This is a genomic window from uncultured Roseovarius sp., assembly GCF_963972555.1.
Lineage (GTDB): Bacteria > Pseudomonadota > Alphaproteobacteria > Rhodobacterales > Rhodobacteraceae > Roseovarius > Roseovarius mucosus.
Map to the genome: position 1 here is coordinate 170,377 of NZ_CAXAUM010000004.1, position 55,085 is coordinate 225,461.

Genomic DNA, 55,085 nt, shown 5'->3' on the forward strand with positions numbered 1-55,085 from the left:
TCACCCGCATGCCCGTTGCATAGAGCAGCGCGATCAGACAGGCATTGCGGCTGCGTTCGGACGCAGTGCGCCCATGGGCCGGGGCACTGTCCAGCAGGCGGCTGACCTCGTCTTCGGTCAGAGTCTTCGGCAGGCGCTGCGCCTTGCCGGGCCCCTTGATGCGAATGGCGGGGTTATCCGTGCGCAACCGCTCGTCAAAGGCAAAGCGGTAAAGCTGGCGGATTGTGGAGAGCCTGCGCGCCCGCGTGGCCTTTGCCAGACCCTGTGCGTCGCAATGGATCAAATAGAGATCAATATCCGCCTGAGAGAGCGTTTCCAACGCAAGTTGTTGATTTGAAACCCAATTGACAAAGTCACGAAGATCCCGCGCATAGGCTAGGAGGGTGTTTTTTGCGGCTCCGAGTTCGGCGGCTTGCGCCTCGAGAAAGAGATCGACCCAATGTGTTGAAGCGTTCACCCGCGTGGCTCCAGAAGGAGGAGTTGCAGGGCGGCGCGTCGGGCAGTGTCCTCAAGGCCCAGAGCCCGCAACGTGGCAATCGCGCCCGGCAGTGCATCGCGGGCACGGTCACTGTGACCAATCTGCCGCGCGGCGGCCAGAATCGCCTCGCCTAGCCGGCCGGCGTCAATCAACGCCTGATGATCCGGTGGGGGCGTGAGGCTGGCAAAACCCGCGGCGATGGCCGCCTGAAGCGTGGTGCGCGCGGCCTCGGCAGAGGGGGCACCACGCGCGGTGTCTATCAGGAAGCGTTGATCGGGAGAAGGCGACTCCATCCGAGTGGCAGCTGTTTCATATCGCTCCGACAATAGCGTGATTTCAAAGACTTGCGACGCGATACTCTGTGGAATCTCCGCTTCGTTCAGGCGTTCTGCGAAAAGCTCTGCGAAGATGACCTCTAGTCGTTGGTCCTGCGCCGCGCGCCAGGCTCTCGGTAGCGCCTGAACAAGGTCTTGCGTGGCCCCTTCGTTCAGCGCCAGATCAAGCGCCTGAACCGCCGCAACCCGATCCCAGACCCCGCCCGAGGCCGCAGGGCGCCGGTCCGTGTAGAGCCCCAAGAGGCGCGAGGCGGGAACGGCGCCGGTGCGTGCCAGGCGTTCCGCCGCTTCGATTTCTGCCTTCCAGCCCGAATTGCCGCGCAGGTCGGCCATCGCGAAGGCGCGGGGCAGGTTATGCGTTGGCAGCGCGGTGCCGATGGCCTCAAACAGGCGGAACTGCAATGCCGTGATGGATTGGGGCGGTTCTGGCGCTTCCGTTACGTCGATCAATTCGGGATCAAGGTAGAGCGCAAGAAGGGTCGCATCGGTTTCCGAGAGCGTGTCGAGGGCGGTGGCGCTGTGATAGGTCAGGGCGGCAGTGTTCCAGTCGCCGGTGCGCGCCGCGCAGTAAATCCGCGCACCGATATCCGAGGTCAGGCGCGGTTTGCGACTAAGCATAGCGCAGGCCGGGTCCTCTTGACCCAGCAAAAGGGACAGATCAAACCATTGATCAAAAAGAGATTTTGTCATGGGGCCGGCGCGCTCGGCCATTGCCTGAGCGGGCTCGATTGCGCCAAAGTCGCGCAGGGCATGGAGGCGGGCTTGCAAGAATGCCGCCTCTGTTCCGGCATCCAGGGGGGCATTCGCCTCGGCCAGAAGCAGGGTGTAATAGAGCGCCTGAATGGCAGGCAAGGGTTCAGATTCAAGCTGGGACAGGGCCCTCAGGAGTGTTGAGTTAGTGCTTTTTTCCCAGAGGGTTACAGGCAGTCCTGTGGTGGTGCTGGGCAATAGGCCAACCGCATCGGCACGCGGCGCGTCAAGGGCAGTGACGGTTACGTTCGGCACGGTCACGGTATCGGCAGAGGGGGGTTCGGTAAGCGAGGGGCGCGGCGCGGTGGTGACAGCGACGGTGCTGGCCTGGTCCAACCAGTCGATCGCCGAGAGAGGCTGCTGCGCGAGGGCGGCACCCGTTGCGGCCAATCCGAGAAAAACTGCTGCGCTAATCCGTCTCAAGAATGATGTCCTGCCGAATCTCGGTCTGGTCAGGCGAGAAGTCCGCACCAAAAAAAGGCCCGATATAGGCATAGGCCACCAAGGCGATAAACCCTAGAATTGCCAGATAAATCAGCCATTTGATTAATCTTAGCATGTCATCCCCTGCCTGTTTTGCCTGTTCTTTTTCCCAAGTTATAACTGGCCTTTTGCGCAAGATCACGTCATTGAGTGAAAAACTTTGTGAATGGGCAAGGGAGCGCCGAAAGTGTCGGCCAAGGGGCACTGGAAATTGGGCAAGACTGTCGTGCTGGTGGGCATGATGGGCGCAGGTAAGACGGCGGTGGGCAAGGCGCTGGCGGCCCGGATTGGCGTGCCGTTTCTCGATTCGGATGCCGAGATCGAGAAGGCCGCAAACATGGCAATTTCCGAGATATTTCAAAGGGATGGCGAGACATTCTTTCGCGCGCGAGAGACCGAGGTGATTGATCGATTGCTGGATGGGCCAAGGGCGATCCTGTCCACCGGCGGTGGCGCATTCCTGGCCGAGCGCAACCGCGAACTGGTGGCGCGCAAGGGGGTGTCGGTCTGGCTCGATGCTGATCTTCCGCTGCTGTGGTCGCGGGTAAAAGGAAAGAATACCAGACCCTTGTTGCGCACAGCTCATCCATTCGAGACGCTGACGCAGATCTACAATGCCCGCGTGCCGATCTATCAATTGGCCGAGATTCGGGTGCGGGCGCGGCCGGAATACAGTGTCGAGGCGATGGCCGAGCAAGTTCTTAACGCGCTCAGCACGCGCAAGGACCTATTGGAGTGGGTGGAATGACCGAAATCGTGCATGTGGGCCTGCCGGGACGGGAGTATGATATTCATATCGGGCCGGGTCTGTTGGGGCAGGCTGGTGCGCTGATTGGGCCGCTCTTGCGACGTCCGCGCGTGGCGATCGTGACCGATGCCACAGTGGGGCCGCTGCATCTGGAGACGCTCTGCAAAGGATTGGAAATTCAGGGAATTTCCTCAGTTTCCTTGACCCTTCCGGCGGGAGAGGCGACCAAATCCTGGCCACACTTCGAGCGGGTCGTCGAATGGTTGCTGAAGGAAAAGATCGAGCGCAATGACGTGGTGATCGCCTTTGGCGGTGGCGTGATCGGCGATCTGGTGGGCTTTGCGGCGGCTGTGCTGCGGCGGGGCGTGCGGTTTGTTCAGGTTCCCACGAGTTTGCTGGCGCAAGTGGACAGTTCGGTGGGGGGCAAGACGGGGATCAACGCACCGCAAGGCAAGAACCTGATCGGGGCGTTTCACCAACCGAGCCTGGTTCTGGCCGATACCGAGGTCTTGGGCACGCTGACGGAGCGCGATTATCTGGCGGGATACGGCGAGGTCGCCAAATACGGGCTTCTTGGAGATAGTGAATTTTTTCAATGGCTTGAAAGCAATGCTTCACGCGCTGCGTCGGGCGATATGGCGGCGAGAATTCATTTGGTCAAGCGCTCGGTCGAGATGAAAGCCGAGATCGTGACGCGCGATGAGACTGAGCAGGGTGACCGGGCGTTGCTCAATCTGGGGCATACATTTTGTCATGCACTAGAGTCGGCCACACACTATGATGGGTCGCGGCTCTTGCATGGGGAAGGGGTGGCGATTGGCTGTGCGCTCGCGTTCGAGGTGTCGGCGCGGTTGGGGCTGTGCTCTCAGGAAGATCCAAGCCGGGTGCGGGCGCATTTTCGCGACATGAAGATGAAGGTCGATCTGTCTGATATATCGGGAAATTTGCCAGATGCCGATGGACTGATCGCGCTCATGGGGCAGGACAAGAAGGTGGTCGATGGCAAGCTGCGCTTTATCCTCGCGCGCGGCATTGGCGAGGCGTTCATAACCTCGGACGTGCCGCCGGAGGCTGTGCGTGACGTGCTCAAAGAGGCGCTGCGCGGGCGGGGGTGAACCTTACGGACCTTACAAAACGTAAGCTGATTTTGTAAGGTCCGGTGTCAGGATTTGCCCCTTAGTCGGACAGCTTGACGAGCGCATGGCGTTTCTTGCCCGCCGAGAGCTTCACAGTTTCTTGCACTTGCGACATGGAAATCATCCGATTTGGATCGTTGATTGCTTGATCGTTTAATTTAGCACCACCTTCCTGTATCAGACGCTTCGCATCTTTTCCCGATTTGGCCAATCCCGACTTAGTGAATAGTTGTGCGGCTGGAATGTGATAGAACTCGGGTGTGCCTGCCATAGCCTCCTTTTTAAGTTGGTTTTTCTCGGTAATACTCATACCGGCAAAGAAAGCTTCATTTGCTCCAACCCAAATAAAGTCGTCTTTTGTAAGTTCCACTGTGGGCAGATCATCGCCCACGCCACCCCTTTCGAACACCTCGCGGGCGGTCGCCTCGGCGGCGGTGGCTGCCTCGGCCCCGTGCAGGAGGGTCGTGACCTCATTGGCGAGAATGATCTTGGCGGCGTTGATCTCGGAACCTTCCAGAGCGCCAAGGCGCTCGCATTCCTCGATCGGCAATTCGGTGTAGAGTTTGAGGAAGCGCCCCGTGTCGGCGTCGGTGGTGTTGCGCCAGAACTGCCAGAATTCGTAAGGCGACAGCATGTCGGCCGAAAGCCACACGGCACCGCCTGCTGATTTGCCCATCTTGCGCCCGTCCGAGGTGGTCAGAAGCGGCGAGGTGAGGCCAAACACCTCATGGTCGATCACGCGGCGGGTGAGGTCGATGCCGTTGATGATATTGCCCCATTGATCCGAGCCGCCCATTTGCAGGACGCAGCCATGACGACGGTTCAATTCAAGGAAATCATAGGCTTGCAGGATCATGTAGTTGAATTCGAGGAACGACAGCGATTGCTCGCGGTCGAGGCGCGATTTGACGGATTCAAAGCTGAGCATCCGGTTCACCGAGAAATGCCGCCCGATGTCGCGCAGGAATTCGAGGTAGTTCAGCCCGTCGAGCCATTCGGCGTTGTTGAGCATCATGGCATCCTGCGGGCCGTCGCCATAGGCGAGGTAGCGGGCAAAGACGCGGTTCATGCCAGCGATATTTTCGTCGATCTGTGCAGGCGAGAGCAGCGGGCGTTCATCCGAGCGGAATGAGGGATCGCCCACCTTGGTGGTGCCGCCGCCCATGAGCGTGATGGGGCGATGCCCGGTCTTTTGCAGCCAACGCAGCATCATGATGTTGAGCAGGTGCCCGACATGCAGAGATTTTGCCGTGGCGTCGTAGCCGATATAGGCGGTGACGGTTCCGGCACTCAACGCCTCGTCCAGACCCTGATAATCGGTGCAGTCGGCGAGATAGCCGCGCGACATCATCACGTTCAGGAAATCGGATTTGGGGCGATAGGTCATAATGCTTGTCCCGGCTTGGTTTGCGCGGCATGTATATGCAGTCGGTGGGCAAAGGAAAAGGCCATGTTGAAGGCGGAGCGCCTCTGGGCGTTGGGGGCGATGTCGGGCACCTCTTTGGATGGGGTTGATGCGGCCATGGTCGAGACCGATGGCGAGACGATTTTTGCCTTTGGCCCAACCGCTTATCGTGGCTATTCCGCCGAGGAGCAGGCGATTTTGGCCGCCGCCTTGGGGAAGTGGCCGGGCGAGGATCTGGAAGAGGCACAGGCGCTGGTTGAACGCGCGCATCTGGAGGTTCTGAGCCAGTTCGAGGGCGCGGCGCTGGTGGGGTTTCACGGGCAGACGCTGGCGCATGAGCCGCGCGGGCGGGGCACGCATCAATTGGGCGATGGCGCGCGTTTGGCCGAGGGTCTGGGCCTGCCGGTGGTCTGGGATTTTCGCAGCGCCGATATTCGGCTGGGGGGCGAGGGCGCGCCTTTGGCCCCGTTCTTTCATTTCGCCTGTGCCAAGTGGATCGAGGCCGTGGAGCCGCTGGCGTTTCTGAACCTTGGCGGGGTCGGGAATATCACCTGGGTCGATCCGAGCTATGCGCGGCCAGAGGTGCCGGGGGCCATTCTGGCCTTTGATACCGGGCCAGCCAATGCGCCCATCAACGATCTGATGCTGGCGCGGCGCGGAGAGGCGTTTGACCGCGATGGCGCTTTGGCGCGTCAGGGTGAGGTGGCGCAGGGGGCGTTGGAGCTGTTCCTCGATGAGCCCTATTTCCTGCGGATGCCGCCCAAGTCGCTGGACCGGGACACATTCGCCGACATGATCGGATTGGTGGGCGAGTTGGGCGATGCGGATGCGGTGGCGACGCTGACCGGCATGGCGGCGGCGGCGGTGCTGCGCGGGATGGAGCATTGCCCGCGCCCGCCTGCGCGATTGCTGGTGACAGGGGGCGGGCGGCATAACGGCGTGATGATGCAGATGCTGCGCGCCGCCCTCGATTGCCCGGTGGAGCCGGTCGAGGCGGTGGGGCTCGATGGCGATATGCTGGAGGCGCAGGCCTTTGCATATCTGGCGGTGCGGGTGGCGCGGGGGCTGCCCACCTCCTGTGCCACCACGACAGGGGTGCGCGCCGCCGTGTCGGGCGGGACGATCAGCCGGGTGGAGGGGCTGTGATGCGGTATGATCTGGACGAGGGGGCGGGGGCCGGGTTGCGGCTTGGGATGATCGTGCTCAGCACCGATGAAACGGTGGAATACGAGGCGCGGATGGCGCTGGCGGGGCGGGATGTGAACCTCATGCACGCGCGTATTCCGGCGCAGGCCGATGTGACGCCCGAGGATCTGGCGCGCATGGCGCCCGAGATGACGCGCACGGCGGCGCTCTTGCCGCGCGGGTTGCAGGCGGTGGCCTATGCCTGCACCTCGGGGGCGACGATCATCGGATCGGACGAGGTGGCGCGGCTGATCCATCTGGCGCATCCCGGCGTTCCGGTCACGAACCCGCTGAGCGCCGTGATCGCGGCGCTGCATCGGTTGCAGGTGCGGCGGATTGCCATGGTCACGCCCTATGTGCGCGAGGTTAGCGGGCCGATGGCGGCGGCGCTTGGCGCGGCGGGGATCGAGGTGATCCATTCGGTTAGTTTCGGTCAAAAAGAGGATTGGACCGTGGCGCGGATTGCTGAGACAAGCACACGGCGCGCGATGCTGGAGGCGGGACGTGTGCCGGGGGTGGAGGCGGTTTTTGCCAGTTGCACCAATTTGCGCACCTTCGGCGTGATCGGGGCGGTTGAGGCGGAATTGGGCCTGCCGGTCGTCACCTCGAATCAGGCGCTCTTTTGGGATATGCTGCGCCGGGCCGGTGCCGATGCGCGGGGATGGGGGCCGGGGCGGCTCTTTGCGATGGAACATGGAAAGATCGACGCATGAAGAATGAACCGCTGAAACCCGCAACGATTGCCGCGCAGGCGGCTGGGGCCAAGGACACGGCGACAGGCGGCGTGGTGCCGGGCATCTCGTTGGCCACGACCTATACGCGGGATGCAGACTATGCGCTGCTGCGGCCTGACAACATGTATGGGCGCGATCAGAACGACACGGTGCGGCAGGCCGAAGAGGTGATCCGGCAGTTGGAGGGGGCTGCGGCGACGCTGCTCTTTCCCAGCGGCATGGCGGCGGTGGCGGCGGTGTTTCGCGCGCTGCCCAGTGGTGCGCGGGTGGTGATGCAGACCGGCATTTACTGGGGCACGCTGAAATGGGTGCGGGCCTATTGTGTGCGCCGCGCGATCCTGCTGGACGAGATTGACGCGTCGGACCCGGCGGCCCTGGCGGCGGCGTGCCGGTCTTCGGCGGACATGGTCTGGATCGAGACACCGTCGAACCCGTGGTTGAAAACGGTCGAGATCGCCACGGCGGCGGGGATGGCGCATAAGGCGGGGGCCATTCTGGTGGTCGATGGCACGGCGGCGACGCCGGTCTTGACGCGGGCGCTGGATCTGGGGGCGGATATTGTGATGCATTCGGGCACCAAGGCGCTCAACGGGCATTCGGATGTGTTGGCGGGGGTGCTGTCCTGCCGTGAGCCGGGCACTGCGATGTGGCAAGAGATCGTGACCGACCGGCATGATGCGGGCGCGGTGATGGGACCGTTCGAGGCGTGGCTCTTGATGCGGGGGATGCGCACGCTGCCGCTGCGGATGGAGCGGATGTGCGAGAATGCGCTGGCGGTCGCGCGGTATCTTGAGGGTCATGTGCAGGTCGAGGCGGTGTTTTACCCCGGATTGGAAAGCCATGCAGGCCATGCCATTGCCACGCGACAGATGTGCGGTGGCTATGGCTATCTGCTGTCCGCGGTGGTGACTGGCGGGCGCGAGCGGGCGCTGGAGGTGGCAGGGCGGTTGCAGCTTTTCCATCGGGCCACGTCGCTGGGCGGGGTCGAGAGCCTGGTGGAGCATCGCCATACGATCGAGCCGCATACGGGCATCCCCGAGGGGCTGTTGCGGTTTTCGGTGGGGATCGAGGATGCGGGCGACCTGATCGCCGATCTGGCGCAGGCGCTGGATGGGTAGGGGTGTTTGAGGTGACTGAATGGGGTCCCGGGTCAAGCCCGGGACGGGTTAGGGAATGGTGAATTGCCGGGTCAAGCCTGGCACGGTTACGGATGGGGAGCGCCCCGGCCTTGAGCCGGGGCCTTTTTTTGGGGAATGGTGAGGTCCCGGGGCAAGCCCGGGACGAGGTTAGTGCGCCGAGCGGATTGCGGTCAGCAGCGCGTGGTGCAGCGAACCGGCTGAAGAGCGGGGGCCGATCACCGAGATGTGGCGCGGGCTGTGGCAGAGGAGGAAGCAGCCCATATGCTCGATGCCTGCGCGCTGCGCCTCGCCACCCGTAAAGGCGCGGGTGTTGGCGTTGGTGAGGCGCTCAAAGACATCGGCCAGCCCGTCCCCGCTGAGATCGAAGCGGCACCATGCGCCGGTCTGGTCGGTGACGCTGGCGGCCCCTTTGGCCTCTGCCTTGGCCTGTTCGGCCAAATCCTCGTGGGTCTCAATCGGCGCTGAGAGCATCCATTGATCCGGTCCCATCCAGAAGGCCATGAGGGTCTCGCCGCCCATGCGGGCGGGGCTGGGTGCTGGGGCGCCGATGAGGGCGGTCACAAGGGCGCTTGTCTGCGTCTCGTGCCCTAGGCGGGCCGCGACGGAGGCCAAGGCGCGGTCGGTGACTTCGGTCAGGGTCACGGGGCCGTGGCTGTCGATACGGGGACGGGTCGCCCCGAGCGGGGTGATGGCGATGAGATCATGCACGGAGGCGCTCTCCTTCTGGATCGACGAAATGGGCGCTGACGACTTCGACGTCATGTTCGACACCGGTCAGGGGGGACACGAGGCGCAGGGTTTCGCCCATGCGAGTATCGCCGGATTTGAGGAAGGCCAGCGCAATGGAATGCCCCAAATTGGGCGAGTAGCAGGCGGAGGTCACATAGCCCTGATCATGGGCGGCATCGACCGGGCTGCCCTTGGTCATCAGATGCGCGCCGGCGGGCACGGGTTTGGAGCGGTCCACCGGGCGCAGGCCGACGAGGCGCAGCGCGTCCGGCGCATTGAGACCCTCGCGGCGGGAGAGCACGGCACCGATCGAGTCCTTGTTGGTCGATACCATCTTGCCCATTCCGAGATTGAGGGCGGTGGTGGTGCCGTTCAGCTCGTTGCCTGCCGCGTGGCCCTTTTCGATACGCATGACGCCGAGCGCCTCGGTGCCGTAGGCGACCACGTCGAATTCGCGCCCCGCCTCCATCAGGCGGCGGATCATGGCATCGCCGTAGCGCGTGGGCACGGAGATTTCATAGGCCAGTTCGCCCGAGAAGGAGATGCGGAAGAGCCGCGCGGGCAGGCCGCCGCAGACGGTGATCTCGCCGCAGGCCATATAGGGGAAGCCCTCGTTGGAGATGTCGAATTCGGGGTCCACCACCTTTTGCAGCAGGTTGCGGGCATTGGGGCCAGCGACGGAAAATTGCGCCCAAGCCTCGGTCGTGGAGATGAGTTGCACATCCATGTCGGGGCAGAGGCACTGGCGCACGAATTCCATGTGGCGATAGACCGTGACCGCATTGGCGGTGGTGGTTGTCACCACGAAGTGATCCTCGGCCAGGCGCGCGGCGGTGCCGTCATCCATGGCAATCCCGTCCTCGCGCAGCATGAGGCCGTAGCGAACGCGCCCGACGGGCAGCTTGGCGAAGGCGTTGCAATAGATCTTGTTGAGGAAGGCGGCGGCATCCGCCCCCTGCACGTCGATCTTGCCCAAGGTGGTCACATCGCAGATGCCGACCGACCGGCGGGTTTGCAGCACCTCGCGGTCCACGCTCTGTCGCCAATGGGTTTCGCCCGCGCGCGGGAACCATTGGGCACGCAGCCACATGCCGACCTCGACAAACACGGCACCCTGTTCCTCGGCCCAGAAATGGCTGGGGGTCTTGCGGGTGGGGCGGAAATCCTTGCCGCGCGCGCGGCCCGCAAAGGCCCCGATGGCTGTGGGGGTATAGGGCGGGCGGAACATGGTGGTGCCCACCTCGGGGATGGATTTGCCCGCCACCTCGGCCATGATCGCGAGACCGGCGGTGTTCGAGGTCTTGCCCTGATCGGTGGCCATGCCAAGCGTGGTATAGCGCTTGAGATGCTCGACGGAGACGAAATTCTCCTGATGTGCTAGTTTCACATCCTTGGCGGTCACGTCGTTCTGTTGGTCGACCCAGGCGCGCTTGGCCCCCTGCACATGCCAGAAGGGGGTGAGGGCGAGCGGCGTATCCTCGGCCTGCGGCAGGTCGGGGCGGGAGGCGCTGTGGCCAAGATCCGTGGCGATTTGCGCGGCGATGTCGGCCCCGGAGGTCAGGGCGGTGTGGTTTGAGAAACGACCGTTGGCTGCGCCCACGACAACCATGCCCTCGGGCAGGGTGCCGCCGGGGACGAAGGCGTGAATATCGGCGTCCCATGTGGGGCGGCCACGCTGATGGCAGGTGAGGCTGACGTTGGGGTTCCAGCCGCCCGAGACGCCGAGCGCGCCGCAGCGGATCGTGCGGCGGGTGCCGCGTGCATCCGTGACCTCGATCTTGGTCAGGCCAAGGCGGCCCGAGGTGTTGGTGACGGTGCCGCCCGCGATCACCTCGTACCCGTTGCCCTTGGGGGCGTCGGGGCGCGTGTCGATCACGGCGGCGACGGTGACACCCTTGGCCTTGAGGTCTAGTGCGGTGCGGTGGCCGTCGTCGTTATTGGTGAAAACGGCGATTTCCGGTGCCGGGGTGGCGGCCCAGCGGTTGGCATAGGCGCGCAGCGCGCCTGCCAGCATGATGCCGGGGCGGTCGTTGTTCTCGAACACGATGGGGCGTTCGGTGGCCCCTGCGGCGAGGATGGCGCGGCGGGAATAGATGCGCCACAGGATCTGGCGCGGCTTGCCCTCGGGGGGGACGGGCAGGTGATCGCTCACGCGTTCGAGCGCGCCGTAGATGCCGTGATCGAAAGCCCCGAGCACGGTGGTGCGGGTCATGAGGCGCACATTGGGCAGGGCGGCCAGACGTTCGGCGGCCTCGGCGGCCCAGTCGGCGCCAGATTGTTGGCCAAGCCCATAGGTTTCGGTGTTGAGGCGGCCACCGGGCAGGGAATCTTCATCCGCGAGAATGACGTTGAGACCGGATTCGCCCGCGGTCAGCGCCGCCGCCAGACCGGCGGGACCAGCACCGATGATCAGCAGGTCGCAGTGCAGATAGCCCTTGTCGTAGCTGTCGGGGTCGGCTTGCAGACTGAGCGAGCCAAGGCCCGCAGCGCGGCGGATGATGGGTTCGTAGAGTTTTTCCCAGAAGGCCGCAGGCCACATGAAGGTTTTGTAATAGAACCCGGCGGCAAAGAAATTCGACAGGCGGTCGTTGATCGCGAGCGCATCAAAGGCAAGCGAGGGCCAGCGGTTCTGCGACTGCGCGGTGAGGCCGTCGAAAAGCTCGGCGGTGGTGGCGCGGGTGTTGGGCTCGCGCCGCGCGCCGTCGCGCAATTCGACGATGGCGTTGGGTTCCTCGGAGCCTGCCGAAAGCGGGCCGCGCGGGCGGTGGTATTTGAACGAGCGGCCCATCAGGCGCACGCCGTTGGCCAGCAGGGCGGAGGCGAGGGTATCGCCGGGATGGCCCTTCATCCATTTGTCGTCGAAGCGGAAGGAAATGGTGCGGCTGCGGTCGATCAGACCGCCAGCGAGGCGATTAACTTGGGTCATTTGGAGCGTCCTTCGCGGCGGGCCACGTCACGGGCCAATTCCACCGAAGTGATTTCATGGGTGAGTGTGTTGCGGGTGACGACAAGCCAGCTTCGGTCGCCCTGTTCGTGGAACCAGAGTTCACGATGCGCGCCGGCGGGGTTGTCGCGCAGATAGCCGTAGTCGATGAACTGCTCCAGCGCGTCGGGCGCGTCGGGGTCGGGGCGGTTGATGAGGGCGGCGTCGCCCTTGTAGACGAATTCGCTGGCGTCGCGGGGGCCAAGGAGGGGGTGATTGATCAGCATGGTGCGCGCTCCCTCAATGCAGGTTGGGCTGGTTGCCCATGCCCTTTTCGTCGATCATCAGCCCCTTGGCGAAGCGATCGAAACGATAGGCGGTGGCGGTGGGATGGGGGGTGTCGGTGGCCAGCAGATGCGCGTAGACAAAGCCTGACGCGGGCGTGGCCTTGAACCCGCCATAGCACCAGCCGCCGTTGAAATAGAGGCCGCCTATATGGGTGCGGTCGATGATGGGCGAGCCGTCCATGCTCATGTCCATGATGCCGCCCCACATGCGCAGGAGGCGCGCGCGCCCGATCATCGGGAAAATCGCCATGCCGCCTTCGCAGACATCCTCGACCACGGGCAGGTTGCCGCGTTGGGCGTAGGAATTGTAGCCGTCGATGTCGCCGCCGAACACAAGCCCGCCCTTGTCGGACTGGCTGCAATAGAAATGACCGGCGCCAAAGGTGATGACGCCCGGCAGGACGGGTTTGAGACCCTCGGACACGAAGGCCTGCAATACGTGGCTCTCGATCGGAAGGCGCATGCCTGCATGCGACATGAGCCGCGAGGACGAGCCTGCGACGCAGGCGCCGACCTTTTTCGCGCCGATGAAGCCGCGCGAGGTTTCGACCCCGAGGCATGTGCCGTTCTCGATGCGGAAGCCGGTGACTTCGCAATTCTGGATGATGTCGACGCCGCGCTGGTCGGCGGCGCGGGCATAGCCCCAGGCGACGGCGTCATGGCGCACGGTGCCGCCGCGATGCTGGGCGAGGCCGCCCTTGATCGGAAAGCGGGCATCGTTGACGTTGAGAAACGGATAGCGTGCTACGATCTGCGCGGTGGTCAGAAGATCGGCATCGGCCCCGTTCAGCATCATGGCATTGCCGCGCCGGATGAAGGCGTCGCGCTGCGCGTCGGTGTGGATCAGGTTGAGAATCCCGCGCTGGCTGACCATGGCGTTGTAGTTCAGGTCCTGTTCCAGCCCTTCCCAGAGCTTGAGCGAGAATTCATAGAAGGGCTCATTCCCGTCGAGCAGGTAGTTGGAGCGGATGATGGTGGTGTTGCGCCCCACGTTGCCGCCGCCGATCCAGCCCTTTTCCAGCACGGCGATGCGCGCCTGCTTGAATTCCTTGGCCAGATAATAGGCCGTGGCAAGGCCATGCCCGCCGCCGCCGACGATGACGTAATCATAGGATGATTGCGGCGCGGCATCGCGCCATGCGGGGCCCCAGCCGCGGTGGCCGGTGAGGGCCTCTTTGATGACCTTGAATCCTGAATAGCGCATTGTATCCGACTCCTTTGCCCCAATTTCGGGGAAAAAGGGCCGCTATGGTATATCGAATTCGGTCAAAGCCGGTCTCAAATCGGACTCTGTGACAAAATGATTGAGCGCGTTGGTCGCGCGGCGGGTGATCAGTCGGCGCGGATCGCCTCGAATTCGAGAATGATGCTGACCGCATCGCCCACGAAATCGGGCAGGGCATAGGTGCTGCCGAAATCGCTGCGCAGGATCTCGGCGGTGGCGGAGATGCCCAGCGTCTCCTTGCCATGGCAACAGGGGTAGTCGGCGCGTTTGTTGAGGGTCACATCGAGGGTCACGGGCTGGGTCACGCCCCGGATCGTGAGATCGCCGGTGACGGTGCCGGTGGTCTCGGAGGTTGGGGTGCTGTCGGTGGCGGTGAAGGTGATCATCGGATGGGCGCCCGCGTCGAGAAAATCGGCGGAGCGGACGTGTTCGTCGCGCTTTTCATGGTCGGTATCGACGCTGGCGGTGCCGATGCGGGCTGTCACCTCGCCCAGTTCCTGTGTGTCGGGATCGTAGGTAAAGCTGCCTTCGATGTCTGAAAACCGGCCGAGGACCTTGGCATAGCCTGCGTGCATGATGGTGAAGGCCACGACCGCATGGTCGGGGTCGATCTGCCATGTGGCGGGTTCGGCCTGTGCGGGGGCCGCGAGGCCAAGGGCCATCGTTGCGCCGAGGGCTGTCAGTCTGAAAGCGGTCATGCGGTATCTCCCTTGTGTGGCTCAGGCGTCAGGCGGTGTTGGCTTGGATGGTCGGGTCTTGCCGCGCGGGGCGGCGATCCTCGGGGATGTCGAAAAGGCCGGTGGATTGCGACCAGCGGCTGAGGCGGGGCAGGGTGGTGAGCACCGCCACGGGGATCGAGAGGGTGAGGGCCAGCAGCACCGGCGCGCCAAAGATCAGCGCCCAAGGGGCCTGAACCCAGAACCAGAGGCAAAGCCCCGCGCCCAGCAAGGTTTGCGGCCAGAGCACGCTCGCGGCCTCATGCCATTCGAGGCGCGCGCGCGAGCGTTGTTGCGCGCTCCAGCCGATGCGCTGGCCAAAGATCAGACCGATGGCGAATTGCGTGAGCGCGACCGCCACGACCGGCGAGGTGAGCATCGAAAAGACAATCTCGACCAGCCCGCCCGCCAGCACGCGGGCGCGCCCGCCATAGGCCGCAGAGCGCGCGGGCGAGGCCAGCACTTGCGCCAGCCCCATCAGTTTGGGGCTAAGGCTGAGCGTCATCAGCACGGCAAAGAGGGTGAGACCGGCAGCGGCGGGAATGGCGTTGATCTGGTCGACGGTGCCAGCCAAGGCCGCGCCGATCAGGATGAAGGCAATCCACGCCGGAGAGCTGATATACATGAGGATCGCCAGCACCAGTTGCAGGCGGCTCACGGGTTTGAGGCCTGGCATGGACAACAGTTTGAAATACTGCAGGTTGCCATTCATCCAGCGGAGTTCGCGGCGGATGAAATCGACCAGGCTGGGGGGATTTTCCTCAAAGCTTTCGGATTCCTCGGCCAGAACGCGCACCTCGTATCCGGCGCGGCGCATGAGCACCGCCTCGACCTGATCATGGCTGAGGATCGCGCCCGAAAGCGGCCCGCGCCCGGCGAGCACCGGCAACATGCAATGGTCGCGGAAGGGGGCGGTGCGGATCACGATGTTATGCCCCCAGTTGGGGCCGCAATCGCCCTGCCACCATGCGGAACCAAGCGTATAGGAGCGCATGCCGTGGCGCATGCCGAACTGAAAGGCGCGGGTAAAGAAGCTGCGGGCGGGCAGGCCGGTGACAAGGCTTTGCAACATGCCGATTTCGGGGCTGGCCTGCATCACGCGGATCATGCGAAAGACGGTATCCGCGCCCATTTCGCTATCGGCGTCGAGTGGCAGGAAAAGATCGCTTGCGCCCTGCGGGCCATGAAGGAATTCGGCGATATTGCCGGCCTTGTAGCCGGTGTTGTCGGTGCGGCGGCGGTAGTGGATCGCGGCCATGGGGCGAGCGGCACGCCATTGCGCGATGCGCGCCTCTTCCTTGAGGGCGACGCGGGCGTCATCGGTATCGCTGAGCACATGGTAGGAAAAGCGACCCGCGTAGGGGGTGAGGGCGATTTCCTCTTCCAATCGCCGCAGGCGGGCGATGGAGGCGTCCGGGTCTTCGTTGCGCAGCGGCATGACCACGGCGACCCGGGCCGTGATCGGCTCGTCGCCGCGGATGCGGGTGAGGGCAGGTGTGACATGGGCGGCGGCGTGCGCGCCATGGCGCAGGTCGAGCGCGAGGCCAAGGATGCTGTTCCAGAGGCCGATGGAGAGCCAAGGAAGCGTGAGAAGGAAGGCGCTCAACATCGCGCCTTCGGCCCATGTGATGCCGAGCGGCAGAAAGAGCGCGAGCATGGCGGTAAAGAGTGCTGCGACCGTCACCACGTTGAGCGCAAGTACGACACGGCGGCGGTTGGCCAGCGTGGGCGCGCGGCGCAAATGCGGCGCAATCGGCGTCACGGCGGGCGCATTAGGTCGGTTTGGGGTCAAATCTGTCACGATGGCTCTCTGTGTTCGATGCGCAACCTACAGTTATGGCGGCGCGGCGGCAGGTCCAATGAAATTCTCGTGCACGCGCGGGGTTTTGCCGACGTGATCCCTAGGCTTGACGCAATCGGAGCGCGTGTTACGTCACGCCTGCCATTCAAGGAAGGAAAGCCCCATGTTTGCCGTTGAAGTTCGCGATCACATCATGATCGCCCATTCCCTGCCTGATCCCGTCTTTGGCCCCGCGCAGGGGGTGCATGGGGCGACATTCGTGGTCGATGCCGCGTTTTATACAGAGGATATTGATGCGCATGGGCTGGTGGTGGACATTGGCCTTGCGTCCGAGGCGCTGGCGCGGGTGCTTGCCCCTTTGCGCTATGGCAATCTGGACGACAAGCCCGAATTCAAGGGCAAGTTCACGACAACGGAATTCCTGTGCCATCACATCTGGACGGGACTGCGCGACATTTCCCGCGCCGAGGGTCTGGGCGATGCGGGGCGATTGGCCCGTATCCGTGTGATGCTGCACGAAAGCCATGTGGCGCGTGGCTGGTACGAGGCAGATCTCTGAGATGGGGTTTGACCCCGGATGGCTGGCGTTGCGGGAACCGGCGGATAGGGCGGCACGGGATGCGACCCTGTTGCGTCGGGCGGTGGCGCTGGCCGGGCCGGGGGGCTCGGTGCTTGACCTTGGCTGTGGCACAGGATCGACGGTGCGCGCCTTTGAGGGGGCCGGAGCCACAGGCGCGCACTGGCGGCTTTTCGACAATGACGCGGGCCTGCTCGCGCGGGCGGCGGTGCTGCATCCGGAGGCGGAAATCTGTCAGGGGGATCTGGCGGACATCGACGCCCTGCCGCTTGGGGGTGTGCGGCTGGTGACGGCCTCGGCGCTCTTTGACCTCGTGTCGCGGGACTGGGTCGCGGCATTGGCGGCGCGGTTGGCGGCGCAGGGCACAGCGCTCTATGCCGCGCTCAGCTATGACGGCGTGATGCGCTGGTCGCCCGAGGATGCGGAAGATGCGGCGATCACCGAGCAGTTCAACGCGCATCAGCGGGGCAACAAGGGGTTTGGCGCGGCCCTTGGCCCGGAGGCGGCAGAGACCGCTGCCGGGATATTCGCGTCTCTGGGTTACGAGGTGCATCTCGCGCCAAGCCCATGGCGGTTGGGGCCGGAGGTGGCGGAGATGCAGAGCCTGCTTCTCGCGGGGATTGCGCAGGCGGCGGGCGAGGCGGGATACACCGGGGCAGAGGACTGGCAGGCGCGGCGCGCGCGGGTTCTTGCCGAGGGGTGGGCCGAAATCGGCCATATCGACCTATTGGCGGTGCCGCCGGGGGATGGCCGACGGGCATGACATTTTTGAAAACCCGTCTATCTCTGCTATGCAGACCATAACGCGACCCGCCTTGGCCTGCGCAACCCTGACGATCAACCGATAGGCAACGCGAAACGGAGACCCGGATGCAGAGTGCTGAAGTCACCCCCAAGGTCTGGGAGCATATTCTTGCGGCGCGCGCGGGGCGGGCGTGCCTGTGTTGCGGGGAGTGGGCGACGGGCGAGCGCGCGGCGATGGCGCTCTATGGGTCGATGCTGGCCGCGCCCGGCACGCCGCAGGTCGTGGCGCAGATCGGGCAATCGCTGGACGGGCGGGTGGCCACGGTCACGGGCGATGCGGCGGATGTGTCAGGCCCGGACGGGCTGGCGCATCTGCACCGGATGCGCGCGCTGGTTGATGCGGTGATCGTGGGCGTCAAGACCGCCCTGCACGACGACCCGCGCCTGACCGTGCGTCTGGTGCCGGGGCAGAATCCGGCGCGGGTGGTGATTGATCCCTCGGGGCGGTTGCCGAATGACGCGCGTTTGTTCGAAGAGGACGGCACGCGGCGGATCGTCATTCAGGAGGTGGACAAGCCGCGCCCCGAGGGTGTCGAGATCATCCGCCTGCCGCGCAAGGACTGGATTTCGCCCCCTGCCATTGTCAGCGCCCTGCGCAAACTGGGGCTGCATCATCTGATGGTGGAGGGCGGGGCCATCACGATCGCGCGTTTCATCGAAGCGGATATGCTGGCGCGGCTGCATGTGGCGGTGGCGCCGCTCTTGATCGGGGCGGGGCCGCAGGGCCTGACCACGCGCCCCGTGGCGCGGCTGGCGCAGGCGCGGCGGCCCGAAACGCAGGTTTACGGGCTTGGTTCGGACGTGCTCTTTGATTGCGTGATGGGCGCGCGGGTGGCGGCGGAGGTCTGGCCGCATGCGCGCCAACCGGCCGCGCGGCTGGGGTGAGGGGCATGGCGCAAGCGGCGCGCGCGCTCTGGATCGTGGCGCCGGGGCAGGTGGAGCTGCGCCCCGTGGCGGTAGAGCCGAGGCCGGACGATGTCGTGGTCGACACGCTCTACACCGGGATCAGCCGGGGCACCGAGCGGCTGGTTTTCGAGGGCCGGGTGCCCGAGAGCGAGCACGCCACGATGCGCGCCCCATTCCAGGAGGGCGCGTTTCCCGCGCCGGTCAAATACGGCTATTGCGCCGTGGGGCGCGTGAGCACGGGGGATCGGGCGGGGCAGGTGGTCTTTGTGCTGCACCCGCATCAGACGCGCTTTGCCTGCCCCGCGCAAATGGCGGTGCCGGTGCCGGATTGCGTGCCGCCTGCGCGGGCGGTGCTGGCGGCCAATATGGAAACCGCGCTTAATATCCTGTGGGATGCGCAGGTGGCACCCGGCGACCGGGTGGCGGTGATCGGCGCGGGCACGGTGGGGGCGCTCGTGGGCTATCTTGCGGCGCGGGTGCCGGGAACGGATGTCACCTTGATTGACCGCGACGGGGCGCGGGCTGCGCTGGCCGAAGCGTTCGGGTGTCGGTTTGCGCAGCCTGAGGCGGCGCAGGGCGATGCGGATGTGGTGATCCATGCCACGGCCAGCCCCGCAGGGCTCGGCACGGCGATCAGGATTGCGGGGATCGAGGCGCGGGTTGTCGAGGCCAGCTGGTATGGCAGTGGCGAGATCGGGGTTGCCCTTGGTGGTGCGTTTCACCAGCGGCGGTTGCAGATCATCTCGTCCCAAGTGGGGCGTATCCCGGCCAGCCATGCGGCACGCTGGGATTATCGGCGGCGGATGGAGGTGGCGCTGCGGCTCTTGGCCGATCCGGTGCTGGATCGGTTGATTTCGGGCGAGACCCGGTTTGACGATCTGCCGCGCGACTACCCGGCGATCCTGGCCGCGGCGGACACCCTCTGCCATCGGGTGCGCTATGGCGCGTGAGGCGGGGCGCGCGTTGGCCTTTGCCGTGCCGGGTGATCCGGAGCTGACGACGGGGGGATATCTCTACGACCGGCGGTTGGCGGAGGCATTGGTGGCGCGGGGTATCAGGCTGCGGCATCTGCGGTTGGGGGACAGTTTTCCGCATCCCGATGCGCGCGACATGGCGGATGCGCTGGCGCACCTGGGTGCGTTGCCGCGCGACTGTCCGGCCCTGGTGGACGGGCTGGCCTATGGCGCGCTCGACCCGGACGGGGTGGCGCGTCTGGCGGCCCCGATGGTGGCGCTGGTGCATCATCCCCTCGCGCTGGAACCGGGGCTGAGCGCGCCACAGGCGCAGGCCATGGCCGCGCGGGAGCGGGCCAATCTGAGCCGGGCGCGGCATATCGTGGTGACGAGCGGGCATATCGCGGGCCTCTTGCAAGAGACCTATGGGGTGGCACCGGAACGGATCAGCGTGGCGCGGCCGGGGTTTGTGGCCCCGAACCTGCGCCCGGTGCCGGAGGTGCCACCGCTGGTCCTGTCGGTGGGGCTCTTGGCGCGGCGCAAGGGGCATGACGTGCTCTTGCGGGCCTTGGCGCGGATCACCGATCTGGACTGGCGGGCGGTGATTGTCGGGCGGTTGCACGAGCCCGAGACGGTGGCGGCGTTGCACGCGTTGCGGGCGGAAATGGGCTTGGCGGAGCGGGTCGAGATCGCGGGGGAGATTTCGCAGCCGGCGCTGGAGGCGCTGTATGGGCGCGCCACGCTCTTTGCACTGGCGACGCGTTACGAGGGCTATGGTATCGTGTTTGACGAGGCGATGGGCCATGGGCTGCCGATCATCAGCACGCTGGCGGGGGCGGTGCCGGAGACGGTGGCCCCCGGCGCGGGCATTCTGGTGCCGCCCGAGGATGACGCGGCCTTTGGCGAGGCGCTGCGGCGGATGCTGAACGAGCCTGCTTTGCGGGCAGGCTGCGCCTCGGCGGCGCGGCAGGCGGCGGCGGCTCTGGGCGATTGGGCGGCGGCGGCGCAGGTGGTGGCCGACGCGGTGCGGGTTCACACCTCGGCGGAGTAGTCGAGCACACGCTCGCGGTGTTTGCCGCGCAGGTCAGAGGGCGTCACGCCGTAGAATTTCTTAAACGCGGTGGAAAGCGTGCCGGTCGAGCCAAAGCCGGTGGCGGTGGCGATGTCGATCAGCGGCAGTTTCGTGCTCTGGATCAGGTGATGGGCGCGGCGCACACGTATCAGTTTGTAATAGTGCCCCGGCGAGGTTTCGAACACGGCGCGGAACCGACGTTCAAGGCAGCGCTGCGAAGTGTCCACCTCGTCGGCGATTTCCGCGATGGAGAGCGGATCGCTCAGATTGTCCTCCATGATGGCGAGGGCATCCGACACGGCCTTGTCGTAGAATTTGTGAAAGGCCTCGGGGGCGAAAGGCTGTGTGCTGGAGCTGGTGCGGATTTCCGGCAAGAGCAGGTGTCGGCCGATTTCGGTGATCTCGGATACGGCCAAGTCGCGGGCCAGGAGCCCGATCACAAGCTCGGCCGTCGCGGCGCGCCCGGCAGCGGTGATGATGCCGTTGGAAAACTCTGACAAATTCTCGGTCAGGCGCGGTTGATCCTGGGTTTCGCGCAGGATCACGGCATCGGCCCAATGGGTCGTGACGGCGCCGGTTTCGATCTGGGTGCGCGAAATGAAAGTGGTCGCGGCATCTGCGAGCAGGATCACCGACCGCCCGAGCCGCCGCATGCTGCGGACGCGGGCCATCCAGACGGCGGGATCGGCGGTTTTCGAGGCGATGACGATCAGGAAATCGGCCATACAGTGATCTGGAATCACCGGCTCGGCGCGCACCAGGCCGGCACCGCTGCTTTGCACGATGCCGGGACGGTCGGAGATGATGCGCCAGCCGAAATGTGCTGTGCCATGCACCTTGTTGGCGATTTGCAGGGTATGGATGATCGAGGCCAATTCCAGATCGCAGTATTTGCGCTGCACGAAAATTTCAAAGAGAACCTTTGGGTCCTCTGTTGTGACGGTGGGGCGTGGGTTCTGGCTGGTCATGGCGATTCTATAGACTGGAAGCTGTGGGATAAAAACCTTGATTGATTGTTCGGCAGGATCAAGCGCTTGTTGTGCGGGACATCGGGGCTGTTGCGTTGAGCGGCGCTCGTGTATCCTTGGGGCGAACACGAACCGGGAAACGGCGGATGAGCAGGATCATTGGCATGGGGCTGGCGCTCGCGCTGGCGATTGGGGGCGCAGGTGTGAGCGCGCAAGAGGCTGCGTTCAGCGGTCTGGCGCGGCTTGAGGCGGGCGCAAGCACCATTGCGGACACCGCACGCGGGGTCGAGATGACCCTGAGCCTGTCGCAAGGCGTGCCCTACCGTGTGTACACGCTCGATGCGCCGCCGCGCCTTGTGCTTGATTTTCAAGAGGTGGATTGGCAGGGCATCGGAGCGGGCGACCTGATTGCGGGGGAGCGCGTCAAGGGCTTACGATTTGGCCAGATCCGGCCGGGTTGGTCGCGCATGGTGGCGGATCTGGATGCGCCCTATCCGCTGGAACAGGCGGGGCTGGAGATCGACCGCGCAAGCGGGCGGGCGGCCCTGAAGGTCGTCCTTGGGGCATCAGATGCCGAGCGGTTTGCCGCAACGGCGGGCACACCCGCCTTGCCCGGCTGGGACCTGCCCGATCCCAAGGATGCGCTGGTGGCGGCCCCGGTGAAGACACCGGGCGAGGGGCCGCTGGTGGTGGTGCTTGATCCGGGCCATGGCGGGATTGATCCGGGCGCTCAGGAGGGCGCGTTGACCGAAAAGGCGCTGATGCTGCAATTCGCGCAGGAATTGCGCGATGAATTGCTGCGGGCGGGGGGATTCGAGGTGGTTCTGACGCGCGAGCGCGACGAATTCGTGAGCCTTGAGCGGCGCGTGGCGCTGGCGCATTGGGCGGGGGCGGATGTATTCATGTCGCTGCATGCCGATGCCCTGTCGGGGGCGCAGGCGCGCGGGCTGTCGGTTTATACGCTGTCCGAGAGTGCCTCGGACAAGGCCAGTGCCGCGCTCGCCGAGCGGCACAATCGCGCCGATATGCTGGCCGGTGTGGACCTGAGCGGCAAGGATGACGTGGTGGCCGATGTGCTGATGGATCTGGCGCGGGTCGAGACACAGCCGCGCACCGCGCATCTGGCACAGGCCTTGATCGAGAGCTTTGCCGCGCATGAGGTGCCGCTTTTGACGCGGCCCCTGCGGCGGGCGGGGTTTTCGGTGCTGAAGGCCCCTGATATTCCGTCGGTCCTGATTGAATTGGGGTTTCTGTCCAGCCCGCGCGATCTGGCAAGGTTGCGCGATGAAGAGGGGCGTGCACGGATTGCTGCGGCCCTGCGTGCGGCGCTGACCGCGTGGCGGGATGCGGATGCCGCGCGCGCGGGATTGGTGCGGCAATGAGGGGGGCGGATGCCTTGACCCGGCGGAATGTGGCGCGTGGGCCCGCCCATTCCCTTTTGACCCTGAGGCCCGCTATGCCTATATCGGGGCCAGCAAGCATGCGGGGGCCCTTGTGATACGTGCGATTCTCAGCCTTTTCGGCACCGTCTTTAGCCTGATCACGCTGGTCGTGGTGGTGATCGGGCTGAGCATCGGTGCCGTGCTGCATATCTATGGTCAGGATTTGCCCAGCCATGAGAGCCTTGCCAATTACACGCCGCCGACCATCAGCCGGATTTATTCGGGCGAAGGGCGGATCATCGACGAATTCGCGCGCGAGCGGCGCTTGTTCACGCCCGCTGAGGATATTCCTGATCTGGTAAAGCAGGCGTTCATTAGCGCAGAGGACAAGAATTTCTACACCCATGGCGGTTATGATGCGGTTGGCATCGCCTCGGCCATTGTGGATGCGGTCAAGTCGCGGGGGCGCAATGTGCGCGGGGCCTCGACCATCACGCAGCAGGTGATGAAGAATTTTCTCTTGTCCGGCGACCGTCAGATGGAGCGCAAGATCAAGGAGATCATCCTGGCCACGCGGATCGAAGAGACGCTCAGCAAGGATGACATTCTCGAACTCTATCTGAACGAGATTTTTCTGGGGCAGAACAGCTATGGTGTGACTGCCGCCGCGCAGACCTATTTCAACAAGACCCTGACCGAGTTGGCCCCGCATGAGGCCGCGACCATCGCCGCGATGCCAAAAGCGCCGAGTGATTATCATCCGGTGCGCGAGAAAGAGCGGCTCTTGGAGCGGCGCAATTTCGTGCTGCGCGAAATGTGGGAGAATGGCTATCTGACGCAGGCGGCCTATGAGCAGGAGCGCGAAGCGCCGCTGCGAAGCGTGCAGAATGGCGATTTCCCGCCCTTCAGCGCCGATTTGCCGCCACGTGATTATTTCACCGATGAAATCCGGCGGCAATTGAGCCTTGATTTCGGAGAAGGCGAATTCTTTAGCGGCGGTCTGTCTGTGCGGGCGACCATTGATCCCGAAATGCAGGTGCATGCCGCACGGGCGCTGCGGCGGCAGTTGGAGAATTACGACCGGGGCCAGGGACGCTGGCGCGGCACGGGCGAGAGCCTGCCCGCCGAGGTGCTGGACGATGAGGCCGCGTGGCGCGCGGCGCTGTCCGCGCTGAGCGTGGCGCGGGACATTGATCTCGACGGTGTCTGGCATCCGGCGGTGGTGCTGGGGATCGGCGATCAGGCCATGCAAGTGGGGATCGAGGGCGTCGAGGGTGTGCAGGAGGTGCCGCGCAGCGACATCAAATGGCTGCCCAAGGATTTCAAAGCGACCTTTGATCTGGGCGATGTGGTGCATGTGCGCGCCGTCACCAAGGATGGGGAATTCGTGAACTGGTCCTTGCGGCAGGTGCCCGAGGTGCAGGGCGGCTTTGTCGCGATGGATGTGAACACGGGCCGCGTGATTTCCATGCAGGGCGGGTTTTCCTATCAGGCCTCGGTGTTCAACCGGACCACGCAGGCGTTGCGGCAGCCGGGCTCGTCCTTCAAGCCGTTCGTCTATGCCGCCGCGCTTGACAGCGGCTATTCGCCCGCGACCATCGTGATCGACGCCCCGATCGAGATCAACACGCCGCAGGGTCTGTGGCGGCCGCGCAATTCGTCGAACAAGTTTTACGGCCCCACGCCCCTGCGCACCGGCATCGAGCAGTCGCGCAACCTGATGACCATCCGCCTCGCGCAGGAGGTGGGTATGGATGTTATCGCGGATTATGCCGAGCGCTTTGGTGTCTACGAGAACATGGGGCGGTTTCTGGCCAATTCGCTGGGGTCCGAGGAGACCACGCTCTATAACATGGTCGCGGCCTATGCGATGTTTGCCAATGGCGGCGAGCGGGTGCGCCCCACCTTGGTGGACCGCGTGCAGGACCGCTATGGCAAGACGGTTTATCGCCACGATCAGCGCGATTGCGTCGATTGCAATGATCCCGGCATTCCAGCCGATCGTGGCCCGCGTATCGTGTCGGATCGCGAGCGGGTGATGAATGCCGTCACGGCCTATCAGCTGACCTCGATGCTCAAGGGCGTTGTGGATCGTGGCACGGCGGCGGGGGCCATCAACCTGCCGGTGCCGGTGGCGGGCAAGACCGGCACCACCAATGACGCGCGCGATGTGTGGTTCGTGGGTTTTACCAGCAATATCGCTGCGGGTTGTTACATCGGCCATGACCAGCCGCGCGGCCTTGGCCGGTCGGCCTATGGCTCGTCGCTCTGTGGGCCGGTGTTTCAGGACTTCATGGAGGAAGCGATCAAGAAATATGGTGGCGGTCCGTTTGAAGTGCCGCCCGGCGGACATTTCCTAAAGATCGACCGGTTCACCGGTGCGCGCCTTTCAGATGATGCGACCGGCGACAATGTGGTGGCCGAATATTTCCGTGATGGTGAAGAGCCAGTGTTTGGTGTGACCTATGATGGGGGTTTTGCCATGGGCAATGACCTTGATCTCTTTGCCGCGGGCGAGCGCGAGCAGGTGCAGGAGGTCACGACCTCGACTGGTGAAAAAGCGCGGGTGGGGGGCAAGGCCAGCTTTGGGTCGATGAGTTCGGGTGGCTTGTACTAGGGCTCTCTTGCCCGGCCCGGCGCGCTGCGCTATCACCCGCACCTGACCAGACAAGGACATTCCGATGCGCGCAGAAACCCAGAACCTCGTGGCCGAGATCCAAAAGTCGTTGGAGCTGTTGCGGCAGCGGCTGGGGTGGGAGACCGCCCGGCACCGTCTGGAGGAATTCAATGCCCGGGTCGAAGATCCGACGCTCTGGGATGATCCTGCGCGGGCACAGGCGCTGATGCGTGAGCGGCAGGCGCTTGTCGATGCGCTTGAGACCCATGACAGCCTCAAGCAGGAGTTGGAGGATCATCTGGGTCTGATCGAGTTGGGCGAAGCCGAAGGCGACACCGAGGTTGTGGCCGAGGCTGAGGCCGCGATCAAGGCGCTGGCCAAGGTGGCCGCCGCCAAGGAGTTGGAGGCGCTGCTCGATGGCGAGGCGGATTCCAACGATACCTTTCTGGAGATCAACGCAGGGGCCGGGGGCACGGAAAGCTGTGACTGGGCGTCGATGCTGGCGCGGATGTATGTGCGTTGGGCGGAAAAGCGCGGCTACACTGTCGAACTGCAATCGGAATCGGCGGGCGATGAGGCGGGGATCAAATCCGCCGCCTACAAGATCAGCGGGCACAATGCCTATGGTTGGCTGAAGTCCGAATCGGGTGTGCACCGGCTGGTGCGGATTTCGCCCTTTGATTCGGCAGCCAAGCGGCACACGTCGTTCTCGTCGGTTTGGGTCTATCCGGTGGTGGATGACAATATCGAGATCGAGGTCAACCCGTCGGATATTCGCATCGATACCTATCGCAGCTCTGGTGCGGGCGGGCAGCACGTGAACACCACCGACTCGGCGGTGCGGATCACGCACATGCCTACGGGCATCGTGGTCACGAGCAGCCAGAAATCGCAGCACCAGAACCGCGACATCGCCATGAAAGCGCTGAAATCGCGGCTCTACCAGTTGGAACTGGACCGGCGCAACGCGGCGATCAACGAAGCGCATGACGCCAAGGGCGATGCCGGCTGGGGCAATCAGATCCGGTCATATGTGTTGCAGCCCTATCAGATGGTCAAAGACCTGCGCACCGGGGTCGAGACATCGGATACCAAGGGGGTACTTGATGGCGATCTGGACGAATTCATGGCTGCCACGCTGGCGATGAATGTCAGCGGCAAGAGCCGCGCCGAGGCGCAGGGGAGTGATTGACCGGGGCGGGCCAGCCTGATTAGGGTGCGGTCCGTGGAAATTTGTGGTGGAATCCGGGGCGCTCTGGTGCTTTGCCGCTTCCAACCGCCGGTACGAGCGACTAGATAGTTAAATGAAATTCCCGGGGACCCTGCAACCGACCCCCGAGAAAGGGAGAGATTGAAATGCTGAACAATATTGGCCTTCCGGGGCTTCTTCTGATCGCGGTGGTGGTGCTTGTGCTGTTTGGGCGCGGCAAGATTTCCTCGCTCATGGGCGAAGTGGGCAAGGGCATCACCTCGTTCAAGAAGGGCGTCGCCGAAGGCAGCAAGGAGCTGGAGGACGCGAGCAAGGAGTCTGCAGAGACCGCGCGCGACGTGACCCCGACCGAAGACAAAGACAAGGTCTGATCCTTAAATGTTCGATCTTGGCTGGACGGAGCTATTGCTCATCGGCATCGTGGCCTTGATCGTTGTGGGGCCCAAGGACTTGCCCGGAATGTTTCGGGCCGTGGGCAATTTCGTGGGCAAGGCCAAGGGCATGGCCCGCGAATTCAGTCGCGCCATGAATGATGCCGCCGATCAGTCCGGCGTGGGTGACATTCAAAAAACCTTCAAATCCGCCGCGAACCCGATGAAGACCGCGATGGACGAGGTGCGCAAGACCACCGACAGCGTCACACGCGACCTGAATGAGGCGACCAAGCCGCCGCTCAGCGACGAACAGATGGCCGCCGCCGACAAGGCCCGCGCCGCGACCGCCGAGATGGCAGAGGCGCGCAAGGCGGCGAAGGCGGAGGCCGCGCCGGACAAGGCGGCGGCAAAGCCGAAAGCGCCCGCAAAGCCCAAGGCCGCGCCGAAGGCCAAGGCCAAAAAGACCAAGGCAGGGGATGAGGCATGAGCCCGCAGGACGAGATCGACGACAGCAGCGCGCCGCTGATCGAGCATCTGGCGGAATTGCGCACGCGGTTGATCCGGTCGGTCATCGCCTTTGTCATCGGGATCGTGCTGGCCTTTACGGTGGCCGAGCCGATCCTGCAATTTCTGCTGGGACCGATTGAGGCAACGCTGCGCGAGTTGGGCGATCCCTCGCCCACGATGCAGTATACCAGCCCACAGGAATATCTGTTCACGCTGTTTCGCATTTCGATGGTGTTCGGGTTTGCGCTCGCCTTTCCGGTGATTGGCGTTCAGATGTGGCGGTTCGTGGCCCCGGGGCTCTACAAGCAGGAAAAGAACGCATTTTTGCCGTTCATGATTGCTTCGCCGATGATGTTCCTTTTGGGTGCGGCCTTTGCGCATTTCGTGGTGACACCGCTGGCGATGGCGTTTTTCCTTGGCTTTGCCGATGTGCCATCGCTCATCGCGGATCTGATGACAGGGTTGGTCGGGCCCGAGGCTGTGCCGGGGGTTGCTGCCGCGCCCGAGACAACAGGTATTCGCATCACGTTCTTTGGCAAGGTGAACGAAAGCCTTGATATTACCCTGAAATTCATCATGGCCTTTGGTCTGTGCTTTCAGTTGCCGGTGTTGCTGACGCTGATGGGTAAGGCCGGGCTGGTGAGCGCGGTGGGCCTCAAATCCGTGCGCAAATATGCTGTGATCGGTATTCTTGTCCTCGCAGCATTGGTGACGCCGCCCGACGTGATGACACAATTGATCCTCTTCGTGGTGGTCTACGGTCTCTATGAAATCTCTATCCAGCTTGTGACCTGGGTCGAGAAAAAGCGAGAGGCGGAGCTGCGCGCGCAGGGCTTGTGGTTCGACGAGGAAGAGGCAGAGGCAGAGGAAGACGCCGAGGCCGACGCGTCCGAGGAAAAAGGCAAGATCTGAATGAGTGATCCGTTGGACCGTATCGCCGCCGCGCTGGAGCGGATGGCCCCGGCACCGCTTTCAGCCCCTGATTTTGACGCGGCGGATGCCTTTGTCTGGCATGTCAGCCCGGATCGGCTGGAGCCGGTGCGGCAGGTGAGCCGGGTCGATATGTCCCTCTTGGTAGGGGTGGACCGGTCGCGCGACACGCTGTTGCAGAACACCCTGCAATTCGCGCGGGGATTGCCTGCGAACAATGCGCTCCTCTGGGGGGCGCGGGGCATGGGCAAATCGAGCCTTGTCAAAGCGGTGCATGCGGCGGTGCGGGCGCAGGACCTGCCGCTCAAGATCGTGGAATTGCAGCGCGAAGATCTGCCGTCGGTCAGCCGCTTGTTGAACCTCTTGCGCGGGTCGGAGGCGCGGTTCCTCCTCTTTTGTGACGACCTGTCATTTTCCCATGACGATCAGCATTACAAGTCGCTCAAGGCGGTTCTGGATGGTGGGATCGAGGGACGGCCCGACAATGTGGTGTTCTACGCCACGTCGAACCGCCGCCACCTGATGCCGCGTGACATGATCGAGAATGAGCGGTCATCGGCGATCAACCCGTCGGAAGCGGTCGAGGAAAAGGTGTCTCTGTCGGATCGGTTCGGTCTGTGGTTGGGATTCCATGCCTGCGATCAGGATCAGTATCTGGCGATGATCCGGGGCTATTGCGATGCCTACGGCGTCGAGATCGACGACGAGACATTGCGCGCCGAGGCGATTGAATGGCAGGCCACGCGCGGGGCGCGGTCGGGCCGGGTGGCGTGGCAGTATTTCACCGATCTGGCCGGGCGGCGCGGCGTCGCGGTCTAATCCTTGCGCTGATTTCACGGAAACTTGCGCGTTCCCTTTATGTTCTCAGATTTGTCTTGGAAGCGGCGGCGCTCTCGCCTATGTGTGGGAGAGGTGAGTCCGGGGGGTCAGAATGGCCGATCTGAAATATATCGAGGTGCGCGGCGCGCGCGAGCATAACCTCAAGAATATCGACGTGGATATTCCGCGCGATCAGCTGGTGGTGATCACCGGGCTGTCTGGCTCTGGCAAATCGAGCCTCGCCTTTGACACGATCTATGCCGAAGGGCAGCGGCGCTATGTCGAATCCCTCAGCGCCTATGCGCGGCAGTTCCTCGACATGATGGAAAAGCCGGATGTGGATCATATCAGCGGTCTGAGCCCGGCGATTTCCATCGAGCAAAAGACGACGAGCAAGAACCCCCGTTCCACCGTCGGTACGGTGACGGAGATCTACGATTACCTCAGGCTGCTCTTTGCCCGCGTCGGCACGCCCTATTCGCCCGCCACCGGCCTGCCTATCGAGGCGCAGCAGGTGCAGGATATGGTGGACCGGGTGATGGCGATGGAGGAGGGCACGCGCGCCTATCTGCTGGCGCCGATCGTGCGTGATCGCAAGGGCGAGTATCGCAAGGAATTTCTTGAACTGCGGAAATCCGGGTTTCAGAGGGTCAAGGTGGACGGGCAGTTCTACGAGTTGGATGAGCCGCCCACGCTCGACAAGAAATTCCGCCATGACATTGATGTGGTGGTGGATCGTCTGGTGGTGAAGGACGGGTTGCAGACCCGGCTTGCGGACAGTTTTCGCACGGCTCTCGATCTGGCGGACGGGATTGCGGTGCTGGAAACCGCGCCCAAGGAGGGCGAGCCGGAGCGGATCACCTTTTCCGAGAAATTCGCCTGTCCGGTCAGCGGGTTCACCATCCCAGAGATCGAGCCGCGGCTTTTCTCGTTCAACGCGCCCTTTGGCGCCTGCCCGGATTGCGATGGCTTGGGGGCGGAGCTGTTCTTTGACGAGCGGTTGGTGGTGCCGGATGAGGCGCTGAAACTGGCGGATGGGGCAATTGCACCCTGGCGCAAGGGTAAGAGCCCCTATTTCACGCAGACCATCAATTCCATCGCCAAGCATTACGAATTCGACCGCAACAGCCCCTGGAAAGACCTGCCGGAGCATGTGAAGCAGGTGTTCCTGCATGGGTCTGGTGAGGAAGAGATCAATTTCCGCTATGACGAGGGCGGGCGCGTTTATCAGGTGAGCCGGGTCTTTGAAGGCGTCATTCCCAATATGGAACGGCGTTATCGCGAGACCGACTCAAGCTGGGTGCGCGAGGAATTCGAGCGTTACCAGAACAACCGGCCCTGTGGGGCCTGCGGCGGCTATCGTCTGCGGGCGGAGGCGCTGGCGGTGCGCATTGCGGGCCTGCACGTGGGCCAAGTGGTGCAGATGTCGATCCGCGAGGCGCTGGAGTGGTGCGGCACCGTGCCGGACCATCTGGGCAAGCAGAAGAACGAAATCGCGCGTGCCATTCTCAAGGAAATCCGCGAGCGGTTGGGGTTCCTGAACAATGTGGGCCTCGATTACCTGACGCTGAGCCGCAATGCGGGCACGCTGTCAGGGGGCGAGAGCCAGCGCATTCGGTTGGCCAGCCAGATCGGCAGCGGGTTGACCGGTGTGCTCTACGTGCTCGACGAGCCGTCCATCGGCCTGCATCAGCGCGACAATGGGCGCCTCTTGGAGACGCTGCGCAATCTGCGGGATCAGGGCAATACTGTCATTGTGGTTGAGCATGACGAGGAGGCCATTCGCACCGCCGATTACGTGTTCGATATCGGCCCCGGTGCCGGGGTGCATGGCGGCCGCGTGGTGAGCCACGGCACGCCCGAGGCGGTGGCCGCCGATCCGGCCTCGCTAACCGGGCAATACCTGTCGGGGGCACGCGAGATTGCGGTGCCAGAGGTGCGGCGCAAGGGCAACAAGAAGAAGCTGACCGTGGTCAAGGCAACCGGCAACAACCTCAAGGAGGTGACGGCGACGTTCCCCCTGGGACAGTTTGTCTGTGTGTCCGGCGTGTCGGGCGGGGGGAAATCGACGCTGACGATTGAAACGCTGTTCAAGACCGCCTCGATGCGCCTCAATGGCGCGCGGCAGACGCCCGCGCCCTGTGAGACCATCAAAGGCCTGGAGCATCTCGACAAGGTGATCGACATTGATCAGCGGCCTATCGGGCGCACGCCGCGCTCTAATCCCGCGACCTATACCGGGGCATTCACGCCGATCCGCGATTGGTTCGCCGGTCTGCCCGAGGCCAAGGCGCGCGGCTATAAGCCGGGGCGTTTTAGCTTTAACGTCAAGGGCGGGCGTTGTGAGGCCTGTCAGGGCGATGGTCTGATCAAGATCGAGATGCATTTCCTGCCGGATGTCTATGTGGAATGCGAGACCTGCAAGGGTGCGCGCTATAACCGCGAGACGCTGGAAATACGGTTTAAAGGCAAGAGCATAGCAGACGTTCTTGATATGACTGTGGAAGAGGCGCAGGAGTTTTTCAAGGCGGTGCCGAGCATCCGCGAAAAGATGGACGCGCTGATGCGAGTAGGCCTTGGATATATCAAGGTGGGCCAGCAGGCGACGACCCTCTCGGGCGGCGAGGCGCAACGGGTGAAGCTGTCGAAGGAACTGGCCAAGCGGTCCACGGGCCGCACGCTCTATATTCTCGACGAGCCGACCACGGGGTTGCATTTCGAGGATGTGAAAAAGCTCTTGGAAGTGCTGCATGAATTGGTCGATCAGGGCAATTCGGTCATTGTGATCGAGCATAACCTCGATGTGATCAAGACGGCCGACCATATCATCGACATCGGCCCCGAGGGTGGCGATGGCGGTGGCGAGATCGTGGCGGTGGGCACGCCGGAAGAGGTGGCGGAAGAGCCGCGCAGCCATACCGGGCGCTATCTCAAGGAGATATTGGCGGCGCGCCGTGTGGCGGCGGAATAGGGTGTGCGCCGGTTTCTAAGGCTGTGCGGGCAGGGTTTCGGGGGCGCGCTGTTGCTGGTCCTTGGGATTTGGATCGGGCTGAGCCTGCATTTCCAGATTGGCGCGCCGCTGGTGTATGTCCTTTACGGTGGTCTGGCGGTAGCCACTCTGGGGGCTCTGCGGATGCTCTGGCGCGGGCAACTGGGCCGGGCCTTGGGGCTGAGCGCCGTGGTGCTGGCGGTTTGGGCGCTGTGGTGGGCTAGCCTTGCGCCGCGACAAGACCGGGACTGGATGGCGGAGGTCTCGCGCGGTGTCACATCGGAGCCCGTGGGTGGTGGTCTGGTGTTTGTGCGCAATATCCGGGATTTTCGCTGGTCCAGCCCGACCGAGGCGGTCGAGACCTGGTATGATCTGACCGTTGACCCGGCGCAGATCACGTCCGTCGATATGATCATGTCGGTCTGGGACAGCCCGGAGATTGCGCATACGCTGGTCAGCTTCGGCTTTGCGGATGGGCGGCACATTGTCTTTTCCGGGGAAATCCGCAGGGAGGTGGGCGAAGAGTTTTCGGCCATTGGCGGATTCTTCAAGCGGTATGAGTTGGTCTTGATCGCCGCCGACGAGCGCGACATCGTGCATCTGCGCACCGACGCGCGGGGCGAGGCTGTCTCGCTCTACCCGGTTCAGATGGGGGCGGCGCAGCGTGCGGCGTTGTTTCAGGCGTTTCTGGACTATGGCAATGCTCTGGCGCGGGAGCCGCGCTGGTATCACACGCTCTGGACCAATTGCACGACGATGCCCTATCGGTTGGTGCGACAGGTCGCGGAGGGGGTGGTGTTTGATCTGCGGGTGATCCTGTCGGGGCGTTTGCCGGGATACCTCTATGATCTGGGGGTATTGCCGGGGGCGCGGACGGCATCGCTGGCAGAGTTGAAGGCGCGGGCCGCGCTGCCCCGCCGCCCTGTGGCGGGACTGAGCAGCGCAGAGTATTCTGCGCTGCTGCGCCAAGGGTGGCGTGATTAGAGCGTAACCGGATAGAGCTTAGTTCAACACGGCTGCCGCGGCCCCGATCAGGTCGAGAACCTCGCGGGTTTCGCGGTTGACGCGGTAAATCTGGTCACCGACGCGGTAGTAGGTCTCGTTCCGGTCCAGACCGTAACGATCGGGATTGCGCAAGATGATGTAATCGTCGTCGATACGGTCGCCGATACGATAGTAGCCTTGCTTTTTCGCATGGCCGGGGGGCTGACAGCCGTTGTGCTTCTTGGCCAGCCCCGGCGGGCAATGGCCGTGACCGGCATAGGCTGGGGCACCGCCCAAGGTCATTCCCAGGATCAACAGGATCATCGTGTGTTTCATGGCCTGTCCTTTCATGTGAAGGACAGACATGGGCGGTCTCACGCCCGATGCCAAGGCCGGGCGTGCGCGGTGGGCGAAACCTTGCCGTTATTTCTTGAGCGGGCAGGTCGAGAGGCCGAGGATCGAATAGAGCGGGCAAGAGGACATGAGGCCGGTCACAAGCGGAACGATTCCGATCAGATAGAGCCAGCTATAGGCACCCTCGCGGTTGAGCACGAAGCCTGCGAGCAGGGCAAGGCCGAGCAGGATGCGCAGGGCGCGGTCGATGGAGCCGACATTTTTCTTGAGCATGGGATCACCTATGGCTTGAGGGGCGCGTTGGCCCGGTTGATGCGCCCATTGTCCCATGCTGTGGGGATGCGGTCTGTGATCTGGTCACAGAGGTGATCGGATTTATGGTGCGCTCAGGCGTCGATTTCAACCCAGAGGGGGACGTGATCCGAGGGTTTGTCGCGGCCGCGAATATCCTTGTCGATACCGCAATCTGTCATCAGGTCTGCCGCCTGTGGGCTAAGGAGAAAATGGTCGATGCGGATACCGTCATTCTTGTTCCACGCGCCCGCCTGATAATCCCAGAAGGTGTAATGCCCCGGCCCTTGCACCCGCGCGCGGAACGCCTCGGTGAAGCCGAGATTGAGGATGCGGCGAAAGGCGGCGCGGCTCTCGGGACGGGCGAGCGCATCCTCGCGCCAGGCTTCCGGGCGGGCGGCGTCCTCGTCCTGAGGGATGATGTTGTAATCGCCGCCCAGCAGCACCGGTTCCTCGGTGGCAAGAAGGGCGCGGGCGCGGGCATGAAGCCGCTCCATCCAGGCGAGTTTGTAGTCGTATTTTGGCCCCGGTGCCGGGTTGCCATTGGGCAGGTAGAGACCACAGAGCCGCAGCGCGCGGTGTTCGCCCATCACGGTGGCCTCGATCCAGCGGGTCTGTTCATCGCTGTCATCACCGGGCAGGCCGCGTGTCACATCCTCGAGTGGGCGTTTCGAGAGGATCGCCACGCCGTTGAAGCCCTTTTGCCCGTGAGTTTCGACGTTATAGCCACGCTCTTCGAAAATCTCGCGCGGGAAACCTTCGTCGACGGATTTTATCTCTTGCAAGAGCGCCACGTCGGGGGCGGCCTCATCCAGCCAAGCGGGCAGGGCCTCGATCCGGGCCTTGATACCGTTGATATTGAACGTGGCAATTTTCATGGTGCGGCCCCCGATTGTCCCTATGCCCCTCTATCGCGCAGGGGCGCGGGGGTGACAAGCGATCACATCGAAAACGAGGTGCCGCAGCCGCAGGACGAAGACGCGTTGGGATTGTCGATGATGAAGCGCGCGCCGATCAGCTCCTCGGAGAAATCTATCGTGGCCCCCGCGAGGAAGGGCAGGGAGACCGCATCGACCACGACCTTTTGCCCTTCGCCTTCGAGAATCAGGTCGTCTTGCGCAGGCTGGTCGAGTTTGATTTCATATTGAAATCCAGAGCAGCCGCCGCCTTCGACGGCGACGCGCAGGGCCTGTCCCTGATCGCCCGCGCCGATTTCGGCGAGGCGGGCAAAGGCGCGGGGGGTCACCTTGGGCGGCAATTGCATCGGAATGCTCCTGACTGGTTCACGTTTGCTGTCAGGTGCAATATATGGGGCCTGACCTCTGGCGACAAGGATTAGCAGCGATGACGGCCCCCTATGCCTCTGATCCCGCGCGGGTGCGCGGGCGGCTTGTTGTGGAGGAGGAAAGTATTTTTCGCTCGCCCTTTCAGCGGGACCGGGATCGGATCATCCATTCCAGCGCCTTTCGCAGGCTCAAGCACAAGACCCAAGTTTTCGTGGCGCATGAGGGGGATTATTTTCGCACGCGGCTGACGCATTCGATCGAGGTGGCGCAGGTGGCGCGCACGATTGCGGGCGCGCTCGGGTTGAATGGCGAGCTGACCGAGGCGGTGGCGCTGGCGCATGATCTGGGGCATCCGCCTTTTGCCCATGCAGGCGAAGATACGCTCGATGCGCTGATGACACCCTATGGCGGGTTCGATCACAACGCGCAGGCGGTGCGGATCGTGACCGCGCTGGAGCGGCATTATGCTGAGTTCGACGGGCTCAACCTGACATGGGAGACGCTGGAAGGGCTGGCCAAGCATAATGGCCCTGTGACGGGGCCGCTGCCCTATGCGCTCGCGGATTACAACGCGCGGCATGATCTGGAATTGCTGACCCATGCCAGTGCGGAGGCACAGGTGGCCGCCCTGTCGGATGACATCGCCTATAATAACCACGATCTGCATGACGGGTTGCGTGCGCGGCTGTTTGACGATGACGAAATTGCAGGCTTGCCGATTGTGGGCGATTGCTATGCAGAGGTGGACCGGCTCTATCCCGGACTTGACCGCAAACGCCGCCGGCATGAGGCGCTGCGCCGGGTGTTCGGGGTGATGGTGGGGGATGTGATCGCCTGCTCGCGCCAGTTGATCGGTGCGGCAGAGCCCATGTCGGTTGCGGAGGTGCGGCATCTCGGGCGTCCGGTGATCCGGTTCTCGGACGCGCTCTGGGCAGATTTGAAGCAAATCCGCGCTTTTCTCTTTGCGCGCATGTACCGCGCGCCAGCGGTCAACGAGATGCGGACGCGGGTGCATGGCGTGGTGAGCGCGCTTTTCCCCCATTACCTGAACGCGCCAGAGCATCTGCCCGAGGAATGGCGGCGCGACGTGGCGCAGGCGGCGGATGAGACGGCGCTGGCGCGGCTGGTGAGCGATTACATCGCGGGGATGACGGACCGTTTTGCCTTGCAGGAATATGCACGCCTGACGGGCAAGGGTGCGCGGGATTTCGCCGTTAACGGTGTCTAACCCCTTCTATCTTAAAAGTTTATACGGGGCGGCGCGCGGCCTGCGTTGTATGCGGCGCGACCCGATGCTAACCAACAGGCGGTATCTGGGGCGTATCGGTGATGTCGGGTTCCATGTCTCAACTTGCGGGCAAGACGGTGCTGATCGCTGCGGCGGGCTGTGCGCCGGGTGTTGTGCTGACGCAGGGCCTAGCGCGGGGCGGGGCGCAGGTGATTGTGATCGACCGGGAGGATCGGCGTTGTCAGGCGCTGGCGCGGCTGGTGCCGGGACGGATCGAAACACTGGCGCTCGATGTGATGCGCCCGTCGGTTTGTGCGCGGCTGGGGGATCTCTGGGGTGATACGCCGGTTGACGCGCTGATCCATCTGCAACCCCTGCGCATGGCGGGGCGGCTGGGGGCCGTGACCATGGCTGTTTCGGCGCTGACGCGGGCGTTGAGACCGGGATTGGCGGCGGCGCGGGGCCGGGTCTTGATCGTCAATGCGGTGCCTTGCGCGGGGGCAGGGGCGGCGGAGCGGGCCTGTCGGCTGGGTCTGGATCATCTGGGCAGTTATCTGGCAGAGGATATGGGCGGGGCTGTCCAAGTGCATACGCTACGCCTGATGCGGGCTGCGGGCGGGGGCAAGGCGGCGGCGCTGTCGGTGCTGTTGGAACCTGCGGTGTTTCTGGGCTTTGGCGCGGCCCAAGACGGCGGGTTGCGATCGTCGAGCGTGACGGTTTGCGCCGCTTGTGATTGACGCGCCGCGCGCCGTTGGATAACCCCACGCTCATGCAGCAAGGAAAGCTTTCATGAACCTTTTTACCGATATGCGCGACCTCGTGCTGGAAACGCTGGCCGCGATGCAGGCGGCGGACCAGTTGCCCGAGGGGCTGGATCTGGCCAGTGTGACGGTCGAGCCGCCGCGCGATGCGGCGCATGGCGACATGGCAACCAATGCGGCGATGGTGCTGGCCAAGCCTGCCGGTCTCAAGCCGCGCGAGATTGCTGAAGGATTGGCGGCGCGGCTGGCCGAGGATGCCCGCGTGCAGAGCGCCGAGGTGGCGGGGCCGGGGTTTCTCAACCTGCGGCTGGCCCCGGCGGTCTGGCAGCGGGTGGCGCGTGCGGCGTTGACCGAAGGCACGGAGTATGGCCGCTCAACCCTTGGTTCGGGCAAGCGGGTGAATGTCGAATATGTCAGCGCCAACCCCACCGGGCCGTTGCATGTGGGTCATACACGGGGCGCGGTTTTTGGTGATGCTCTGGCACAGCTCCTGGATTACGTGGGCTATGAGGTCACGCGCGAATATTACATCAACGATGGTGGTGCGCAGGTCGATGTGCTCGCCCGGTCGGTCTATCTGCGGTATCTTGAGGCACATGGACAGGCGGTGGCCTTTGCCGATGGCACCTATCCCGGTGATTACCTGATCGAGGTGGGTGTGGCGCTCAAGGCGCAAGTAGGCGATGCCTATGTGGATCAGCCCGAGGCAGTCTGGCTGGAACCGATCCGCAACTTTGCCACGGATCGGATGATGGCGCTGATCCGCGACGACCTCAAGGCGCTCGGCGTCGAGATGGATGTGTTCTATTCGGAAAAATCCCTCTATGGGACGGGGTTGATCGAGGCCGCAATCGAGGATCTGCGCGGCAAGGGCTTGATCTATCGCGGGGTGCTGGAGCCGCCCAAGGGCAAGATGCCCGAGGATTGGGAGCCGCGTGAGCAGACGCTGTTCAAATCCACCGAACATGGTGACGATGTGGACCGGCCGATCATGAAGTCGGATGGCGGCTGGACCTATTTCGCGCCGGATATTGCCTATCATTACGACAAGATCAGCCGGGGGTTTGACCTCTTGATCGACGTCTTTGGCGCGGATCACGGCGGCTATGTCAAGCGGATGAAGGCGGCCGTATCCGCGCTGTCGAATGGCCGGGTGCCGGTCGATATCAAGCTGTGCCAACTGGTCAAGCTCTATAAGAACGGCGAACCCTTCAAGATGTCGAAGCGCGCGGGCACCTTTGTGACGCTGCGCGATGTCGTGGATCAGGTGGGCGCGGATGTGACACGTTTCGTGATGCTGACGCGCAAGAACGATGCGCCCTTGGATTTCGATTTCGACAAGGTGTTGGAGCAGTCCAAGGATAACCCGGTGTTCTATGTGCAATATGCCAATGCGCGGGTGAACTCGGTGCTGCGCAAGGCGGCTGAGGCCGGAATTGCGGTGGATGATGCCACGCTGGCGGGTGCCGATCTATCCGGGTTGACCCACGAGGCGGAATTGGCCGTGGCACGCAAGATTGCCGAATGGCCGCGTCTGGTCGAGATCGCCGGGCGCACCAATGAGCCGCACCGCGTGGCGTTCTACCTCTATGATCTGGCGTCTGATCTGCATGCGTTGTGGAACCGGGGCAATGACGATGCGTCGTTGCGATTCATCCAAGAGGGCGATGTGGCCACATCACAGGCGAAAATCGCCCTGGCGCGTGCTGTAACCGTTGTCATTTCCGCAGGTCTTGGTATTCTTGGCGTCACTCCGGCGGAAGAGATGCGATAACGCACCAAGCCGGGGATGAGGCAGAAGAAACCATCCCCGGCGACCATGTATCGCCGGAGAGCAAGAGGCGGACATGGCAGATATGCACTATGCGCGGCCCGAGCAGGGGCCTGAGCGGGCAAAGTTCTTTGTCAAGCTGACCAATCTTACCGGCGCGGCGCTGTCGCTTGCGCTGATTGCGGGCGTTGGGGTGTGGGGCACCAAGATGGTGATGCGCGATGTCTCGGGTGTGCCGGTGGTGCGCGCAACGGAAGGGCCGATGCGCGAGGCGCCCGCCGACCCCGGCGGCGATGCGGCGGCCAATCAGGGGCTGGCGGTCAATGCCGTGGCGGCAGAAGGCACGGCGGCGGCCCCCGCGGATCGGGTTGTTCTCGCCCCGCCGCCATTAGAGTTATCGCTTGAGGATGTGGCCCCGTTGACGCAGGTGGCCGAGGCCGCAGAAGCGGCCCCGCGTGCAGAGGTGGCGGAACCTGCACCACAAGCCGCACCCGAAGAGGTACAGAATGCATCCATACTGGCCCTTGCCGATCAGATCGCAGCGGGGCCCGTGCCAATCGCCCCGCTGGAAGAAGAGGTGACGGGGGCGGATGGCGTTGAAGTGCCGGAAGCTGAGCAAGTCGCGGGTGTGCAGACGGTGCGTCCGCGGGCGCGCCCGGCGGCGCTGACGTCTGTGCCCGAGGCGGTGGCGCTTGCGGTGGCGGCGGCGCGATCGGCACCCTCGGACGAGGTGGATGCCGACGCGATCCCCCTTGGCACGCGGTTGGCGCAACTGGGGGCGTTTGACTCGGCTGAGGTGGCGCGCGCGGAGTGGGACCGTTTGGCGGGCAAGTTTGGGGACTTTCTTGATGGTAAACAACGGGTTATCCAGCGTGCCGAAAGTGGCGGGCGCACGTTTTACCGGCTGAGAGCGATGGGTTTTGCCGATCTGGGGGATGCGCGGCGGTTCTGTTCGGCGCTGGTCGCGGAACGGGCCGAATGTATCCCGGTGGTCACGCGGTGACGCGGTTCGGAGCGACGATCCTCGATGCAGAGGGTCTGCGGCTAACGGCAGAGGAAAAGGCGCTGTTTCGCAATACGCGTCCGTTTGGATTCATTCTCTTTGCGCGCAATATCGACAGCCCCGATCAAGTGCGCGCGCTGGCGGCAGAGATGCGCGAGGCTGCAGGGCACGAGGCGATGATCACGATTGATCAGGAGGGGGGGCGCGTGCAACGGCTTCGTGCTCCGCTCTGGCGAGAGTGGCCCGCGCCGCTGGATCAAGCAGAGACGGCAGGCGACCGCGCGGCTGAGGCCATGTATCTACGCTATCGTCTGATTGCGGCAGAGTTGCACGCGCTTGGCATCGACAGCAATTGCGCGCCGCTGGTGGATGTGGCGGGGGCTGTGACGCATCCGTTCCTGCGCAATCGCTGCTATGGGACAGAGGCTCATACGGTCGCGACCTTGGGGCGTGCGGTGGCGAATGGTTTGCTGGACGGGGGCGTATTGCCCGTGGTCAAGCATATCCCCGGACATGGCCGCGCCGAGGCGGATAGCCACCATGATCTGCCGGTGGTGACGGCGCAGAAGAGTGACTTGCAAACCACTGATTTCGCGCCTTTTGCAGCGTTGAACGATCTGCCTTTGGGGATGACGGCGCATCTGGTCTATAGCGCCATTGATGCCGCCCCCGCGACGCTATCCGCACCGATGATGCAGGTGATCCGGGACGAAATCGGCTTTGACGGGTTGATCATGACCGATGATATTTCGATGAAGGCGCTGCAGGGCACTTTGCCGGATCTGTCGCGGGCGGCCTTGGAGGCCGGGTGCGATGTGATCCTGCATTGCAACGGCACCTTGGCAGAGCGGATGGCCGTGGCCGATGCCGCAGGCGAGATGAACGAGCCTGCGCAACGCCGGGCAGAGCGGGCGCTGACATGGCGCAAGACCCCCCAAGAGATTGACATTTCCGCCCTCTCGGCACAGCTTGATGCGCTGATGGGCGGGTGTGCGCATGGTTGAAGACGATTTCGACAGGGATGAGGCGCCGGTCAATGTTGCCGAGCGGTTGGCCGCTGAGGCGCTGATTGTCGATGTGGACGGGTTCGAGGGGCCGCTCGATCTTCTCTTGACGTTGAGCCGGACGCAGAAAGTGGACCTGCGCAAGATTTCAGTTCTGGAACTGGCGCGGCAATATCTTGCCTTTGTGGAACGCGCCAAGGCGCTGCGGCTGGAACTGGCGGCGGATTATCTGGTGATGGCGGCCTGGCTCGCCTTTCTCAAATCCCGCCTGTTGTTGCCCCCTGATCCGAGCGAAGAGGGACCATCGGGCGAGGAGCTTGCGGCGCATCTGGCGTTTCAGTTGGAGCGGTTGCAGGCGATGCGCGACTGTGCGGCGCGGCTGATGGGGCGGGACCGGCTGGGGCGCGATTTCTTTGCGCGCGGTGTGCCCGAGGATGTGGCGCGCCTGCGGCGTGTGACCTATACGGCAACGCTGCTCGATCTCATGCAGGGTTATGCCCGGATCAGGACGCGCGACGAATTCCGCCCCTTTGTGATGGATCGCGATGCGCTGTTCACGATGGAACAGGCGTTGGAGCGGATGCGCGGGTTGATCGGCTATGCGGGCACCTGGACCGATATTCTGAGCTATCTGCCGGAAGGGTTCACCGCCGATCCGGCGCGGCGGCGCTCGGCCACGGCCTCGACCTTTGCGGCGGCGTTGGAGCTGGTCAAGGAAGGGCGGGCAGAGTTGCGGCAGGCAGAGGTTTTCGCGCCGATCGAGTTGCGGCGCAGGGATTAAGATCATGGCGGAAGCATCAGAAGAAAAAGAACAAAGCCTGTTTCAAGCGCCACCCATTGGCGAGCAGGAGCGGATGATCGAGGCGATGCTCTTTGCAAGCGCCGAGCCTCTGACGACGCGCGATATGGCCGAGCGCATGCCGCACGGCAGCGATCCGGCCGAGGCCCTCGTGCATCTGCGCAAGCGCTACGAAGGGCGCGGAGTACGCGTGGTCAAGGTGGGCGATGCCTGGGCCATTCGCACCGCGCCCGACCTTGGGTATCTGATGAGCCGCGAGACGGTGGAGACACGCAAGCTGAGCCGGGCCGCGATCGAGACGCTGGCAATCATTGCCTATCACCAGCCGGTGACGCGCGCAGAGATCGAGGAAATTCGCGGTGTCGCGGTCAGCCGGGGCACCGTGGATCAGTTGCTGGAGATGGAATGGATCCGCTTTGGGCGGCGCAAGATGACGCCGGGGCGGCCGGTGACATTCGTGGTGACGCAAGAGTTTCTGGATCATTTCGGGCTGGAGAGCGCGCGCGACTTGCCGGGCTTGAAGGAGTTGCGCGCCGCGGGTCTTTTGGACAACCGCCCACCACCGGGCACGATGCCGCAGATGGGGGGAGAGGACAATGAGGACGAGAGCGCGCCGGGCCAAAACGAGTTGTTCGAGGATTGAGGGCTGATTTGCGGTGCTGTCGGAGCCTCTGGCAGGAGTATTTTGACCATAAAGAAGCGAGAATCAGAGAAAATACTAAGAGCGCCCTGAAATCGGCATGTTTCAGGGTTATGTGGGAGCAAGAGGCAGCAAGAGGAGAGGCGCTATGAACGCCAATCAGTTGATCAACATGGTGGTGCGTATGATCCTGCAACGGGTGACGCGCAGCGGCATGGATGCGGTGAGCAAGCGCATGAGCGGCGGCGACGATGCGGCCGCGCGCAAGACCATGCAACGCGGACGGCAGGTGATGAAGATTGGCCGCAAGATGGGGCGTTTTTAAGCCTTGAAATGCTTGGAGAGCTTCAGGCCCTGACCCTGATAGTTTGATGCGATGCCTGCACCATAAAGGTGATCGGGCACTTGGTCCATGTGTTCATAGACCAAGCGCCCGACGATCTGGCCGTGTTCCAAGACGAAAGGTGCCTCGTGACAGCGCACTTCCAGCACGCCGCGTGAGCCGGTGCCGCCGGCCGCCGCATGGCCAAAGCCCGGATCGAAAAACCCCGCGTAATGCACCCGGAATTCGCCCACCATGGCCACATAGGGGGCCATTTCAGCGGCGCATTCGGGGGGGATATGCACGGATTCGCGGCTGACGAGGATGTAGAACGCACCGGGATCGAGGATGATCTGGCCGGCCTCGGAATGCACCTCTTCCCAATAGGCGGCGGGATCGTAATGACCGATGCGGTCAAGGTCGATGACGCCGGTATGGGGTTTGGCGCGGTAGCCGACCAGCGTGCCAGAGGCGGGGCGCAGATCGACGGAAAAGCCAAGCCCGTCGTCGATCATCGCTTCCCCATCCACCAGCGGTGTTTGCACATGGAGCGCGCGCAGGGCGTCATCCGAAAGCACGGCCTGACCCGCGCGAAAGCGGATTTGGTTGAGGCGCATGCCGGGACGCACCAGAACGGAGAATGAGCGCGGGCAAATCTCGGCATAGAGGGGGCCGGTATATCCGGGGCTCACGCGGTCGAACTCGACCCCGCCGTCTGTGATGAGGCGGGTCAGCAGGTCTAGCCGCCCGGTCGAGGATTTGGCATTGGCCACCGCCTGCACGCCCATTGGCAGGGCGAGCGTTTCCATCAAGGGCACGACATAGACGCAGCCCTTTTCCAGAACAGCCCCAGCGCTGAGGTCGATGCGGTGCATCTCGAATTCCGCAAGGCGGTCTGTGACGGTGTTGCCCGCGCCAGTGAGAAAAGAGGCGCGCACGCGGTAGGCAACCTGACCCAAGCGCAAATCGAGGCTGGCGGGTTGAACCTGTTCAGGCAGGATCGCGGGGGCCGCAGAAAGCGTGCCCGCGTCGATCATCGCCCGAATTTGCTGGCTGGAAAGAACCCCGGTCATCTCTGCCCCCTCTCGTTGCGCCCCGCTATCTGGTCAGGGTGCCCGAGGGGCCGAGGCGGGCGGGATCGTCGGTAATTATGGTCGGGCTAGCAGGACTTGAACCTGCGACCTTCCGTCCCCCAGACGGACGCGCTACCAGGCTGCGCTATAGCCCGACGATGGGGTGTTCATAGCGATTTTGACCGCCGGGGCAAGAGGGAAATCCCGAAATCGGGCAGGGATTTAGCGGTCTTTTGTGTGAGCGGCGATATGAGCGCGGAGGTTGGCGACAAGTGGTGCAAGGCGTGCAGCACATTCCGGTGATATGGGCCGGGGCAGGGCGCCGATGGCAGTGAGCAGGCCCGGTGCCGCGTCGATATGGTCCGTCGGATCGGCGGGCAGGTCACGCGGTGGGGACGGGGCTGCCGCGGTGTCGTCAGGGCTTGGGTCTGCTTTGGTCGAGGCGGTCTCTGTGGGGGGCGCGGATTCGGTCGCCTCTGTTGCGGGCTCTGGTTCCAACACGGGTTCGGGTTCTGGAGCAGGGGTTTGCCCCGTCGTGTCTTGCTCGATTTCAGGATCGGCCGGCGTATCTATTGGAGCTGTTTCCGACATCGGCTCGGGAAGCGGTGCGGTCGCTTCCGGCTTAGTGCTGTCCTGCGACCACAGGCTGCCTTGAGGCTCTGCGTTGATCTTTTCAGGAGGCGTGTCCGCGTCCGTGTCGTGAGGCTCGGCGGGGCGCGTAAAGGCCACGACTTCGGCCGGTTTTGCGGGGCTGGGGGCTACATCGAGTGCGATGCCGCTCTCGGCGCCTTGGGATTCTTCGTCCAAGGGCGGCGACATATCGGCGACCTGCTGGATACCATTCTCGCGCAGGTATTTTTGTGCGCCCTTGATGGTCATGCCCTGATCGTGCAGCAGCACCTTGATGCCCCCAAGAAGCGCCATGTCGGCGGGGCGGTAATAGCGTCGCCCGCCTGCACGTTTGACCGGTTTGACCTGAGTGAATTTACTCTCCCAGAACCGCAGCACATGCGCCGGAACATCCAGCCAATCCGCGACCTCGCTGATGGTTCGAAAGGCGTCGGCGGCTTTGCCCATGGGCGGCTATATCCTCAGCTTTTGGTGCCGTCGGCGACGCGGTCTTTCATGAGATGGGAGGGTCGGAAGGTCAGAACCCGGCGCGGGTTGATCGGCACTTCTTCGCCAGTCTTGGGATTGCGGCCCACGCGCGCCGTCTTGTCACGCACCGAGAAAGTGCCGAAGGACGAAATCTTGACCTGCTCGCCGCGCACGAGGGCGTCGGACATATGGCCCAGAACACTTTCGACCAGCTGGGCCGCATCATTGCGAGATAAACCCACCTCGCGAAAGATGGCCTCGCTCAAATCCATTCGTGTCAATGTCTTGTCAGTCATCACATCCCCGCGATTTTTTTCACACACTTTGCGGCGAAGAATTTTCCGAGTCAATCTCAACCACTTAGCGGCAGCCGTTCACCTGCGAGTTTTCGCGCATTTTCTGACGTTTTACCACCGAAGGGCTACTGCACCCCAGGCGAGACCCCCGCCGATTGCCTCGGCAAGGAGCAGATCGCCGCGCTTGATCTTGCCGGAGGCTACGCCCACCGAGAGGGCAAGCGGGATGGAGGCGGCGGAGGTGTTGCCATGATCCTGCACCGTGACGATCACGCGGTCCATCGAGAGGCCCAGTTTCTTGGCGGTGCCTTGGATGATCCGGATATTGGCCTGATGCGGCACGATCCAGTCGACATCGGCACCGCTGAGTCCGATTTTTTCCAACGCGGCTTCGGCGGTGGATGCGAGTTTTTCGACTGCTTGGCGAAACAGGGGATTGCCCTGCATGCGCAGTTTTCCGGCCTCGCCGGTGGTCGAGACACCGCCATCAACATAGAGCATGTCGCGGTAACGCCCGTCGGAATTGAGGTCAGCAGAGAGGATGCCGCGATCCTGCGCCGTACCGGAGCCCTCTTCCAGACCGAGCACAAGCGCGCCGGCGCCGTCGCCAAAGAGCACGCAGGTCGAACGATCTGTCCAGTCCATGATGCGGCTGAAGGTTTCGGCACCGATCACCAGCACGCGGCGCGCCTGACCCGAGAGAAGGAGCGCATTGGCGGTGGTGAGCGCATAGATGAAGCCCGCGCAGACGGCCTGCACGTCAAAGCCGAAGCCGCGTGTCATGCCCAGTTCGCTTTGCACCATGGTCGCGACCGAGGGAAACGTCAGGTCCGGGGTAGAGGTGGCCACGACGATGCCGTCGATGTCATCAGGCCCGAGGCCTGCATTTTCGAGCGCTGCACGGGCGGCGCGCACGGCGAGGTCCGAGGTAGGTTGATTCTCGGCGGCGAAATGGCGGCGTTCGATACCGGAGCGCGTGCGAATCCATTCATCCGATGTATCGAGCGTTTTCTCGAATTCCGCGTTGGGAACGATACGGTCAGGCAGATAATGTCCGATGCCTTGGACGACGGCGCGCAGTGTCATTCAGATTCGGCCTCTGGTTGGGGCTCTGGAGGGGCATCCTGATCCAGCAGCGCGGCGGAGGCAACCCGTGCCGCCAGCCGTTCGGAAAATCCCGATTGCGCCAGTTCGAATGCCAGTTTGATGGCCGAGGAAACGCCCATCGCGTCGGCCGCGCCATGGGATTTGACCACGGTGCCGTTCAGCCCGAGGAACACCCCGCCGTTGGCGCGGCGCGGGTCGATCCGCTTTTTCAGGCGCGCGAGCGAGGTATAGGCCAGAACCGAAGCCAGCCGTGACAGCAGCGAATAGGCAAAGGCCTCGCGCAGCAGGTCCGCAATGAGCTTGGCAATACCTTCGCCGGTCTTGAGCGCCACATTGCCGGTAAAACCGTCGGTGACGATCACATCGCATTTGGTGCCGGGCAGGTCGCGACCTTCGACAAAGCCTACGAATTCGAAATCGGCAATACGCGCATTGGCGGCAATAAGGTCATAGGCCTCTTTCAACTCGGCGCGGCCCTTGTGCTCTTCGGTGCCGACATTAAGCAGGCCGATGCGCGGGCGTGCGAGGCCAAAGCCGTTGCGCGCGTAAGAGGCGCCCATCAAGGCGTATTGCATAAGGTCCTTGGCATCGGCGCGGATATCTGCGCCTCCGTCGAGCATGATGTTATGTTTTTGCGGGTTTTGCGAGGGCCACATCACCGCGATGGCGGGGCGGTAAATGCCCGGCAGTTTGCGCAGGCGCAGCACCGACATCAGCATGAGCGCGCCGGTATTGCCACAGGAAACGCAAACGGTGGCTTCGCCCATGCGCACCGATTCGAGCGCGGACCACATCGAGGTTTCGCGGCCGTGGCGCACCACATGCGATGGCTTGTCGTTCATGGTGACGACTTCGGGCGCGTGGCGAATCTCGCAGCGATCAGCGAGGCCACGGCGTTTGGCGATCAGGCGCTCCAACTCGTCTTGGGGGCCATGCAGGATAAAGCCGATATCCGGGTTCTTGGACGCAGAATGGGCAATGCCGGCAACAACCGTTGCCGGCCCCTGATCCCCGCCCATGGCGTCAACCGAGATGATGGTGCGTCCTGCACCCGCCTTGGAATGGTCCCTGCGAGCGGTCATGCAGCAAATCGCCTATTGCGGGTTCAGGCCGCGTCGTCTTCCAGGTCGATTTCTTCCACCAATGCCACGACCTCACGGTCGGCATAGTGTCCGCATGCCGGGCACACATGGTGCGGGCGCTTCAGTTCGCCGCAGTTGGTGCACTCGTTCGGATTGCCTGCAACCAGCGCGTCATGGGCGCGGCGATTGTTGCGGCGCGATTTCGATACTTTGTTCTGTTGGACGGCCATGTCGCAACCTCAATTCCTGTGGGCCTATCTGGCCCTGTTTCACGGGTGTTCGCGGCTCTTAATATGTTACGAGCCGCCGGTTCAACCCCAAATTCCGGTGAGAGCGGGAAAATACAGAGATTTGATGCCGGGGCAAGCGATTCTTGGGGGGCGGCGATCAGTCCTTGTCGGGCTTGCCCAGCTTGTCGCGCAGACTGGAAAGGGCGGCAAAGGGTTTGGTTTCCTCGTCCTGCATGGGGGTTACGCCCTCTTCGGCCACGGTCAACTGGCCAAGTTCGGCACCGTCACTGCGCGGATATGGGGGCAGGGCCAGGCTGAGCGCCTCGACCATGACGCGCCATAGGTCGATTTCCGTGCCCAGCGGTTCGAGCGTGTCATCCTCGGGGATTTCGATCTCGACACCGGGTTCGGGTGTCTCAAGCGCCGCATCAGGCGAAAAGCGCCGGATCACCGGTTCGTCAATGCGGGTCTGCACCGGATCGAGCGTGACGACACAGGGTTGGATCACCGTGGCTCCAAGGTCGGCGCGCAAGAGCCAGTCTGCGCGCCCTTCGGCAGTGAGGCTGCCGCGCAGGCGCAGCTTGCGCAGGCCAAGAAGCCCGAGGTCAGCGGTGATGCGCGCCATCTCGGCGGCGTCTGGGGCGAGATCAAAGCTCACGGGGCGCCGCGCCGACAGGTCGGCCACGCGGATCGCTCGGGTGTTTTGCGGGTGTTGTGACATCTTTCCCCTCGCTTCCTTTCTTGAACCATTGCATCACCTTGTTGTAAGCGGGATAAAAGCCGCGACCGGCCGATACAAGAGGGCAGAGATGACAGCGATCCGAAACCGAGTGATCAGCGCCTTGGCGCTTTGCTGTCTGATTGTCGTTACGGGCTGCTCTGCCACTTACCGCAATCACGGCTATGCTCCGCCCGAGGAAGATTTGCAAAACCTCGTGGTGGGGGTGGATACCCGCGCCACGGTCGACGATGTGGTTGGGCCGCCGTCGCTATCGGGGGTGTTGGCGGATGGTGATTATTACTATGTGCGCAGCCGGGTGCGGGAATATGGCATGTTTCGCCCGCAGGTGATTGAACGCCGCGTTCTCGCGATTTCCTTCAATGACGATGACACCATTGCCAATATCGAGGAATTCGGGCTGGAGGATGGTCAGGTTGTCCCGATTGCGCGGCGCGTGACTGATACGTCTGTGGTCAGCAACGGCTTTATTCGCCAACTCCTGAGCAATATCGGCAATATCAATCCCGCCTCCGCCTTTGAGTGACGGCGGTCACGCCGCTGTCACGCCTTGCGTGCTAGAGCGACCGGGACTAGGGTCGCTCAGCGCAGACGGGGTCGCGGCATGGCAGGGCTTGGCAATCAGCGGTATCAGGCACGGATCGGCAGCACGCCCGAGGATCGCCGCGCCGCGCAGCAGTTGCGCGCGCGCGCCTTTTTGGGGGGCGGTCAAGAGCTGGATTGTGACAGGTTCGATGACATCTGCACCCATGTTCTGATCGAAGAGACGGGCAGCGGCACGCTGGTCTGTTGTTTCCGGATGCTGGTACTGAATGGCGGGGCCGAGATTGCGCAGAGCTATTCGGCGCAATTCTATGACTTATCGGCGCTTGCGGGATTCGAAGGCAAAATGGCCGAAATGGGCCGGTTCTGCATCGCGCCGGGGCGGCTTGATCCCGATATTCTTCGGGTGGCCTGGGCGGCGATGACGCGGTTTGTCGATGAGAATGGAATCGAGATGCTGTTTGGCTGCTCGTCTTTTCACGGCACCGAGACCGAGACCTATCTTGATGCCTTTGCCATGCTGCGCGAGCGGCATCTGGCCCCGCGTCGTTGGTGGCCGCGGGTCAAGGCCCCGGCCGTATTCCGCTTTGCGCAGCGGCTGCGGCGGCACAAACCCGACCTGAAGCTGGCAATGCGGCATATGCCGCCACTTCTGCGTACATACCTTTTGATGGGGGGATGGGTCAGTGATCATGCGGTGATCGACCGGCATCTCAACACGTTGCATGTGTTTACCGGTGTCGAGATCGGGGCCATTCCCCCCACCCGCAAACGGTTGTTGCGCGCGCTTGCCGGTTGAGGTCCCTTGACGCTGCCGGGGCGGCAGGATAGCCCGCGCCCATGGCACGCGCACCTCTTTTACAGCTCACCGACATTTCGCTCACCTTTGGAGGTGAGCCTGTGTTTCATGATCTCTCGCTTGTGGTGCAGCCCGGAGATCGGGTGGCGCTTGTGGGGCGCAACGGGTCGGGCAAATCCACGCTGATGAAGGTGATGGCCGGCCTGGTCGAGCCGGATCGTGGATTGCGGATCGTCACGCCCGGCGTGAACGTGGGCTACATGGAGCAAGAGCCTGATATGGTCGGGTTCACGACCTTGGGTGACTATGCCGCAAGCCAGTTGGACCCCGCCGAGACCTACCGTGTCGAGATGGCGGGTGAGGGGCTGAAATTCGATCCCGCGCGCCCGGTCAGCACGGCGTCGGGCGGTGAGCGGCGACGGGCGGCCTTGGCCAAGCTGATGGCCGAGACCCCGGATCTGATGCTGCTGGACGAGCCGACCAACCATCTGGATATCGAGGCGATTGCCTGGCTGGAAAATGAGCTGCGCGAGACGCGCAAAGGCTTTGTCCTGATCAGCCATGACCGCGCATTTTTGCGTGAACTGACACGCGCAACCCTCTGGATCGACAGGGGAATGACGCGACGGCAGGAAAAGGGTTTCGAGCATTTCGAAGCTTGGCGTGACAAGGTTTGGGATGATGAGGATCAGCAGCGCCACAAGCTTGACCGCAAGATCAAGTCCGAGGCGCGATGGGCCGTCGAAGGCATCAGCGCGCGGCGCAAGCGCAATCAGGGCCGGGTGCGCGCGTTGGCTGAATTGCGGGCCGAGCGCAGCAGCCAGATTCGCCGGCAGGGTACGGCGGCAATGGCGTTCGACTCTGGCCCGACGTCGGGCCGCAAGGTGATCGAGGCGGTCGATATTTCAAAGGCTTATGGCGACAAGCTCATCCTGCAAAAGTTCAGCATCAAGATCCTGCGCGGGGATCGCGTGGCCTTTGTCGGCCCCAACGGCGTGGGCAAGACGACGCTGCTCAAGATTCTGCTCCAAGAGACCGCGCCTGACAGTGGCACCGTGACCCATGGCACCAATCTGATGCCGGCGGTGTTCGATCAGGCGCGCGCGCAACTTGACCCCGAGATGACCCTGTGGGAGAGCCTGACGGGGGATGCCGAGATGCGGGTATCCGGGCAGGCGGATCAGGTTTTGGTGCGCGGGCAGCCGCGGCATGTGGTGGCTTATCTCAAGGATTTCCTCTTTGACGAGCGGCAGGCGCGCGCACCGGTCAAATCGCTCTCGGGGGGCGAGAAGGCGCGTCTTCTGCTGGCGAAACTCATGGCGCGCGAAAGCAATCTGCTGGTGCTGGACGAGCCGACCAACGATCTCGACATCGAGACACTGGATCTGCTGCAAGAGTTGCTGGACGATTTTGACGGCACCGTCCTATTGGTCAGCCATGACCGTGATTTTCTGGATCGCGTGGCGACCACCACCATCGCGATGGAGGGGGATGGGCGGGCCACGACCTATGCCGGGGGGTGGTCAGATTACCGCGCGCAGCGGGGCGTGGACGGGGCGGCTGATGCCGGTAAAAAGGTTGATAAAACAGTATCTAAAGCCCCGGAGGTGAAGCAATCAAAGCCTGCCGCTACGCGCCTCAGTTTTACCGAGAAGCACCGGCTGGAAGAACTGCCTGCGCAGATGGAGCGGTTGGCCGCGGAAATTGCCAAGCTCGAAGAGCTACTGTCGGATGCCACTCTCTTTACCCGTGAGCCGGTCAAGTTCAAGAAGGCGACCGAGGCGCTGACAACGCGGCAAAGCGCCTTGGCCGAGGCGGAAGAGGAATGGCTGGCCCTGGCTGAGCGTGCCGAGGGCTGATTACTGCATCCGTAGCGCGCCATCGAGGCGGATCACTTCGCCGTTGAGATAGCCACAGTCGATGATAAAGGCCGCAAGCCGGGCATATTCCACCGGATCGCCGAGACGTTTTGGGAATGTCACCTCTGCGGCGAGACTGTCCTGTACCTCTTGCGGCAGGCCGCGCAGCATCGGCGTGGCGAAGGTGCCGGGGGCAATCGCCATGACGCGAATCCCCTCGCGCGCCAGGTCGCGGGCCATGGGCAGCGACAGGCCGACGATCCCCCCTTTGGAGGCGGCATAGGCGGCCTGACCCTTTTGCCCGTCAAAGGCGGCGATGGAGGCGGTGTTGATGATCACACCGCGTGCGCCATCCGCGTCGGGGGCGTTCTTTGCCATTTCCGCCGCCGCAAGGCGTGCCACGTTGAACGAGCCCACGAGGTTGATGTCGAGCGTGCGTCGAAACAGGTCGAGCGGGTGGGGGCCATCACGGCCCAGCACCTTGGCGCCGGTGGCGATGCCAGCACAGTTTACCACCGCCGTGATCCGGCCCATGGCGGATGTGGCGGCTGCGATCGCGGCTGCAACGGAGGCCTCATCCGTGACATCGGTGACCACGAAATGCGCGCCGATTTCGGTGGCGATGGCCGTCCCGCGCTCTGCATCGCGGTCGAACAGTGTCACCTCTGCGCCAAGGCTGCGAAAATGGCGGGCGGTCGCCTCGCCGAGCCCTGACGCGCCGCCCGTGATGATCGCGGCTGTATCCTCTATGCGCATGGTGCCCTCGCCTATTTAAATGAACATACGTTCAAATACTCTCTGCGCTCCGACCTGTCAAAGACTGTCTGGATTTCTTCTTGGCATAAATACTCATGTTCGGGCTTAGCCCTTGCGTTGTCGCCAGCGGGTGATCACCCCGAGCGTCAGCACGGTGAGCACGATGCGGTAGATATGGTGGATCGTCACGAAGGCCGGGTTGGCATGAAGGCTCAGGGCGACGAGGGCCATTTCGGTAACGCCGCCGGGGGCGAGGGTGATCAGCAGCACGTCCACCGCCTCGCCGGTCATCTCGTGCAGGGTCACGGCCAGCCCCACGCCGAGACCGAGCATCGCCCCCACCGCCGCCATGGCGAGCACTGTCCCGCGCAGCAAGAGGCGACGGCTGAGCCCGGTAAACCGCATCCCGAGCGCCGTGCCGAGCACGATTTGCGCCATGTTTACAAGCCATTGCGGTATGTCGAAGCTGAGCCATCCGGTGAGCGACAGCGCCGCCGCAAGGGCCATTGGCCCGGTCATCTGCCCGGCTGGCAAGCGCAGCACACGGCCCAGAGTGAGGCCCCCCAGCCCCGCCAGCACGATCAGCGGCAGGTCGGACCAAGGCACATCGGGGCGCGCCATGGTCATGCCCGCTGAGCTGCCCACGGGCGCGCCCAGCCAAAGCGAGAGACCAAGGGGCAGGGCGGTCACCACGACGATGATGCGCAGGAATTGCTGCATCATCAGGCGGGTCACATCGGCGCCGGCGGCCTCGCCCAGTTCGATGCTTTCATAGAGCCCGCCGGGGGTGCTGGCGTAGAAGGCGGTTGTCGGATCATAGCCACCAAGATGGCGAAAGATGGCATAGCCCATGGCATGTGCCAGTCCGACAAAAAGCGTGACCGCGCCGAAGGTTAGCGCGTAGTGATGCGCCTCGGTGAAGAGGGCTGGTGTCACTTGCGCGCCGATCATGAGGCCGATGATGGCGATGAACATGAGGCGCAGTTTCTGCGGAAAACGGTAGCCTGCGGGCAGGCGTTCGGGCAGGGCGGTGGCGATGACGGCCGAGATGGCCAGCGGACCGAGCATGAAGGGCAAGGGCAGGCCGATGGCCTGGCCCGCAAAGCCGGAGAGGGCGGAGAGTATCAGCAGCAGGAGGGTGGTCGCGTGGATCGGCATGGTGCCTGTTCAAGCACCGGGCGCGGGCAGGGGCAAGGGGCGCTCAGATGAATGTGACGAATTTGTCGAAGGGCATTTCGCGCAGGCGTCGGCCTGTGGCGGCAAAGATCGCATTGGCCAGCGCGGGGGCTGCGGGGGGCACAGGCGGCTCGCCGATGCCCTTGATCCGCGTTCCGTTCTCTAGCCCGCGCACGGTGATCTCGGGGCATTGATAGAGGCGAAGCGATTGAAATGTATCGAAATTTGTCTGTTCCGCCGCACCGTCCGCATAGGTGATCTGGGCGTGCATCGCATGGCCCAGACCAAAGAGCACACCGCCTTTGACAAGCCCGTCAAAGTTGACGGGATCCAGGATGCGGCCCACATCGGCGGCGACATAGACGTGGTCAAGGCGCAGGCGGTCTTCGGTGTTCGTGACCTCGACCACCTGCGCGCAGGGCACGCCGAACGACAGGCAGAAGGCCACGCCGCGCCCCTGGTTCGGGGCGAGGGGGCTGCCCCAGTTGGACATCTCGCCCACGGCCTCCAGCACCTTTCGCGAGGGCGTGTGATTGCACAGGCGCAGGCGCTCGGCCAGCGGATCGGCCCCGGCGGCGTGGATCAGTTCGTCAAGCAGGCTGTCGTGGAAGAACCCGTTGGACGACGCCCCGACCGAACGCCAGGAGGAGATCGGCGCAAGCTCTGGCGCGCGGTAGCCCGTCACGCGATAGTGAGGAATATCAAAGGGTTGATCCCATGCTCCGGCCACGATTTGCAGGTCGGGTCCCGGCGCGGGGATGGCTTGGCGGCCCATCTGTGACGAAAGAACCGACGGGATGGCGATGCCCAGATCATAGGCCGCGACCTGACCATTGGCGACCCGGCCCCGCCCGCGCGCCATGGCGATCTGGCGGGGAAAGTCGTGGGTCATGTCCTCTTCGCGTGAATAGGTCAGTTTCACGGGCCTGCCCGGCAGTTCCATGGCGATGCGGGTGGCGTGGCGCGTGACCTCATCCTCGAGCCGGTGGCCAAAGCTGCCGCCGATCATCAGGGCGTGGATGTGGATGGCGTCGGGCGTAAGGTCTGTAAGCTTTGCCACGTTGTTTTGTACAAAGCGCGGCACCTGGGTACCGGTCCAGATGTCGACCCGGTCGGGTGTGTAGAGAACGGTTGCGTTGAGCGGTTCTAGCGGGGCGTGGGCGAGGTAGGGGGCGCGGTATTCGACCGTCAGATCGGTGCCGTCGTAGAGGGCGGTTTCCACATCGCCCTCGTCGCGGAATTGGCTGTCTTGGCGGTCGGGGGTGAAGCTGTCGGAGAGGGTTTGCCAATGGGTGTCCATCTCGAGCGGGATTTGGGCAGGGCCCCATTCGACGGGAATGGCCGCGACCGCCTGCATCGCGCGCCATGTGTTGTCGGCGATCACGGCGACGCCGTCGGGCAGGGCCACCACCTTGATCACGCCGCGCATGGCGAGAGCGGGGGCGGGATCATGGCTGAGGCGTGCGCCGCCGATGGCGGGGTTGAGGCGGAGGGCGGCATGGGCCATGTCGGGGCGCGTCACGTCGATGCCGTAGTCTTGCGTGCCGGTGGATTTTGCGACGATGTCGATCCGCTGCATAGGTTTGCCGAGGAGGCGCCAGTCGGAGGGCGCGCGCAGGGTCACGTCGGTGACGGGATCGGT

Annotated in this window: 55 protein-coding genes and 1 tRNA gene (2 of these 56 only partly in view); 30 read left to right on the forward strand and 26 right to left on the reverse strand. The window is 63.6% G+C overall.

Features of this window, described 5'->3' with window-relative positions; genetic code table 11:
- The 3 genes in view from AACZ65_RS05665 to AACZ65_RS05675 are tightly spaced (each overlapping or abutting the next) and all read right to left on the reverse strand, a layout consistent with a single transcriptional unit that may run on beyond the window.
- Nucleotides 1-457, reverse strand: partial view of a site-specific tyrosine recombinase XerD gene (locus AACZ65_RS05665; RefSeq protein WP_339668777.1) — the start only. The gene continues 515 nt to the left of window position 1, outside the view; 457 of the gene's 972 nt are visible here — the first part of the coding sequence; its start codon is at nt 455-457; its stop codon lies off the left edge, out of view.
- Nucleotides 454-1,986: a hypothetical protein gene (locus AACZ65_RS05670; protein ID WP_339668779.1), complete on the reverse strand. Its 1,533-nt coding sequence runs from the start codon at nt 1,984-1,986 to the stop codon at nt 454-456. The genes AACZ65_RS05665 and AACZ65_RS05670 overlap by 4 nt, the downstream gene beginning before the upstream one ends.
- Nucleotides 1,973-2,122 (reverse strand): hypothetical protein, encoded by a 150-nt coding sequence (locus tag AACZ65_RS05675; RefSeq protein ID WP_008281106.1) that lies wholly within the window; start codon nt 2,120-2,122, stop codon nt 1,973-1,975. The genes AACZ65_RS05670 and AACZ65_RS05675 overlap by 14 nt, the downstream gene beginning before the upstream one ends.
- 90 nt (nt 2,123-2,212) lie before the next feature.
- On the opposite strand from AACZ65_RS05675, the gene AACZ65_RS05680 reads away from it, so the two are divergent.
- On the forward strand, nt 2,213-2,794 hold the full coding sequence (locus AACZ65_RS05680) for a shikimate kinase (protein ID WP_339668783.1): 582 nt from the start codon (nt 2,213-2,215) through the stop codon (nt 2,792-2,794).
- Nucleotides 2,791-3,909 (forward strand): 3-dehydroquinate synthase, encoded by a 1,119-nt coding sequence (gene aroB, locus AACZ65_RS05685; protein ID WP_339668785.1) that lies wholly within the window; start codon nt 2,791-2,793, stop codon nt 3,907-3,909. Before AACZ65_RS05680 ends, aroB begins: the two co-directional genes overlap by 4 nt.
- A 61-nt stretch (nt 3,910-3,970) precedes the next feature.
- Here the strand turns inward: aroB and tyrS are convergent, their stop codons facing one another.
- On the reverse strand, nt 3,971-5,317 hold the full coding sequence (tyrS, locus tag AACZ65_RS05690) for a tyrosine--tRNA ligase (protein ID WP_339668787.1): 1,347 nt from the start codon (nt 5,315-5,317) through the stop codon (nt 3,971-3,973).
- A 63-nt stretch (nt 5,318-5,380) separates the two neighbouring features.
- Here tyrS and AACZ65_RS05695 point away from each other — a divergent pair, with 63 nt between their 5' ends.
- Genes AACZ65_RS05695 through AACZ65_RS05705 form a run of 3 tightly spaced genes read left to right on the forward strand, consistent with a single transcriptional unit; the run spans nt 5,381 to nt 8,372 of the window.
- Nucleotides 5,381-6,481 carry an anhydro-N-acetylmuramic acid kinase gene (locus AACZ65_RS05695; protein WP_339668789.1) on the forward strand — a complete coding sequence of 367 codons (1,101 nt, stop codon included), beginning with the start codon at nt 5,381-5,383 and terminating at the stop codon, nt 6,479-6,481.
- Nucleotides 6,481-7,233, forward strand: coding sequence for an Asp/Glu racemase (locus AACZ65_RS05700; RefSeq protein ID WP_339668791.1), 753 nt, complete (start codon nt 6,481-6,483; stop codon nt 7,231-7,233). Before AACZ65_RS05695 ends, AACZ65_RS05700 begins: the two co-directional genes overlap by 1 nt.
- The gene (locus AACZ65_RS05705; protein ID WP_339668793.1) at nt 7,230-8,372 is read left to right on the forward strand and encodes an aminotransferase class I/II-fold pyridoxal phosphate-dependent enzyme; all 1,143 of its coding nucleotides are present in this window, start codon (nt 7,230-7,232) and stop codon (nt 8,370-8,372) included. Before AACZ65_RS05700 ends, AACZ65_RS05705 begins: the two co-directional genes overlap by 4 nt.
- A gap of 168 nt (nt 8,373-8,540) precedes the next feature.
- On the opposite strand, the gene AACZ65_RS05710 is transcribed toward AACZ65_RS05705, so the two are convergent.
- The 6 genes from AACZ65_RS05710 to mdoH all read right to left on the reverse strand — a co-directional run bounded on the left by AACZ65_RS05710 (nt 8,541) and on the right by mdoH (nt 16,134).
- Nucleotides 8,541-9,101: a sarcosine oxidase subunit gamma gene (locus AACZ65_RS05710; RefSeq protein WP_339668794.1), complete on the reverse strand. Its 561-nt coding sequence runs from the start codon at nt 9,099-9,101 to the stop codon at nt 8,541-8,543.
- The gene (locus AACZ65_RS05715; protein ID WP_339668796.1) at nt 9,094-12,048 is read right to left on the reverse strand and encodes a sarcosine oxidase subunit alpha family protein; all 2,955 of its coding nucleotides are present in this window, start codon (nt 12,046-12,048) and stop codon (nt 9,094-9,096) included. The genes AACZ65_RS05710 and AACZ65_RS05715 overlap by 8 nt, the downstream gene beginning before the upstream one ends.
- Nucleotides 12,045-12,332 (reverse strand): sarcosine oxidase subunit delta, encoded by a 288-nt coding sequence (locus tag AACZ65_RS05720; RefSeq protein WP_037271427.1) that lies wholly within the window; start codon nt 12,330-12,332, stop codon nt 12,045-12,047. The genes AACZ65_RS05715 and AACZ65_RS05720 overlap by 4 nt, the downstream gene beginning before the upstream one ends.
- 13 nt (nt 12,333-12,345) lie before the next feature.
- Nucleotides 12,346-13,596 carry a sarcosine oxidase subunit beta family protein gene (locus tag AACZ65_RS05725; protein WP_339668798.1) on the reverse strand — a complete coding sequence of 417 codons (1,251 nt, stop codon included), beginning with the start codon at nt 13,594-13,596 and terminating at the stop codon, nt 12,346-12,348.
- A 128-nt stretch (nt 13,597-13,724) separates the two neighbouring features.
- Nucleotides 13,725-14,315 carry a YceI family protein gene (locus AACZ65_RS05730; RefSeq protein WP_339668799.1) on the reverse strand — a complete coding sequence of 197 codons (591 nt, stop codon included), beginning with the start codon at nt 14,313-14,315 and terminating at the stop codon, nt 13,725-13,727.
- Between the two features lie 28 nt (nt 14,316-14,343).
- Nucleotides 14,344-16,134 carry a glucans biosynthesis glucosyltransferase MdoH gene (gene mdoH, locus AACZ65_RS05735; RefSeq protein ID WP_339668801.1) on the reverse strand — a complete coding sequence of 597 codons (1,791 nt, stop codon included), beginning with the start codon at nt 16,132-16,134 and terminating at the stop codon, nt 14,344-14,346.
- Nucleotides 16,135-16,297: 163 nt separating this feature from the next.
- On the opposite strand from mdoH, the gene AACZ65_RS05740 reads away from it, so the two are divergent.
- From AACZ65_RS05740 to AACZ65_RS05760, 5 genes are all read left to right on the forward strand, one after another.
- On the forward strand, nt 16,298-16,693 hold the full coding sequence (locus tag AACZ65_RS05740) for a 6-carboxytetrahydropterin synthase (RefSeq protein WP_339668803.1): 396 nt from the start codon (nt 16,298-16,300) through the stop codon (nt 16,691-16,693).
- A gap of 1 nt (nt 16,694) precedes the next feature.
- Nucleotides 16,695-17,474: a class I SAM-dependent methyltransferase gene (locus AACZ65_RS05745; RefSeq protein ID WP_339668805.1), complete on the forward strand. Its 780-nt coding sequence runs from the start codon at nt 16,695-16,697 to the stop codon at nt 17,472-17,474.
- Nucleotides 17,475-17,581: 107 nt separating this feature from the next.
- Nucleotides 17,582-18,400 carry a RibD family protein gene (locus AACZ65_RS05750; RefSeq protein ID WP_339668807.1) on the forward strand — a complete coding sequence of 273 codons (819 nt, stop codon included), beginning with the start codon at nt 17,582-17,584 and terminating at the stop codon, nt 18,398-18,400.
- A gap of 5 nt (nt 18,401-18,405) precedes the next feature.
- Complete coding sequence (locus tag AACZ65_RS05755; protein ID WP_339668809.1) at nt 18,406-19,371, forward strand: zinc-binding alcohol dehydrogenase; 966 nt, start codon at nt 18,406-18,408, stop codon at nt 19,369-19,371.
- Nucleotides 19,361-20,425, forward strand: a complete 1,065-nt coding sequence (locus tag AACZ65_RS05760) for a glycosyltransferase family 4 protein (protein WP_339668811.1) — start codon at nt 19,361-19,363, stop codon at nt 20,423-20,425. The genes AACZ65_RS05755 and AACZ65_RS05760 overlap by 11 nt, the downstream gene beginning before the upstream one ends.
- On the opposite strand, the gene AACZ65_RS05765 is transcribed toward AACZ65_RS05760, so the two are convergent.
- Nucleotides 20,407-21,414, reverse strand: coding sequence for a helix-turn-helix domain-containing protein (locus AACZ65_RS05765; RefSeq protein WP_339668813.1), 1,008 nt, complete (start codon nt 21,412-21,414; stop codon nt 20,407-20,409). The two genes, AACZ65_RS05760 and AACZ65_RS05765, sit on opposite strands and share 19 nt — an antisense overlap.
- 146 nt (nt 21,415-21,560) lie before the next feature.
- On the opposite strand from AACZ65_RS05765, the gene AACZ65_RS05770 reads away from it, so the two are divergent.
- From AACZ65_RS05770 to AACZ65_RS05810, 9 genes are all read left to right on the forward strand, one after another.
- The gene (locus tag AACZ65_RS05770) at nt 21,561-22,796 is read left to right on the forward strand and encodes an N-acetylmuramoyl-L-alanine amidase (protein WP_339668815.1); all 1,236 of its coding nucleotides are present in this window, start codon (nt 21,561-21,563) and stop codon (nt 22,794-22,796) included.
- 112 nt (nt 22,797-22,908) lie between these two features.
- Nucleotides 22,909-25,413, forward strand: coding sequence for a PBP1A family penicillin-binding protein (locus AACZ65_RS05775; RefSeq protein WP_339668817.1), 2,505 nt, complete (start codon nt 22,909-22,911; stop codon nt 25,411-25,413).
- 64 nt (nt 25,414-25,477) lie between these two features.
- Nucleotides 25,478-26,605, forward strand: coding sequence for a peptide chain release factor 2 (prfB, locus tag AACZ65_RS05780; protein ID WP_037271451.1), 1,128 nt, complete (start codon nt 25,478-25,480; stop codon nt 26,603-26,605).
- A gap of 164 nt (nt 26,606-26,769) precedes the next feature.
- Complete coding sequence (locus tag AACZ65_RS05785; protein ID WP_339668820.1) at nt 26,770-26,994, forward strand: twin-arginine translocase TatA/TatE family subunit; 225 nt, start codon at nt 26,770-26,772, stop codon at nt 26,992-26,994.
- A gap of 7 nt (nt 26,995-27,001) precedes the next feature.
- The gene (gene tatB, locus AACZ65_RS05790; protein WP_339668822.1) at nt 27,002-27,484 is read left to right on the forward strand and encodes a Sec-independent protein translocase protein TatB; all 483 of its coding nucleotides are present in this window, start codon (nt 27,002-27,004) and stop codon (nt 27,482-27,484) included.
- Complete coding sequence (locus tag AACZ65_RS05795) at nt 27,481-28,416, forward strand: twin-arginine translocase subunit TatC (protein WP_339668823.1); 936 nt, start codon at nt 27,481-27,483, stop codon at nt 28,414-28,416. The genes tatB and AACZ65_RS05795 overlap by 4 nt, the downstream gene beginning before the upstream one ends.
- A complete protein-coding gene (locus AACZ65_RS05800) occupies nt 28,417-29,253 on the forward strand; it encodes an ATP-binding protein (protein WP_037271460.1) in 837 nt (278 codons plus the stop codon).
- 112 nt (nt 29,254-29,365) lie between these two features.
- Nucleotides 29,366-32,224: an excinuclease ABC subunit UvrA gene (gene uvrA / locus AACZ65_RS05805; protein WP_339668824.1), complete on the forward strand. Its 2,859-nt coding sequence runs from the start codon at nt 29,366-29,368 to the stop codon at nt 32,222-32,224.
- 3 nt (nt 32,225-32,227) lie between these two features.
- Complete coding sequence (locus tag AACZ65_RS05810; protein ID WP_339668825.1) at nt 32,228-33,226, forward strand: DUF4105 domain-containing protein; 999 nt, start codon at nt 32,228-32,230, stop codon at nt 33,224-33,226.
- An 18-nt stretch (nt 33,227-33,244) separates the two neighbouring features.
- Here AACZ65_RS05810 and AACZ65_RS05815 read toward each other — a convergent pair whose 3' ends face one another.
- From AACZ65_RS05815 to AACZ65_RS05830, 4 genes are all read right to left on the reverse strand, one after another.
- The gene (locus AACZ65_RS05815) at nt 33,245-33,562 is read right to left on the reverse strand and encodes an excinuclease ABC subunit A (protein WP_339668827.1); all 318 of its coding nucleotides are present in this window, start codon (nt 33,560-33,562) and stop codon (nt 33,245-33,247) included.
- A gap of 87 nt (nt 33,563-33,649) precedes the next feature.
- Nucleotides 33,650-33,853: a DUF2892 domain-containing protein gene (locus tag AACZ65_RS05820; protein ID WP_037271467.1), complete on the reverse strand. Its 204-nt coding sequence runs from the start codon at nt 33,851-33,853 to the stop codon at nt 33,650-33,652.
- A gap of 113 nt (nt 33,854-33,966) precedes the next feature.
- Nucleotides 33,967-34,749 (reverse strand): exodeoxyribonuclease III, encoded by a 783-nt coding sequence (xth, locus tag AACZ65_RS05825; RefSeq protein WP_339668830.1) that lies wholly within the window; start codon nt 34,747-34,749, stop codon nt 33,967-33,969.
- 62 nt (nt 34,750-34,811) lie between these two features.
- A complete protein-coding gene (locus tag AACZ65_RS05830) occupies nt 34,812-35,135 on the reverse strand; it encodes an iron-sulfur cluster assembly accessory protein (protein ID WP_037271472.1) in 324 nt (107 codons plus the stop codon).
- An 80-nt stretch (nt 35,136-35,215) separates the two neighbouring features.
- Between AACZ65_RS05830 and AACZ65_RS05835 the strand changes: the two genes are divergently transcribed.
- The 8 genes from AACZ65_RS05835 to AACZ65_RS05870 all read left to right on the forward strand — a co-directional run bounded on the left by AACZ65_RS05835 (nt 35,216) and on the right by AACZ65_RS05870 (nt 42,688).
- On the forward strand, nt 35,216-36,385 hold the full coding sequence (locus AACZ65_RS05835) for a deoxyguanosinetriphosphate triphosphohydrolase (protein WP_339668833.1): 1,170 nt from the start codon (nt 35,216-35,218) through the stop codon (nt 36,383-36,385).
- 113 nt (nt 36,386-36,498) lie between these two features.
- A complete protein-coding gene (locus AACZ65_RS05840; RefSeq protein WP_339668835.1) occupies nt 36,499-37,122 on the forward strand; it encodes a hypothetical protein in 624 nt (207 codons plus the stop codon).
- A 52-nt stretch (nt 37,123-37,174) separates the two neighbouring features.
- On the forward strand, nt 37,175-38,920 hold the full coding sequence (argS, locus tag AACZ65_RS05845) for an arginine--tRNA ligase (protein WP_339668837.1): 1,746 nt from the start codon (nt 37,175-37,177) through the stop codon (nt 38,918-38,920).
- A gap of 73 nt (nt 38,921-38,993) precedes the next feature.
- Nucleotides 38,994-39,920 carry an SPOR domain-containing protein gene (locus tag AACZ65_RS05850; RefSeq protein ID WP_339668839.1) on the forward strand — a complete coding sequence of 309 codons (927 nt, stop codon included), beginning with the start codon at nt 38,994-38,996 and terminating at the stop codon, nt 39,918-39,920.
- Entirely contained in the window at nt 39,896-40,924 is a 1,029-nt protein-coding gene (gene nagZ, locus AACZ65_RS05855) for a beta-N-acetylhexosaminidase (protein ID WP_339668841.1), read from the forward strand. Before AACZ65_RS05850 ends, nagZ begins: the two co-directional genes overlap by 25 nt.
- Complete coding sequence (locus tag AACZ65_RS05860; RefSeq protein WP_339668843.1) at nt 40,917-41,705, forward strand: ScpA family protein; 789 nt, start codon at nt 40,917-40,919, stop codon at nt 41,703-41,705. The genes nagZ and AACZ65_RS05860 overlap by 8 nt, the downstream gene beginning before the upstream one ends.
- Before the next feature lie 4 nt (nt 41,706-41,709).
- Nucleotides 41,710-42,366, forward strand: coding sequence for an SMC-Scp complex subunit ScpB (gene scpB, locus AACZ65_RS05865; protein WP_339668845.1), 657 nt, complete (start codon nt 41,710-41,712; stop codon nt 42,364-42,366).
- Between the two features lie 145 nt (nt 42,367-42,511).
- Nucleotides 42,512-42,688, forward strand: coding sequence for a hypothetical protein (locus tag AACZ65_RS05870; RefSeq protein WP_339668847.1), 177 nt, complete (start codon nt 42,512-42,514; stop codon nt 42,686-42,688).
- Here AACZ65_RS05870 and AACZ65_RS05875 read toward each other — a convergent pair.
- The 8 genes from AACZ65_RS05875 to AACZ65_RS05910 form a co-directional block, all read right to left on the reverse strand.
- Complete coding sequence (locus tag AACZ65_RS05875; RefSeq protein ID WP_339668849.1) at nt 42,685-43,758, reverse strand: 2'-deoxycytidine 5'-triphosphate deaminase; 1,074 nt, start codon at nt 43,756-43,758, stop codon at nt 42,685-42,687. The genes AACZ65_RS05870 and AACZ65_RS05875 overlap by 4 nt on opposite strands.
- A 78-nt stretch (nt 43,759-43,836) precedes the next feature.
- Nucleotides 43,837-43,913: transfer RNA gene (locus AACZ65_RS05880), tRNA-Pro, on the reverse strand.
- A 67-nt stretch (nt 43,914-43,980) separates the two neighbouring features.
- Nucleotides 43,981-44,835 carry a MerR family transcriptional regulator gene (locus AACZ65_RS05885; RefSeq protein WP_339668851.1) on the reverse strand — a complete coding sequence of 285 codons (855 nt, stop codon included), beginning with the start codon at nt 44,833-44,835 and terminating at the stop codon, nt 43,981-43,983.
- Between the two features lie 14 nt (nt 44,836-44,849).
- Nucleotides 44,850-45,152, reverse strand: coding sequence for an integration host factor subunit alpha (gene ihfA, locus AACZ65_RS05890; RefSeq protein ID WP_008281053.1), 303 nt, complete (start codon nt 45,150-45,152; stop codon nt 44,850-44,852).
- A gap of 111 nt (nt 45,153-45,263) precedes the next feature.
- On the reverse strand, nt 45,264-46,238 hold the full coding sequence (locus AACZ65_RS05895; protein WP_339668856.1) for a beta-ketoacyl-ACP synthase III: 975 nt from the start codon (nt 46,236-46,238) through the stop codon (nt 45,264-45,266).
- On the reverse strand, nt 46,235-47,341 hold the full coding sequence (gene plsX / locus AACZ65_RS05900) for a phosphate acyltransferase PlsX (RefSeq protein ID WP_339668858.1): 1,107 nt from the start codon (nt 47,339-47,341) through the stop codon (nt 46,235-46,237). Before plsX ends, AACZ65_RS05895 begins: the two co-directional genes overlap by 4 nt.
- 23 nt (nt 47,342-47,364) lie before the next feature.
- On the reverse strand, nt 47,365-47,571 hold the full coding sequence (rpmF, locus tag AACZ65_RS05905) for a 50S ribosomal protein L32 (RefSeq protein ID WP_037271506.1): 207 nt from the start codon (nt 47,569-47,571) through the stop codon (nt 47,365-47,367).
- A gap of 157 nt (nt 47,572-47,728) precedes the next feature.
- Nucleotides 47,729-48,292 (reverse strand): DUF177 domain-containing protein, encoded by a 564-nt coding sequence (locus tag AACZ65_RS05910; protein ID WP_339668861.1) that lies wholly within the window; start codon nt 48,290-48,292, stop codon nt 47,729-47,731.
- A gap of 88 nt (nt 48,293-48,380) precedes the next feature.
- Here AACZ65_RS05910 and bamE point away from each other — a divergent pair, with 88 nt between their 5' ends.
- The 3 genes from bamE (at nt 48,381) to AACZ65_RS05925 (ending at nt 51,511) form a co-directional block, all read left to right on the forward strand.
- Nucleotides 48,381-48,836 (forward strand): outer membrane protein assembly factor BamE, encoded by a 456-nt coding sequence (bamE, locus tag AACZ65_RS05915; protein ID WP_037271508.1) that lies wholly within the window; start codon nt 48,381-48,383, stop codon nt 48,834-48,836.
- Nucleotides 48,837-48,914: 78 nt separating this feature from the next.
- A complete protein-coding gene (locus tag AACZ65_RS05920; protein WP_339668864.1) occupies nt 48,915-49,652 on the forward strand; it encodes a GNAT family N-acyltransferase in 738 nt (245 codons plus the stop codon).
- A gap of 41 nt (nt 49,653-49,693) precedes the next feature.
- Nucleotides 49,694-51,511 (forward strand): ATP-binding cassette domain-containing protein, encoded by a 1,818-nt coding sequence (locus AACZ65_RS05925; RefSeq protein WP_339668866.1) that lies wholly within the window; start codon nt 49,694-49,696, stop codon nt 51,509-51,511.
- On the opposite strand, the gene AACZ65_RS05930 is transcribed toward AACZ65_RS05925, so the two are convergent.
- The 3 genes from AACZ65_RS05930 to AACZ65_RS05940 form a co-directional block, all read right to left on the reverse strand.
- On the reverse strand, nt 51,512-52,267 hold the full coding sequence (locus tag AACZ65_RS05930; RefSeq protein WP_339668868.1) for an SDR family NAD(P)-dependent oxidoreductase: 756 nt from the start codon (nt 52,265-52,267) through the stop codon (nt 51,512-51,514).
- Nucleotides 52,268-52,372: 105 nt separating this feature from the next.
- Nucleotides 52,373-53,425, reverse strand: a complete 1,053-nt coding sequence (locus AACZ65_RS05935) for an AbrB family transcriptional regulator (RefSeq protein WP_339668870.1) — start codon at nt 53,423-53,425, stop codon at nt 52,373-52,375.
- 43 nt (nt 53,426-53,468) lie between these two features.
- A protein-coding gene (locus AACZ65_RS05940; protein ID WP_339668872.1) for a molybdopterin cofactor-binding domain-containing protein crosses the window boundary here: on the reverse strand, nt 53,469-55,085 show its 3' portion. Its footprint extends 624 nt past the window's final position; the window shows 1,617 of its 2,241 coding nt (coding positions 625-2,241); its start codon lies off the right edge, out of view — the gene reads right to left on this strand; the stop codon is at nt 53,469-53,471.

What these genes read in the sequence shown, in the direction of transcription:
- AACZ65_RS05675 (WP_008281106.1), bottom strand. Translation starts at nt 2,122, where the DNA reads ATGCTAAGATTAATCAAATGGCTGATTTATCTGGCAATTCTAGGGTTT.
- AACZ65_RS05680 (WP_339668783.1), top strand. Translation starts at nt 2,213, where the DNA reads ATGGGCAAGGGAGCGCCGAAAGTGTCGGCCAAGGGGCACTGGAAATTG.
- aroB (WP_339668785.1), top strand. Translation starts at nt 2,791, where the DNA reads ATGACCGAAATCGTGCATGTGGGCCTGCCGGGACGGGAGTATGATATT.
- tyrS (WP_339668787.1), bottom strand. Translation starts at nt 5,317, where the DNA reads ATGACCTATCGCCCCAAATCCGATTTCCTGAACGTGATGATGTCGCGC.
- AACZ65_RS05695 (WP_339668789.1), top strand. Translation starts at nt 5,381, where the DNA reads ATGTTGAAGGCGGAGCGCCTCTGGGCGTTGGGGGCGATGTCGGGCACC.
- AACZ65_RS05700 (WP_339668791.1), top strand. Translation starts at nt 6,481, where the DNA reads ATGCGGTATGATCTGGACGAGGGGGCGGGGGCCGGGTTGCGGCTTGGG.
- AACZ65_RS05705 (WP_339668793.1), top strand. Translation starts at nt 7,230, where the DNA reads ATGAAGAATGAACCGCTGAAACCCGCAACGATTGCCGCGCAGGCGGCT.
- AACZ65_RS05715 (WP_339668796.1), bottom strand. Translation starts at nt 12,048, where the DNA reads ATGACCCAAGTTAATCGCCTCGCTGGCGGTCTGATCGACCGCAGCCGC.
- AACZ65_RS05720 (WP_037271427.1), bottom strand. Translation starts at nt 12,332, where the DNA reads ATGCTGATCAATCACCCCCTCCTTGGCCCCCGCGACGCCAGCGAATTC.
- AACZ65_RS05725 (WP_339668798.1), bottom strand. Translation starts at nt 13,596, where the DNA reads ATGCGCTATTCAGGATTCAAGGTCATCAAAGAGGCCCTCACCGGCCAC.
- AACZ65_RS05730 (WP_339668799.1), bottom strand. Translation starts at nt 14,315, where the DNA reads ATGACCGCTTTCAGACTGACAGCCCTCGGCGCAACGATGGCCCTTGGC.
- AACZ65_RS05740 (WP_339668803.1), top strand. Translation starts at nt 16,298, where the DNA reads ATGTTTGCCGTTGAAGTTCGCGATCACATCATGATCGCCCATTCCCTG.
- AACZ65_RS05745 (WP_339668805.1), top strand. Translation starts at nt 16,695, where the DNA reads ATGGGGTTTGACCCCGGATGGCTGGCGTTGCGGGAACCGGCGGATAGG.
- AACZ65_RS05750 (WP_339668807.1), top strand. Translation starts at nt 17,582, where the DNA reads ATGCAGAGTGCTGAAGTCACCCCCAAGGTCTGGGAGCATATTCTTGCG.
- AACZ65_RS05755 (WP_339668809.1), top strand. Translation starts at nt 18,406, where the DNA reads ATGGCGCAAGCGGCGCGCGCGCTCTGGATCGTGGCGCCGGGGCAGGTG.
- AACZ65_RS05760 (WP_339668811.1), top strand. Translation starts at nt 19,361, where the DNA reads ATGGCGCGTGAGGCGGGGCGCGCGTTGGCCTTTGCCGTGCCGGGTGAT.
- AACZ65_RS05765 (WP_339668813.1), bottom strand. Translation starts at nt 21,414, where the DNA reads ATGACCAGCCAGAACCCACGCCCCACCGTCACAACAGAGGACCCAAAG.
- AACZ65_RS05770 (WP_339668815.1), top strand. Translation starts at nt 21,561, where the DNA reads ATGAGCAGGATCATTGGCATGGGGCTGGCGCTCGCGCTGGCGATTGGG.
- prfB (WP_037271451.1), top strand. Translation starts at nt 25,478, where the DNA reads ATGCGCGCAGAAACCCAGAACCTCGTGGCCGAGATCCAAAAGTCGTTG.
- AACZ65_RS05785 (WP_339668820.1), top strand. Translation starts at nt 26,770, where the DNA reads ATGCTGAACAATATTGGCCTTCCGGGGCTTCTTCTGATCGCGGTGGTG.
- tatB (WP_339668822.1), top strand. Translation starts at nt 27,002, where the DNA reads ATGTTCGATCTTGGCTGGACGGAGCTATTGCTCATCGGCATCGTGGCC.
- AACZ65_RS05795 (WP_339668823.1), top strand. Translation starts at nt 27,481, where the DNA reads ATGAGCCCGCAGGACGAGATCGACGACAGCAGCGCGCCGCTGATCGAG.
- AACZ65_RS05800 (WP_037271460.1), top strand. Translation starts at nt 28,417, where the DNA reads ATGAGTGATCCGTTGGACCGTATCGCCGCCGCGCTGGAGCGGATGGCC.
- uvrA (WP_339668824.1), top strand. Translation starts at nt 29,366, where the DNA reads ATGGCCGATCTGAAATATATCGAGGTGCGCGGCGCGCGCGAGCATAAC.
- AACZ65_RS05815 (WP_339668827.1), bottom strand. Translation starts at nt 33,562, where the DNA reads ATGAAACACACGATGATCCTGTTGATCCTGGGAATGACCTTGGGCGGT.
- AACZ65_RS05820 (WP_037271467.1), bottom strand. Translation starts at nt 33,853, where the DNA reads ATGCTCAAGAAAAATGTCGGCTCCATCGACCGCGCCCTGCGCATCCTG.
- xth (WP_339668830.1), bottom strand. Translation starts at nt 34,749, where the DNA reads ATGAAAATTGCCACGTTCAATATCAACGGTATCAAGGCCCGGATCGAG.
- AACZ65_RS05830 (WP_037271472.1), bottom strand. Translation starts at nt 35,135, where the DNA reads ATGCAATTGCCGCCCAAGGTGACCCCCCGCGCCTTTGCCCGCCTCGCC.
- AACZ65_RS05835 (WP_339668833.1), top strand. Translation starts at nt 35,216, where the DNA reads ATGACGGCCCCCTATGCCTCTGATCCCGCGCGGGTGCGCGGGCGGCTT.
- AACZ65_RS05840 (WP_339668835.1), top strand. Translation starts at nt 36,499, where the DNA reads ATGTCTCAACTTGCGGGCAAGACGGTGCTGATCGCTGCGGCGGGCTGT.
- argS (WP_339668837.1), top strand. Translation starts at nt 37,175, where the DNA reads ATGAACCTTTTTACCGATATGCGCGACCTCGTGCTGGAAACGCTGGCC.
- AACZ65_RS05850 (WP_339668839.1), top strand. Translation starts at nt 38,994, where the DNA reads ATGGCAGATATGCACTATGCGCGGCCCGAGCAGGGGCCTGAGCGGGCA.
- nagZ (WP_339668841.1), top strand. Translation starts at nt 39,896, where the DNA reads ATGTATCCCGGTGGTCACGCGGTGACGCGGTTCGGAGCGACGATCCTC.
- AACZ65_RS05860 (WP_339668843.1), top strand. Translation starts at nt 40,917, where the DNA reads ATGGTTGAAGACGATTTCGACAGGGATGAGGCGCCGGTCAATGTTGCC.
- scpB (WP_339668845.1), top strand. Translation starts at nt 41,710, where the DNA reads ATGGCGGAAGCATCAGAAGAAAAAGAACAAAGCCTGTTTCAAGCGCCA.
- AACZ65_RS05870 (WP_339668847.1), top strand. Translation starts at nt 42,512, where the DNA reads ATGAACGCCAATCAGTTGATCAACATGGTGGTGCGTATGATCCTGCAA.
- AACZ65_RS05875 (WP_339668849.1), bottom strand. Translation starts at nt 43,758, where the DNA reads ATGACCGGGGTTCTTTCCAGCCAGCAAATTCGGGCGATGATCGACGCG.
- AACZ65_RS05885 (WP_339668851.1), bottom strand. Translation starts at nt 44,835, where the DNA reads ATGGGCAAAGCCGCCGACGCCTTTCGAACCATCAGCGAGGTCGCGGAT.
- ihfA (WP_008281053.1), bottom strand. Translation starts at nt 45,152, where the DNA reads ATGACTGACAAGACATTGACACGAATGGATTTGAGCGAGGCCATCTTT.
- AACZ65_RS05895 (WP_339668856.1), bottom strand. Translation starts at nt 46,238, where the DNA reads ATGACACTGCGCGCCGTCGTCCAAGGCATCGGACATTATCTGCCTGAC.
- plsX (WP_339668858.1), bottom strand. Translation starts at nt 47,341, where the DNA reads ATGACCGCTCGCAGGGACCATTCCAAGGCGGGTGCAGGACGCACCATC.
- rpmF (WP_037271506.1), bottom strand. Translation starts at nt 47,571, where the DNA reads ATGGCCGTCCAACAGAACAAAGTATCGAAATCGCGCCGCAACAATCGC.
- AACZ65_RS05910 (WP_339668861.1), bottom strand. Translation starts at nt 48,292, where the DNA reads ATGTCACAACACCCGCAAAACACCCGAGCGATCCGCGTGGCCGACCTG.
- bamE (WP_037271508.1), top strand. Translation starts at nt 48,381, where the DNA reads ATGACAGCGATCCGAAACCGAGTGATCAGCGCCTTGGCGCTTTGCTGT.
- AACZ65_RS05920 (WP_339668864.1), top strand. Translation starts at nt 48,915, where the DNA reads ATGGCAGGGCTTGGCAATCAGCGGTATCAGGCACGGATCGGCAGCACG.
- AACZ65_RS05925 (WP_339668866.1), top strand. Translation starts at nt 49,694, where the DNA reads ATGGCACGCGCACCTCTTTTACAGCTCACCGACATTTCGCTCACCTTT.
- AACZ65_RS05930 (WP_339668868.1), bottom strand. Translation starts at nt 52,267, where the DNA reads ATGCGCATAGAGGATACAGCCGCGATCATCACGGGCGGCGCGTCAGGG.
- AACZ65_RS05935 (WP_339668870.1), bottom strand. Translation starts at nt 53,425, where the DNA reads ATGCCGATCCACGCGACCACCCTCCTGCTGCTGATACTCTCCGCCCTC.